General features: G+C 67.2%; 50 protein-coding genes and 1 pseudogene (1 of these 51 only partly in view). 24 read left to right on the top strand and 27 right to left on the bottom strand.

Translation table 11 applies throughout. The features are described 5' to 3' along the window. From V3B64_RS20280 to V3B64_RS20270, 3 genes are all read left to right on the top strand, one after another. On the top strand, nt 1-219 hold the 3' portion of the coding sequence (locus V3B64_RS20280) for a M20/M25/M40 family metallo-hydrolase (protein ID WP_049399600.1). It extends 1359 nt beyond the left edge of the window; only the last 219 of its 1578 coding nucleotides appear in the window; the start codon falls outside the window, past its left edge; it ends in the stop codon at nt 217-219. 153 nt (nt 220-372) lie between these two features. Then, nucleotides 373-1776: a glutamate--tRNA ligase gene (gene gltX / locus V3B64_RS20275; protein ID WP_329914820.1), complete on the top strand. Its 1404-nt coding sequence runs from the start codon at nt 373-375 to the stop codon at nt 1774-1776. 34 nt (nt 1777-1810) lie between these two features. After that, nucleotides 1811-2302 (top strand): Fur family transcriptional regulator, encoded by a 492-nt coding sequence (locus V3B64_RS20270; RefSeq protein ID WP_004150412.1) that lies wholly within the window; start codon nt 1811-1813, stop codon nt 2300-2302. A gap of 32 nt (nt 2303-2334) precedes the next feature. Here V3B64_RS20270 and V3B64_RS20265 read toward each other — a convergent pair whose 3' ends face one another. The 5 genes from V3B64_RS20265 to V3B64_RS20245 form a co-directional block, all read right to left on the bottom strand. Continuing rightward, nucleotides 2335-2949 carry a hypothetical protein gene (locus V3B64_RS20265; RefSeq protein ID WP_285303564.1) on the bottom strand — a complete coding sequence of 205 codons (615 nt, stop codon included), beginning with the start codon at nt 2947-2949 and terminating at the stop codon, nt 2335-2337. Nucleotides 2950-3063: 114 nt separating this feature from the next. Continuing rightward, a complete protein-coding gene (locus V3B64_RS20260; protein WP_121503868.1) occupies nt 3064-4224 on the bottom strand; it encodes an HlyD family secretion protein in 1161 nt (386 codons plus the stop codon). A 10-nt stretch (nt 4225-4234) separates the two neighbouring features. Next, complete coding sequence (locus V3B64_RS20255; RefSeq protein ID WP_121503867.1) at nt 4235-5908, bottom strand: MFS transporter; 1674 nt, start codon at nt 5906-5908, stop codon at nt 4235-4237. Next, nucleotides 5908-6474 (bottom strand): TetR/AcrR family transcriptional regulator, encoded by a 567-nt coding sequence (locus V3B64_RS20250; protein WP_010483118.1) that lies wholly within the window; start codon nt 6472-6474, stop codon nt 5908-5910. The genes V3B64_RS20255 and V3B64_RS20250 overlap by 1 nt, the downstream gene beginning before the upstream one ends. Nucleotides 6475-6703: 229 nt before the next feature. Beyond that, entirely contained in the window at nt 6704-8908 is a 2205-nt protein-coding gene (locus V3B64_RS20245) for a TonB-dependent receptor (RefSeq protein ID WP_329914817.1), read from the bottom strand. A 136-nt stretch (nt 8909-9044) separates the two neighbouring features. Here V3B64_RS20245 and V3B64_RS20240 point away from each other — a divergent pair, with 136 nt between their 5' ends. After that, entirely contained in the window at nt 9045-9458 is a 414-nt protein-coding gene (locus tag V3B64_RS20240; RefSeq protein WP_008264835.1) for a MerC domain-containing protein, read from the top strand. Nucleotides 9459-9568: 110 nt separating this feature from the next. Further along, complete coding sequence (locus V3B64_RS20235) at nt 9569-9748, top strand: 30S ribosomal protein THX (RefSeq protein ID WP_004150462.1); 180 nt, start codon at nt 9569-9571, stop codon at nt 9746-9748. Between the two features lie 98 nt (nt 9749-9846). On the opposite strand, the gene V3B64_RS20230 is transcribed toward V3B64_RS20235, so the two are convergent. The 3 genes from V3B64_RS20230 to V3B64_RS20220 form a co-directional block, all read right to left on the bottom strand. Continuing rightward, nucleotides 9847-11097: an ectonucleotide pyrophosphatase/phosphodiesterase gene (locus V3B64_RS20230; protein ID WP_329914816.1), complete on the bottom strand. Its 1251-nt coding sequence runs from the start codon at nt 11095-11097 to the stop codon at nt 9847-9849. A 422-nt stretch (nt 11098-11519) separates the two neighbouring features. Beyond that, nucleotides 11520-12011 carry a methylated-DNA--[protein]-cysteine S-methyltransferase gene (locus V3B64_RS20225; protein ID WP_012510484.1) on the bottom strand — a complete coding sequence of 164 codons (492 nt, stop codon included), beginning with the start codon at nt 12009-12011 and terminating at the stop codon, nt 11520-11522. Next, nucleotides 12008-13486 carry an AlkA N-terminal domain-containing protein gene (locus V3B64_RS20220; RefSeq protein WP_329914815.1) on the bottom strand — a complete coding sequence of 493 codons (1479 nt, stop codon included), beginning with the start codon at nt 13484-13486 and terminating at the stop codon, nt 12008-12010. Before V3B64_RS20220 ends, V3B64_RS20225 begins: the two co-directional genes overlap by 4 nt. A 431-nt stretch (nt 13487-13917) precedes the next feature. On the opposite strand from V3B64_RS20220, the gene V3B64_RS20215 reads away from it, so the two are divergent. The 4 genes from V3B64_RS20215 to ubiM all read left to right on the top strand — a co-directional run bounded on the left by V3B64_RS20215 (nt 13918) and on the right by ubiM (nt 17344). Then, nucleotides 13918-15081: a hypothetical protein gene (locus V3B64_RS20215; RefSeq protein WP_329914814.1), complete on the top strand. Its 1164-nt coding sequence runs from the start codon at nt 13918-13920 to the stop codon at nt 15079-15081. Nucleotides 15082-15139: 58 nt separating this feature from the next. Continuing rightward, nucleotides 15140-15685, top strand: coding sequence for a DUF4019 domain-containing protein (locus V3B64_RS20210; protein WP_032128358.1), 546 nt, complete (start codon nt 15140-15142; stop codon nt 15683-15685). Between the two features lie 11 nt (nt 15686-15696). Next, nucleotides 15697-16086: an MAPEG family protein gene (locus V3B64_RS20205; protein ID WP_032128357.1), complete on the top strand. Its 390-nt coding sequence runs from the start codon at nt 15697-15699 to the stop codon at nt 16084-16086. A 79-nt stretch (nt 16087-16165) separates the two neighbouring features. Continuing rightward, a complete protein-coding gene (gene ubiM, locus V3B64_RS20200) occupies nt 16166-17344 on the top strand; it encodes a 5-demethoxyubiquinol-8 5-hydroxylase UbiM (RefSeq protein WP_329914813.1) in 1179 nt (392 codons plus the stop codon). 25 nt (nt 17345-17369) lie between these two features. Here ubiM and V3B64_RS20195 read toward each other — a convergent pair whose 3' ends face one another. Continuing rightward, entirely contained in the window at nt 17370-17591 is a 222-nt protein-coding gene (locus tag V3B64_RS20195; protein WP_010486399.1) for an RNA-binding S4 domain-containing protein, read from the bottom strand. 266 nt (nt 17592-17857) lie between these two features. On the opposite strand from V3B64_RS20195, the gene V3B64_RS20190 reads away from it, so the two are divergent. The 6 genes from V3B64_RS20190 to V3B64_RS20165 all read left to right on the top strand — a co-directional run bounded on the left by V3B64_RS20190 (nt 17858) and on the right by V3B64_RS20165 (nt 27525). Then, on the top strand, nt 17858-19804 hold the full coding sequence (locus V3B64_RS20190) for a DEAD/DEAH box helicase (RefSeq protein ID WP_032128355.1): 1947 nt from the start codon (nt 17858-17860) through the stop codon (nt 19802-19804). Between the two features lie 227 nt (nt 19805-20031). Further along, nucleotides 20032-22455 (top strand): EAL domain-containing protein, encoded by a 2424-nt coding sequence (locus V3B64_RS20185; protein ID WP_049424576.1) that lies wholly within the window; start codon nt 20032-20034, stop codon nt 22453-22455. A 109-nt stretch (nt 22456-22564) separates the two neighbouring features. Continuing rightward, nucleotides 22565-24229 (top strand): sensor domain-containing diguanylate cyclase, encoded by a 1665-nt coding sequence (locus tag V3B64_RS20180; RefSeq protein ID WP_121503862.1) that lies wholly within the window; start codon nt 22565-22567, stop codon nt 24227-24229. 34 nt (nt 24230-24263) lie between these two features. Further along, nucleotides 24264-24986: a pseudouridine synthase gene (locus tag V3B64_RS20175; RefSeq protein ID WP_049424580.1), complete on the top strand. Its 723-nt coding sequence runs from the start codon at nt 24264-24266 to the stop codon at nt 24984-24986. Between the two features lie 144 nt (nt 24987-25130). Continuing rightward, nucleotides 25131-26201 (top strand): sensor domain-containing diguanylate cyclase, encoded by a 1071-nt coding sequence (locus tag V3B64_RS20170; protein ID WP_329914812.1) that lies wholly within the window; start codon nt 25131-25133, stop codon nt 26199-26201. A 163-nt stretch (nt 26202-26364) separates the two neighbouring features. Further along, nucleotides 26365-27525: an AAA family ATPase gene (locus V3B64_RS20165; protein ID WP_329914811.1), complete on the top strand. Its 1161-nt coding sequence runs from the start codon at nt 26365-26367 to the stop codon at nt 27523-27525. Between the two features lie 30 nt (nt 27526-27555). Here V3B64_RS20165 and V3B64_RS20160 read toward each other — a convergent pair whose 3' ends face one another. The 3 genes from V3B64_RS20160 to V3B64_RS20150 are packed head-to-tail and all read right to left on the bottom strand — an operon-like array spanning nt 27556 to nt 29808. Then, nucleotides 27556-28503, bottom strand: coding sequence for a DMT family transporter (locus tag V3B64_RS20160; protein WP_032128349.1), 948 nt, complete (start codon nt 28501-28503; stop codon nt 27556-27558). A gap of 34 nt (nt 28504-28537) precedes the next feature. Continuing rightward, nucleotides 28538-29368, bottom strand: coding sequence for a DUF72 domain-containing protein (locus V3B64_RS20155; protein ID WP_329914809.1), 831 nt, complete (start codon nt 29366-29368; stop codon nt 28538-28540). Further along, nucleotides 29365-29808, bottom strand: coding sequence for a VOC family protein (locus V3B64_RS20150; protein WP_032128347.1), 444 nt, complete (start codon nt 29806-29808; stop codon nt 29365-29367). Before V3B64_RS20150 ends, V3B64_RS20155 begins: the two co-directional genes overlap by 4 nt. Before the next feature lie 110 nt (nt 29809-29918). Between V3B64_RS20150 and V3B64_RS20145 the strand changes: the two genes are divergently transcribed. The 3 genes from V3B64_RS20145 (at nt 29919) to agp (ending at nt 34784) form a co-directional block, all read left to right on the top strand. Continuing rightward, nucleotides 29919-31478, top strand: a complete 1560-nt coding sequence (locus tag V3B64_RS20145; protein ID WP_329914808.1) for a serine hydrolase — start codon at nt 29919-29921, stop codon at nt 31476-31478. A gap of 199 nt (nt 31479-31677) precedes the next feature. Next, a complete protein-coding gene (smrA, locus tag V3B64_RS20140) occupies nt 31678-33510 on the top strand; it encodes a multidrug efflux ABC transporter SmrA (RefSeq protein ID WP_329893074.1) in 1833 nt (610 codons plus the stop codon). 44 nt (nt 33511-33554) lie between these two features. Beyond that, nucleotides 33555-34784 carry a bifunctional glucose-1-phosphatase/inositol phosphatase gene (agp, locus tag V3B64_RS20135; protein WP_329914806.1) on the top strand — a complete coding sequence of 410 codons (1230 nt, stop codon included), beginning with the start codon at nt 33555-33557 and terminating at the stop codon, nt 34782-34784. 141 nt (nt 34785-34925) lie between these two features. On the opposite strand, the gene V3B64_RS20130 is transcribed toward agp, so the two are convergent. Further along, nucleotides 34926-36734: a DUF885 domain-containing protein gene (locus tag V3B64_RS20130; RefSeq protein WP_329914805.1), complete on the bottom strand. Its 1809-nt coding sequence runs from the start codon at nt 36732-36734 to the stop codon at nt 34926-34928. 113 nt (nt 36735-36847) lie between these two features. Here V3B64_RS20130 and V3B64_RS20125 point away from each other — a divergent pair, with 113 nt between their 5' ends. Both V3B64_RS20125 and V3B64_RS20120 read left to right on the top strand, forming a co-directional pair. Then, the gene (locus V3B64_RS20125; protein ID WP_046983156.1) at nt 36848-37204 is read left to right on the top strand and encodes a GFA family protein; all 357 of its coding nucleotides are present in this window, start codon (nt 36848-36850) and stop codon (nt 37202-37204) included. 32 nt (nt 37205-37236) lie between these two features. Next, complete coding sequence (locus V3B64_RS20120; protein WP_329914826.1) at nt 37237-38016, top strand: DUF4349 domain-containing protein; 780 nt, start codon at nt 37237-37239, stop codon at nt 38014-38016. A gap of 31 nt (nt 38017-38047) precedes the next feature. On the opposite strand, the gene V3B64_RS20115 is transcribed toward V3B64_RS20120, so the two are convergent. Together V3B64_RS20115 and V3B64_RS20110 are read right to left on the bottom strand one after the other, a co-directional pair. Continuing rightward, entirely contained in the window at nt 38048-38341 is a 294-nt protein-coding gene (locus tag V3B64_RS20115) for a hypothetical protein (RefSeq protein ID WP_005415831.1), read from the bottom strand. Between the two features lie 68 nt (nt 38342-38409). Further along, entirely contained in the window at nt 38410-39354 is a 945-nt protein-coding gene (locus V3B64_RS20110; RefSeq protein WP_329914803.1) for a LysR substrate-binding domain-containing protein, read from the bottom strand. A gap of 115 nt (nt 39355-39469) precedes the next feature. On the opposite strand from V3B64_RS20110, the gene V3B64_RS20105 reads away from it, so the two are divergent. After that, nucleotides 39470-40342 carry a DMT family transporter gene (locus V3B64_RS20105; protein WP_329914802.1) on the top strand — a complete coding sequence of 291 codons (873 nt, stop codon included), beginning with the start codon at nt 39470-39472 and terminating at the stop codon, nt 40340-40342. A gap of 39 nt (nt 40343-40381) precedes the next feature. Here the strand turns inward: V3B64_RS20105 and V3B64_RS20100 are convergent, their stop codons facing one another. Beyond that, the gene (locus tag V3B64_RS20100) at nt 40382-40630 is read right to left on the bottom strand and encodes a hypothetical protein (RefSeq protein ID WP_285302382.1); all 249 of its coding nucleotides are present in this window, start codon (nt 40628-40630) and stop codon (nt 40382-40384) included. 285 nt (nt 40631-40915) lie between these two features. Then, entirely contained in the window at nt 40916-41818 is a 903-nt protein-coding gene (locus V3B64_RS20095) for a peptidylprolyl isomerase (protein WP_329914801.1), read from the bottom strand. A gap of 136 nt (nt 41819-41954) precedes the next feature. Here V3B64_RS20095 and V3B64_RS20090 point away from each other — a divergent pair, with 136 nt between their 5' ends. Both V3B64_RS20090 and V3B64_RS20085 read left to right on the top strand, forming a co-directional pair. Further along, nucleotides 41955-42320, top strand: coding sequence for a PadR family transcriptional regulator (locus tag V3B64_RS20090; protein ID WP_032128337.1), 366 nt, complete (start codon nt 41955-41957; stop codon nt 42318-42320). Next, complete coding sequence (locus V3B64_RS20085; protein ID WP_121503851.1) at nt 42317-43306, top strand: sensor domain-containing protein; 990 nt, start codon at nt 42317-42319, stop codon at nt 43304-43306. The genes V3B64_RS20090 and V3B64_RS20085 overlap by 4 nt, the downstream gene beginning before the upstream one ends. Nucleotides 43307-43442: 136 nt before the next feature. On the opposite strand, the gene phaZ is transcribed toward V3B64_RS20085, so the two are convergent. Further along, on the bottom strand, nt 43443-44750 hold the full coding sequence (gene phaZ, locus V3B64_RS20080; protein WP_121503850.1) for a polyhydroxyalkanoate depolymerase: 1308 nt from the start codon (nt 44748-44750) through the stop codon (nt 43443-43445). A 93-nt stretch (nt 44751-44843) separates the two neighbouring features. After that, nucleotides 44844-45434 carry a class I SAM-dependent methyltransferase gene (locus tag V3B64_RS20075; protein ID WP_032128334.1) on the bottom strand — a complete coding sequence of 197 codons (591 nt, stop codon included), beginning with the start codon at nt 45432-45434 and terminating at the stop codon, nt 44844-44846. 149 nt (nt 45435-45583) lie between these two features. On the opposite strand from V3B64_RS20075, the gene V3B64_RS20070 reads away from it, so the two are divergent. Continuing rightward, nucleotides 45584-46039, top strand: a complete 456-nt coding sequence (locus tag V3B64_RS20070; RefSeq protein ID WP_032128333.1) for a CopD family protein — start codon at nt 45584-45586, stop codon at nt 46037-46039. A 140-nt stretch (nt 46040-46179) separates the two neighbouring features. Here the strand turns inward: V3B64_RS20070 and V3B64_RS20065 are convergent, their stop codons facing one another. The 8 genes and pseudogenes from V3B64_RS20065 to lpxD form a co-directional block, all read right to left on the bottom strand. Further along, nucleotides 46180-47139, bottom strand: coding sequence for an acetyl-CoA carboxylase carboxyltransferase subunit alpha (locus V3B64_RS20065; protein WP_121503849.1), 960 nt, complete (start codon nt 47137-47139; stop codon nt 46180-46182). A gap of 113 nt (nt 47140-47252) precedes the next feature. Continuing rightward, nucleotides 47253-48122 carry a hypothetical protein gene (locus V3B64_RS20060; protein WP_329914798.1) on the bottom strand — a complete coding sequence of 290 codons (870 nt, stop codon included), beginning with the start codon at nt 48120-48122 and terminating at the stop codon, nt 47253-47255. A 64-nt stretch (nt 48123-48186) separates the two neighbouring features. After that, a complete protein-coding gene (gene dnaE / locus V3B64_RS20055) occupies nt 48187-51777 on the bottom strand; it encodes a DNA polymerase III subunit alpha (protein WP_125893833.1) in 3591 nt (1196 codons plus the stop codon). Between the two features lie 218 nt (nt 51778-51995). Further along, nucleotides 51996-52664, bottom strand: a complete 669-nt coding sequence (locus V3B64_RS20050) for a ribonuclease HII (RefSeq protein WP_049461544.1) — start codon at nt 52662-52664, stop codon at nt 51996-51998. Next, nucleotides 52661-53824, bottom strand: a pseudogene (lpxB, locus tag V3B64_RS20045) (lipid-A-disaccharide synthase); the annotation flags it as partial. The pseudogene lpxB and the gene V3B64_RS20050, both read right to left, overlap by 4 nt. Before the next feature lie 92 nt (nt 53825-53916). Continuing rightward, on the bottom strand, nt 53917-54708 hold the full coding sequence (lpxA, locus tag V3B64_RS20040) for an acyl-ACP--UDP-N-acetylglucosamine O-acyltransferase (protein WP_032128327.1): 792 nt from the start codon (nt 54706-54708) through the stop codon (nt 53917-53919). 16 nt (nt 54709-54724) lie between these two features. Beyond that, nucleotides 54725-55183 carry a 3-hydroxyacyl-ACP dehydratase FabZ gene (gene fabZ, locus V3B64_RS20035; RefSeq protein WP_032128326.1) on the bottom strand — a complete coding sequence of 153 codons (459 nt, stop codon included), beginning with the start codon at nt 55181-55183 and terminating at the stop codon, nt 54725-54727. Further along, nucleotides 55180-56202: a UDP-3-O-(3-hydroxymyristoyl)glucosamine N-acyltransferase gene (lpxD, locus tag V3B64_RS20030; protein WP_010486339.1), complete on the bottom strand. Its 1023-nt coding sequence runs from the start codon at nt 56200-56202 to the stop codon at nt 55180-55182. The genes fabZ and lpxD overlap by 4 nt, the downstream gene beginning before the upstream one ends. Nucleotides 56203-56367 lie beyond the last annotated feature (165 nt).

Genomic DNA, 56367 nt, shown 5'->3' with positions numbered 1-56367 from the left:
GGCAGCACCGACCACATCAGCTTCGACCGCATCGGCCTGCCGGGCTTCCAGTTCATCCAGGACCGGCTGGACTACTTCACCAACGTCCACCACAGCCACCTGGACACCTGGGACCACGCCGAACCGGAAGACCTGAAGCAGGCCGCGGCCATCGTCGCCTCGTTCGCCTACAACGCCGCGATGCGCGAGCAGTCCTTCCCGCGCAAGGTAGAACCGTAAAAGGGGACGGAGGGGATTAAGTCGTTTCTCCCCTCCGTTTCCCGGTTGCAGGCCCAGCGACTGGGCAATCGCGACTTAATCCCCTCCGTCCCCTTTTTCCGTCGGGGGCGGCGGGCTGGTAAAATCGGGGGATTCCCGTTCCTCGAGCCGTCCATGACCTGCCGCACCCGCTTCGCCCCCAGCCCCACCGGTTACCTGCACATCGGCGGTGCCCGCACCGCGCTGTACTGCTGGCTGGAGGCCCGCCACCGTGGCGGCGAGTTCGTGCTGCGCATCGAGGACACCGACCGTGAACGCAGCACCCAGGGCGCGATCGACGCTATCCTGGAGGCGATGGAGTGGCTGGGCCTGGATTACGACGAGGGCCCGATCTACCAGACCGACCGCGTCGCCCGTTACATGGAAGTGGCCGAGCAGCTGGTGGCCGACGGCAAGGCGTACTACGCCTATGAGACCCGCGAAGAGCTGGACGCGATGCGCGAGGCCGCCATGGCCAGGCAGGAAAAGCCGCGCTACAACGGCGCTGCACGCGAACTGGGCCTGCCGCGCAAGGACGACCCGAACCGCGTCATCCGCTTCAAGAACCCGCTGCAAGGCACGGTGGTGTTCGACGACCTGATCAAGGGCCGCATCGAGATCGCCAACAGCGAGCTGGATGACATGGTCATCTTCCGCCCGGACGGCTACCCCACCTACAACTTCGCGGTGGTGGTGGACGACTGGGACATGGGCATCACCGAGGTCATCCGCGGCGACGACCACATCAACAACACCCCGCGCCAGATCAACCTGTACGAAGGCATCGGCGCGCCGGTGCCGAAGTTCGGCCACATGCCGATGATCCTCGACGAGCAGGGCGCCAAGCTGTCCAAGCGCACCGGCGCGGCCGACGTGATGCAGTACAAGGACGCCGGCTACCTGCCGGACGCGCTGCTGAGCTACCTGGCCCGCCTGGGCTGGTCGCACGGCGACCAGGAGCTGTTCAGCCGCCAGGAGCTGATCGACCTGTTCGACGTGAAGGACTGCAACTCCAAGGCCTCGCGCTTGGACATGGCCAAGCTGGGCTGGGTCAACCAGCACTTCCTGAAGACCGAGGACGTGGCCGCGATCGTGCCGCACCTGGTCTACCAGCTGCAGAAGCTGGGCCTGGACGTGGCCGCCGGCCCCGCCCCGGAGGACGTGGTGATCGCCCTGCGTGAACGCGTGCAGACCCTGAAGGAAATGGCCGAGAAGGCGGTGGTCTGGTACCAGCCGCTGACCGAGTACGACGAAGCGGCGGTGGCCAAGCACTTCAAGGCCGGTGCCGAAGTGGCGCTGGGCAAGGCCCGCGAGCTGCTGGCCGCCCTGCCGGAATGGACCGCCGAGTCGGTGGGCGTCGCCCTGCACGACGCGGCCGCAGCGTTGGAAATCGGCATGGGCAAGGTGGCCCAGCCGCTGCGCGTGGCCATCACCGGCACCCAGGTCAGTCCTGACATTTCCCATACCGTTTACCTGGCCGGCCGCGAGCAGGCCTTGAAACGCATTGATGTGGCCATCACCAAGGTAGCAACGGCCTGAGGCATCCTTGCCAGGCCCGAACCGGAGAACACGCATGCCCGCCAAGACCGCCACTGCCTGTACCGCCCCGCACCACCACGTCCACGACGCATCGGATTTCGTGGCGGTGGTCGAGCGCGTCTCGCGCGAACGCGGGCTGCGCCTGACCCCGATCCGCGCCAATGTGCTGAAGCTGATCGCCGAGGCCGGCAAGCCGGTCAAGGCCTACGAGCTGCTGGAATGGGTGCGTAACGGCAAGGGCGTGGGCGCTGATGCCCCGCCCACCGTGTACCGCGCGCTCGACTTCCTGATGGCCAATGGCTTCGTGCACAAGCTGGAGTCTGTGAATGCCTTCGTGGCCTGCCACCACCCCAGCAGCGCGGCGCACTCGGTGCCGTTCCTGATCTGCAACAGCTGCCACAGCGCGGTGGAACTGGAAGACCGCGAGATCGTCACCCAGCTGGAGAAGCGCGCCAAGGAGCTGGGCTTCCAGCCGCAGGCGCAGACCCTGGAAGTGCACGGCCTCTGCGCGCGCTGCGCGGGCTGAGTCGCGGCGCATACCCGGACTGAGCCGCACGCTCAGTCCCGGGCGGCGTGCTCTTTCAGACGCTTCAGGACGCTGCGCTGTGCGTCGACCAGTACAGGGTCGTCCACCCGCAACTGCTCGACCCAGGCGAGCGCTGGTACCGGGTCGGCATGGCGCACGAAATACAGTGCCTGCGCCAGGAAATGCACATTGGGCACCCTGGCGTCCCAGATGAGCTTGGCGATACGCAGCATCGACGCCTGCATGCCGGGTGTAACCTCAACGCCGGTCTTCCCTGAAAGCGCGGTATTGAGGCAGTAAAGCGCCTGGCAGGGCAGATCACGCGGTGTGCCCGCACGCGACCAGTCAGCGCGTTCGGCAAAGTCCAGCAGGATGGCAATGGCGGCGGGGCCACTCACATCGGCCAGTGTGCCGAGCGCGAACACTGCCAGCTGGGGGTCACCCAGCATATCGCGCAGACCTTCCACGCCCTGGCGTCCCCAGGCGGTGCAGGCCTTGGCCCAGCCGCCGAACGGTACGACCCGGCTACCATCGCCCAGCAGGCCATCATCCGGCCAACCGTGCAGTATCCGCAGCCGCTCAATCTCCTCGCCACCTTCGGCGCCGTGCTCCTGCACGAAGGCGATCAGATCTTCCGCTTCCAGCATGTCCTTGGCCGCCCGCCTGGCCAGTGTCGTGAATTTCATCGTCTTCCAGCAATCCTGATCCAGATCCGCAACGGTAGCGGATCAATGGGGTGAAGGCAGTCAGCAGCCTGCACCCTAGTCCATCGGCTTGGACCGGGTATCCACCCGCACGATCACCGACATGCCGGGCCGCAGCTGCGCGGCCAGCGTCTGGCCTTCATTGATCGATATCCGCACCGGCAGCCGCTGCACCACCTTGGTGAAGTTGCCGCTGGCATTGTCCGGGCGCAGCACGCTGAATTCCGAACCGGTGGCGGGCGCGATCTCCTGCACGCGGCCGCGCAGCACCTGGCCCTGGAACGCGTCCACCGAGAACGTGGCCGGCTGACCGATCGCCATGCCCCAGGTCTGGCCTTCCTTGTAGTTGGCCACCACCCATAGCGTGTCAGGCACCAGGAACAGCAGCTGCGAACCGGCGGCGACGTATTGGCCCACGCGCACGCTGGCTTCGCTGATCTGGCCGTCGCGCGGTGCGTGGATCACCGTGTTGGCCAGGTCGATGCGAGCCAGTTCCAGTTGTGCCTGTGCACTTTCCACCTGGGCCTCCAGGCTCTTGCGCGCCACCTGGGTCGACACCAGCGTTTCCTCGGCGATGCGGATCTGCGCCTGCGACTGCTGCACGCTGGCCTGTGCCGAGGCCTGGGTGGTGCGGAACTTGTCGCGGTCGTTGACCGACACCAGTTGCTGCGCAGCCAGTTCCTCGTAGCGTTTCAATTCATTGCGCGAACGCTGCAGCTCGGCCTGGCCGGCCGACAGCGTGGCGTGCGCCGAAGCGATCTGCGCACGGTTCTGTGCCTGCGACTGGTCCGAGTTGGCCAGTGCCGCACGTGCGCTGTCCAGCGTTGCCTGCGCCTGGGCGACACGCTGCGTGTAGATGCGGTCATCGATGCGCAGCAGCGGCTCGCCCTCCCTTACGTGCTGGAAGTCCTTCACCAGCACTTCGGTCACATAGCCGTTCACCTGTGGCGCCATCACTGTGATCTGCCCGCGCACATAGGCGTTGTCGGTCACCATCACGCTGCTGGTGAACGGCCACAGGTGCCAGGCGCGCAGGATCAGCGCAATGCCCAGCAAGGCCACCACCACCATCACCACCACGCTGCGCGCGCTGGGCTTGAGGTACTTCGGCGCGGCAGCCGGTGTCGCGGGCGTGGGCGCAGGCGCCGCATCGGTCGGCGGCGGTGGAGTGACGTTGTCGGCGTCGATGTCGTCGGGGCGGGGCGGGACGGGAGGCATGGAGGAGGACTCAGCGGGGCGCGGCCGGCGTGACCGCAGCGGGGGAAGTGGGGTGGCGCTTGCGCCATTGCTTGAGCACGGCGGTGCGCAGCGACAGCAGCAGCAACCAGCCCAGGAAGCCGATCGCCAGCCAACCGCTCAGCGTGAACACATCATTGAAGCCACGCACGTTGGCTTCGCGGCGCGTGGTCTGCGCCAGCTGCGCGCTGCCCTGCGCGCTGCGCAGCACCGGGTCGGTGATCTGTGCGCTGTACAGCTGCTGCTGGAGGCGCAGGCGTTGTGCCACCACCGGGTCGGCCGGGTCGAGCTGGCTGGTCAATGCACTGGAGTACAGCTGCTCGCGGTGCAGCTGGAAGGTACCCAGGACCGCCGAACCGGCCAGGCCGCCCAGCGTCTGTGTGATCGACAGCGTCACCAGGAAGGTGATCATGTGGTCCACACCCTGCTTCAGCGCCGCGGAAATGCCGAGCATGATCAACGGGCCCATGAACATGCCGGCACCGATCGAGGCCAGGAACTGGCTGACATAGAAATCGTGCGGTCGATCCATGCTGGTGCGGTGCTGATCGAAGAAGGCGGCAGCGCCGAGCAGCAGGATTGCCATCAGCAGCTGCGCGATCAGCCGCTTCGGGCCGAACGTCAGCGAGGCACCGGCGATGCCGGTGACCACGCCCGCGAGGATCACCACGAACAGCGGGCGCATCTGGTCCGGGCCCATGCCCAGCGTGCGCATCAGGTTGACCACGCCATAGGACTGCTCGGTGGTCAGGAAGCGGATCAGGAACGCGCCGACGATGAAGTGCAGCACCGGCAGCTTCGACAGCCAGCGGATCTGCAGCAGCGGATTGCGCCGGTAGTGTTCGATGATGAAGGCAGTGGTGGAGAGCACGATCGATGCGACCAGCGCCCAGCCCAGCCACGGTGTGTTGAGCCACCAGCGGGTGTAGCCCTGCGCCAGTACGATCACCAGCAGGGCAACGGCGGGGGCGAGCAGGGCGAAGGTGAGGAAGTCCAGCGGCTCGAAGGCTTTCACCTGGATGCCGGGCGGCAGCTTCAGCACCACCACTGCCGCGAACGCGCACAGGGCCAGCCCGGCTTCAAACGAGTAGAGCTGGTGCCACTGGCCGGTATCGACCAGGCCCGGCGAGACGATCCAGGCGATCGGCACCGCCAGCTGCGAGAGGCCCACGCCAACCACCAGCAGATTGCCGGTGAACCGTCGTGGCAGCGCCTGCAGCATGTACAGCGTGCCCAGTGTCGAACAGGCGGCGCCAGCGAAGCCGCTGGCGGCACGGGTCAGCATCGTGGTCTCGAAGCTGCCAACGAACAGGTGCAGCACCGCCAGTGCTGCGTACAGGCCCAGGCCGATCTCGGCGAACAGGCGGATGCCGTACTGCTGGCGGAACTTGAAGGCCAGCAGGTTGGCCGTGACGTTGACCATTGCATAGGCCGCCACCAGCCAGCTGCCCTGGGTCGGCGTCAGTGCCAGCTGGCCCTGCAGGAAGGGCAGGTTGGCGGTGACCAGTGCATTGCCAAGGCCACCGGTGATCGCCACCAGCAGCGACACCAGTGCATAGGCCACGCGTCGATAGGGGGGATGCCAGGGCATCGAAGCCGAACCCGGCATGGTCGGCTTCTCGTGCTCCTCCCAATCCGGAACCGGCTTCAGATACGGCTGGACCATCAGCGGGCCTCGCTGGTTGCTCCCTGGAGACCCCCGCGCAGCAGCTGCAGGGCACGCCCGGCCAGGTGGGCGCGCTCGTCGCGGGTCTTGCCGCGCAGGGCCGCGCCCAGCATGCCCGAGATCAGTGAAATATCCGTCTTCTCCAGGTCGGCACGGCACAGGCCGGCGGCCTTGGCACGGGCGATCGGTGCTTCCAGCAGATCGCGCACGGTCTCGCGCGCGGTGCGCATGGCTGGCACGTCCGAATCGACTGCACGCCAGTAATCGGCCAGTGCCGGCGAATCGATGATGCGCTGGGCCATGCCTTCGAACACCTCGAACAGGGCATCGTCGCGGTCGCCGAGCTGCTCGACCTGGCGCCGGATACGGTCGACCGTACGTTGCAGCAGTGCCTGGATCAGCGCGGTGCGGTCGGGGAAGTTGCGGTACAGGGTGGCGCGGCCCACCTGGGCGCGTTCGACCACCAGGTCCAGCGGGGCGGTGACACCGTGTTGGCCGAACACATGATCGGCGGCGTCGAGGATGAGGGCACGGCGGGCAGCAGCATCGGCACGTTGGGCAGTCATGGAATTATTTTCGGACAAAAGTGTCCGATTGGCGAGACTTTGAGTGACGGGATTGTCCGCTTGTTGTGGTACGCACATCTTTGTGACGAATGCGTGATGGATGCTGCACAAAGAGATGGGGGCCAGAAGGCCCCCATCGGATCTGCTTGCATTGGATCCACGCCATGCGTGGGCTGAGGCTGGGGTCAGAACCCATTCCTCTGGAATGGGATCCGACTCCACTACGCGATCAGAAGAACGCGCGGATGCCGAATGCGACACCACGGCCCGGCAGCGGCGAGTAGTCGCGCAGCAGCGAGGTGTGCGGGCGCACTTCACGGTTGGTCAGGTTGCTGCCATCCAGGAACACTTCGTAGCTGTTGCTCGCGTTGCGATCCCAGCGGTAGGCCAGATGCGCGTCGACCAGGGTGTAGCCGTCGCTCGGCGCTTCGTTCTGGGCGACATCCTTCTGGCGGCTGTAGCGGACCGCACCGACCGAGGCGCGCCAGCCGTCCTTCGACCAGCGCAGGTCGGCGCCGACGCGGGCCGGGGCGATGCGCGGCAGGTAGCCGGTGTTGGCCAGCTCCACGCTGTAGTTGTGGTTGTGGTCGCCATGCGGCACGGCGATGTCGAGGTTGCGGCTGCCGCTGCCATCCAGCTTGGCCTTCACGTAGTCGCCGAACAGGCGCAGATCCCAGTCACCGGCGCCGCCTTCGAACAGGTGCACCAGCGCTTCGGCTTCGGCACCGCGGAACACCGCATCCTGCTGCGTCCAGGCGCGGACCGGCAGACCCTCGGTAACGCCGGTGTCGGCCAGGTAGATGAAGTCCTTGAACCTGGTCTGGTAGACCGACGCGGAGAAGTCCAGGCGTTCGCTGTGGGTGTGGATACCCAGTTCCACGCGCTGGCCGCGTTCGGTCTTCAGGTTGGCGTCGCCGATTTCCAGCGAGCGGGTGGCGATGTGCGCGCCGGCGGCATACAGCTCTTCGTTGGTCGGTGCACGCTCGGAGCTGTCCACGCCGATGCGCAGGTCGACGGTGTCGTTGAGCTTCCAGATGCCGGCCGCAGACAGGTTGGTGGCGCCGAAGGTGCGGCGGCGATAGTCACCGGTCGGGTCCAGCTTGACCTGGTCGTGGCGGCCGCCCAGTTCCAGCTTGAACGGGCCGAACTGCTTTTCCTGCAGTACGAACAGGCCGATGTTCTTCGTGCCGGTATCCGGAACGAACGCCTCTTCGCCCTTGGCACCGAAATCACTGTTGCCGAACTGCAGGCCGAACGCGCCGTCCCAGCCGCCGATCTGCTGCTGCACGGCTTCCAGGCGCGCCTCGATGCCACGGTTGGTAAAGCGGGTGGACGGCGTGCCGGCTTCCAGCTCCACGTGTTCGTAGTCGGTGTAGGCCACGCGTGCATTGATGTTCTTCAGGAACGAGACCGGGTTGTAGATGCCGGCCTTGGTCTCGAAGCGGTTCTGCACCATGTCGATGCGCACGTCATGCTCGTCGCCGCCTTCCTCTTCATCGCCATGGTCGTGGCCGTGGTCATGGCCATGATCATCGCCATCGGCATGCACGTGCGCGCCATTGGGAATGCCGTAGTTGGTGCGATAGGTGCTGGCCGATACGCCGAAGTAGCCGCCGTCGCCCAGCCAGGTCGCGCCGACGCCGCCGGCGCGGGTGCGGATCGAGCTGTTGTCGAGGCGGCCGCGGCGCGGCTCTTCGCCTTCCTCGCCCGCGTGCTCATGGTCGTGATCGTGATGGTCTTCAAGGCTGTCGATCACTGCATAGCCGGGAATGCGGTAGTCGTCGCCGTTGCGGACCAGGCCATCCACGTGCAGCACGACATTGCCGCTGACGCCATCGAGGCGGAACATGCCGCTGCGCTCGTTGTTCACCGAATTGCCGCGCAGCTCGGCGCGGCCGCTGAGCGGGCGCTCCGGCAGCTCGCGGGCGATGCGGCCATCCACCACATTGACCGCGCCACCGATGGCGCCACTGCCGAACAGCAACGTGGCCGGGCCCTTCAGTACTTCGATCTGGTCGGCCAGGAACGGCTCGATGCTGGTCGCATGGTCGGCGCTGACGGTGGAGGCATCCATGTTGCCCATGCCATTGGACAGCACGGCCACGCGCGGGCCTTCCTGGCCGCGGATGATCGGGCGGCCGACGCCGGGGCCGAAGAACGTGCTCTGCACGCCCGGCAGCTTTGCCACGGTATCGCCGAGGGTGCCGGCCTTCTGCTCGTCCAGGCGTTCGCCGGCCAGTACCTCCACCGGGCGCGCCAGCGATTCGGCATCGCCCTGCAGTGGCGACGCGGTGACCTGCACCGACGACAGTTCAGTCAGGTGGCGGTCACGATGAGCGCTGTCATCGCCGGCGGCAAAGGCAACCGAAGGCAGCAGGGCGGCGAGGGCCAGAGCGAGGGAATGCGGCTTCAACCGCGGGGTGTGGGCGGGCATGGAGCGGGTCCTTTGTTACAGTGTATCAATCGCTGGGCGCACGTATCCCGTCAGCGGGACAGGGGGAGGGAAACCGTGCGGGTCGGGAACAGATGTTATATTATTCCATAACGATTCGCCGACCCTGCTGGAAGTCATGTCCCTGTCCTCACGCCTGCGCCACCTGCTCGACCGTTTCGGCGCCACTGGTTCGATGCTGTGCGCGGTGCACTGCGCGGTGATCCCCGTGCTGCTGGCCGCGGCGCCGTCGCTGGGCCTGTCGTTCTGGCTGAGCGATGGGGTGGAACAGGCGCTGGTGGTGTTCGTCACCCTGCTCGGATTGTTCAGCCTGGTCTGGGGCTACCGCCGGCACGGTGCGCTGCGTGCGCTGGGCTTCCTGATTCCCGGCCTGGTCGCGTTGTGGGCCGGCGTGCTGTACGACCCGCTGCACCACAATGCGGTGCCACACGCGGTGGTGATGACCATCGGCGGCCTGCTGGTGGGGGTCGCCCATCTGGTCAACCTGCGCCTCAACCACGGTCACGTGCACGACGCCAGCTGCGCGCACTAGGCGCTCCGTGATAGGATTTTCGATCGTGCGCGGGGGCGCCCAGCAAGGCGGCCCCGCCGAACCCGTGTCAGTACGGGGTAACCAGATTTCACATTTGAGGAGTTGAAGACATGGGTAAGGGTGACCGCAAGACCGCCAAGGGCAAGCGCTACAACGCCAGCTACGGCAACGCCCGTTCGCACACCGCGAGCAAGGTCGCCGTAGGCGCCGCCGCTCCGGTTGCCAAGAAGACCGTGGCCAAGGCTCCGGCGAAGAAGGCTGTGGCGAAGAAGGCCGTCGCCAAGGCCTGATCCGGCCCAGACCGGTTCAACGAAAAACGCGGCGCCTGGCGCCGCGTTTTTTTATGCCTGTCCGGCGAGCCGAGCGTGGGCTCGGCTCTACAACCGGATCAGCGCAGGGTTTTCTTCAGCGTTTCCGGATTGCCGTCGTTCGGTGCAGCCGGCACCTGCAGCAGGTGCGCCAGCAGCGGGTAGACGTCGACATTGTCGAAGCCATCGATCACCAGGCCCTGGCGGAACGACGGGCCGCTGGCCACGAATACCGCGCGCATGGAGGGCAGGGCATTGTCGTAGCCATGCGAGCCACGATCCTGATGGTCTCGCTTGGCGATCTTCTCCTGGTGCAGGGCATCCCAGCCTTCATCCATCATGCAGACAATGGCGGGAATGCGCGGGTGGGTGCCGTAGTGCAGGCGCGCCGGCAGATTCTCTTTCTTCCAGCACTCATACCGGTCGTGACGACCGAGCAGGGCGCGCTCGGCGGCGGCTTCGTGACCGGCCAACGGCGCAAAACCCACCGACTGGCCCTGGCTGACGTTGCGCGCGATGGCCGGGGCGGCCATTGATTCGGTGGAGATCACCTGGCCGACCGGGACGCTGGCCATGCCATGGTCGGAGACCACGATCACGTTGGTGGTCGCGGCCAGGCCGCGCTGCTGCAGTCCATCGAGCACCTGGCCGACGATCTGGTCGGCGCGCACGATGGCGTCGGCGTACTGCTTCGATTCGGGGCCGTAGTTGTGGCCGGCCTTGTCCACGTGCTCCATGTACAGCGTGGTCAGGCGGGGGGCATCGGCATCGGTCTGTGCAAGCCAGTCCAGCACGATGCCCGCGCGTTGTTCCAGCGGTTCCTTGCCGTCGTACACGCGCCATTGGCTTGGGCGCACACCACGGATTTCCGATTCACTGCCCGGCCACGAGGTGGTGGCCGAACGCACCCCGGCGTTCTCGGCGCCGACCCAGATCGGTTCGCCGCCCCACCAGCCGCTGGTGGTGACCGCCTCACGGTTGTTCAGCTCGAACCGGCCTAGGGCTTCATCGTCCATGCTGTTGTTGACGATGCCGTGGTGGTCCGGGCGCAGGCCGGTGACGATGGTGTAGTGGTTGGGGAAGGTCAGCGACGGATAGGACGGGGTCATCCAGCGTGCACGCACGCCGCCGTCGATCAGGCGCTGCAGGTTGGGGGTCAGGCCGCGGTCCAGCGCATCGGCGCGCAGGCCGTCGATCGAGATCAGCAGCAGCTTCGGCGGCGCAGCCGCAGCGACAGCGGTGGGAGCGGAGGCGGAAGGGGCGGGCGCGGTGGTGCAGGCGGCCAATGGCAGCAGCAGCGCCAGCGCGCAGGTCAGGCGTACGGAAGTCATCCGCCCATGATAAGCCGGTGCAATGACGCGCCCAAGACACGCTGCGCCGAAGGGCGCAGCGTGTCCGCGCATTTTTCCTTATCCCCGCGCCTGTCGGCGCGCCCCCTTCAACAAGAAGGGGGTTTTTCTCCAGACATATTCCTGATGCTTCCATCCATGCATGGCGTGGATCTACCGTGTCGACCAAGGTCGACACCTACCAGCAGCCGCGTAGTGCGCCGTCCCGACAGATCGCAGGAACCTGTCGAAGGCGGGGTGGGTCCGGTTGCAGGGGCGTGAGCGCCATGGATGGCGCGACCGAGCTTACAGGGACGTACTTGCAGCGTCCCCTGCAACCGGACCCATCCTGCCTCCGCGCAGGAAGCCCGCTGTTGCTGTTGCTCTAGCCTCTGCGGGTGCCGGGCGCAGCCCGGCCAGCCCTCTCAGGCGAACAGCGGTGCCTGGCGTTGTTCCAGTCGCAGCAGTGCGGCCTTGGTTTCCAGGCCGCCACCAAAGCCGGTCAGCGCGCCGTTGCTGCCGATCACTCGATGGCAGGGCAGGATGATCGGCAGGGGATTGCGCCCATTGGCAGCGCCGACGGCGCGGGTCGCACTGGGTTGGCCCAGATGCTGCGCCAGCTGCAGGTAGCTCCAGGTCTGGCCGAACGGGATCAGAGCCAGCGCCTGCCACACGCGCAGCTGGAACGGCGTGCCGCGTGGCGCAAGCTCAAGGTCAAAGCTGCTGCGTTCACCGTGCAGGAACTGCAGCAGCTGCTCGCGCGCTTCCGGCAGCGCATCCGGCGCGTAGTGCCAGTCGTCGCGGCCGCGTGCCGGGTGGCGGTTTTCCGGGAACAGCACATGGGAAAGGCCACGCTCGTCACCGGCGATGGTCAGCACGCCGATCGGGCTATCGAAACGGTCGAACAACAGGGTCATGTCGGTTCTCCAACGAAAGTGCCGGACAGGTGCCAAAGATGCAGCACGGCATAGGCGCGCCAAGGGCGCCACGGTTGCGAGCGCGCTTCGGTCGCGCGTTCGCTCAGGCGCTGGCCCTGCGCATGGCCGAGCACCTGCTGCAGTACCAGGTCGCCGGCGGGGAAAGCATCGGGCTGGCCGAGCCCGCGCAAGGCGATGTACTGCGCGGTCCACGGACCGATGCCGGGTAGTGCCACGCAGCGGGAAACGAACTCTTCCAGCGCCTGGCCCGGGCCGAAGTCGAGCGCGCCACTGGCACAGGCGGCGGCAAGCGCACGCACGGTGGCGGCGCGGCTGCGTGGCAGGCCGATCGATTCCAGTGGCGCTTCTGCCAGCAGCTCGGGGGCCGGGAACTGGCGATCGAATTCCGGCGGCATGCCCGGCAGGTGCGCGCCATAGGCATCCACCAGCCGCCGCGCGAAGGTGGTGGCCGCGGCCACGCTGACCTGCTGTCCGAGCACGGCGCGTACGCCCACCTCGAAGCCATCCCAGCCGCCGGGGACGCGCAGCCCGGGGCGCTCGGCTATGCCACGCGCCAGCAAGGGTTCCTCATCCAGTGCGGCGTGGACCTGCTGCAGGTCGGCATCCAGATCGAATACGCGACGCACACGGCGGACGATGTCGGGGATCAGGCGCGGATCGACCGCGCCCAGCTGCAGGCGCAGTTCCGGGCGCTTGGGGTCGGCAGTGACGCGCAGCAGGGTGGGGCGCTCGGGTGTGCCGAGCACGCGCTGGTAGCTGTCTTCGCCGATCAGCTCGATGCCGGGCAGGCTGCGCTTGCGCAGGAAGGCCAGCATGCGCGGGAAATCCAGCGGTGGCCGGTATGCCAGACGCAGTACCAGGCAGCCATCGTCGGCGGCCAGCGGCTGGTGCTGGCGACGCAGTGCGGTCGGCGCCATGCCGCAGCCCTGCAGGAAGGCCGTGTTGAAACGACGCAGGCTGTTGTAGCCGGCGGCCAGCGCGACGTCGGTCACCGGCAGCGTGGTCTCGGTCAGCAGCTGCTTGGCCAGCAGCAGGCGATGGGTGGCGTGGATCTGCCCTGGCGTTGCGCCCAGATGTTCGACGAACAGGCGCTGCAGCTGGCGCGCGCTGAGTCCGATCTTCTCTGCGAGGTCGGCTACCGGCTGTTCCTGCAGGAAGCCACCATGGATCAGGGCCAGTGCGCGCTGCACGGTCTGCCCGGCCAGTGCCTGCTGCGCCTGCGGTGCCAGCTCGGGGCGGCACCGCAGGCACGGGCGATAACCGGCTGCCGCAGCAGCGGCCGCAGTCGGGTAGTAAGTGATGTTGCGCGGCTTCGGTGGCGGTGCCGGGCACACGGGGCGGCAATAGATGCCGGTGCTGCGCACGGCGGTGTAGAACACGCCGTCGAAGCGTGCGTCGCGGGCCAGGCGGGCGCGGTCGCAGGCGGCGGTGTCGAGGGCGAGGGCGGTGTCCATGGCGCCAGTCTAGGCGTGTGAGGGCGGGGATACTCGCCGGATTCGGACATGGATGCTGGAGGGGGTTCTGGCAGGGCTTGCAGCCCTGCACCCGCAACGTCAACGTCAACGTCTCAATCAAAAGCTGGCAGTCCGTGGGATGGCGGGGCGGTGTGGGCTGTCAGGACACGCCGTAAACCCGTCCATGGGGGCTCGAGGGCGCCATCCATGGCGCCAACGGTCCTGTCAGCCCACACCGCCCCACCTCTGACAGTTGATCGCTGCAGTTGGTGGGTGCCGACCGTTGGTCGGCACGCTTTTGCTGTTGGTAGGTGTCGACCTTGGTCGACACGCTTTTTCCCAAGGGTCAGAGGGGGTTCAGTGCCACGCGCTGAATGCGCGGCCTGGGCGGGTAGACTGTGGCTCTTGCTCCCATGAATCCCGGTTGCCCGATGTCCGCCAAATTCCGCTGGTTGCCCCTGTTGTGCCTGGCCCTGGCGGGCTGCAGTCAGTTGGAGAATCCGGGCAATGTGACCGCTGCCGACAAGGCGGCGCGGGCGCCGGCCAGTGATGGCGAGAACATGGTGTCGATCAATGCGGCTGACGCACCGCCACCGCCGGCGCCGCCGCGCAGCCGGGCGGATCGGCCTTGGCCGCAGGCGCAGTTGGAGAATGGCCGCGCCTGGGTCAGCTGCAGTACCGAGTACGCCGGTGAGGCGGGCGATGGCGTCGAGCTGGAGGGCCTGCAGCGCGAGCAGATTGCCCAGGCCCTGGCGCCGTGTGCCGAGCGTGGCCTGATGCGTGTGCGTTACGCCGGCAAGATCAATCCGGGCTTCGCCGAAATGATGTGGCGACTTGCCGTGGTCGCCGATGAACAGAAGATCCACAAGCGCATCCTTGATCTGGACTCCAGCGGCGGCCAGGTGGAATCGGCGATCGTCGCCGGTGACAGCATCGGTGAATCGGGCTGGACCATCTGGGTGCGCGAAGGCTCGATCTGCCACAGCGCCTGCGTGTTCGTGCTGGCCGCCGGTGACAACCGGCTGCTGTCGGGCAAGGTCGGCATCCACCGCATGATGCGCATCAGTTCCAAGGCCACCTCGCGCGCCGAGCTCAACCGCGAGCTGCACGAGGTCTACGACAACGTGAAGGACTATCTGCAGCGCAACGGCGTGGCGGTGGGCGTGGCCGACCTGATGATGACGGTGCCCAACCGCAGCCTGCGCCTGCTGACGCCGGACGAACTACGCCAGTACGGTCTGGACGGCACCAACGCGGTGCAGGACGACCTGGAGCGGATCAAGCAGATGCGTGCCTGTGGTGACGACTTCGTGCAGCGCAAGGACGCGTTCCTGATCGCCTTCGACCAGCAGTGCAAGCACGAAGGCGCCGACATGGAATCGATCAACAGCTGCGGCCAGGCGTTGAAGCAGCGCTTCGGCTTCCCCGATGCGGTGTGCCCGGAAGAAAGCCCGCTGTCGGAGATCGATGTGGCAACGCTGCCGCCTGTGCCTTCGGAGCCACCGCCGGTGGCCGAACAGGCGCCAGCAGACGCCGGCACGCCTGCCGCGCAGGCCGATGCCGCAGCGGTGGAAGGCAGCGCCCACGCGCGCTGACGAACAGCTCACCGCGCTGGCGTAGACTGCGGTTCTTTCCCGAGAACCGGCGGTGTCCATGAAGCGCGTGCTCCTGCTGCTGTCCCTGCTGCCCCTGACCGCATTGGCGCAGGCACCCGCGCCGGCCACGCCTGCACCGGCACCCGCGCGCCCCGCACCGGCATCGCCGGCGGCTGCGAAACCGGCCACGGCCGGCGCTCCGGCGTTGACTGCCGCGCAGCAGGCGCAGGTGCAGAAGCAGGATGCGGAAATGGGCGCGGCCGCAGTGAAGGCGGCGCAGCTGGTCGATGCCAACCGCGCAGGCGAGTTGTGGGATGGCGCTTCGGCCGTCGCGCGCCGTGCAGTACCGAAGGCCGCCTTCGTCAGTCAGTTGACTGCCGAGCGCACGCGCCTGGGCGCGCTGGCCGGGCGTGGCCAGCCGACCATCACCCGGGTCAAGTACAGCGCCGGTGCCGCGGTGCCGGAGGGGCTGTACATCAACGTCAGCTTCCCGACCCGTTTCGCCAACAGCGCGCAGCCGGTACGCGAGCTCGTCTCGTTCCGTTTCGACGAGGACCAGGTGTGGCGCCTGGCCGGTTACAGCCTGCGTGCGTCGGCACCCTGAGGAGATGATCGATGGCAACTGAACTGACGATGCTGGCCTGGTCGGTGCTGCTGGGCTTTGTCTACATCTTCGCTACCTCCACCGTGGTCACCCGCGAGCGCGGGATGAAGTGGAATGCCTCGGCGCGTGATGGCGAAGCCAGGCCACTCAGCCCGCTGGCCGGTCGCCTGCAGCGGGCCCAGGCCAACTTCCTGGAGACCTTCCCGTTCTTTGCCGCTGCTGCGATCGCAGTGGTGGTGGCCGGGCGCGGCAACGACACCACGGCGCTGGCGGCGCAGGCCTACTTCTGGGCGCGCGTGGTCTACCTGCCGCTGTATGCCGCGGGCGTGCCCTACGTGCGCAGCCTGGTCTGGGCAGTGTCGCTGCTGTCGATCCTGGCGCTGGTGTTCGCGTTGTTGTGATCCCGGCCTGATCCAGATCAAGGCCGGTCAGGTGCGCGGCGCTATGCTGGCGCGGACTGATCAACGGCAGGAGGCGCGCATGCGCAGGATGGACGTGGTGGTGGTCGGCGCCGGACCGGCGGGGCTGTGTTTCGCGCGTGCGCTGGCCGGTAGCGGCCTGCAGGTCGGGCTGGTCGAAGTTCAACCGCGCCAGGCCCTTGCCGAGGCCGCCTTCGATGGCCGTGAGATCGCGCTGACCCATGCCTCGCGGCAGAGCATGGAGCAGCTGGGGCTGTGGCAGCGCCTGCCGCAGGCCGAAGTCGCTGAACTGCGCGATGCCAAGGTGATGAACGGCGGCTCGCCGTTCGCGCTGACCTTCGCCAGCAGCCAGGTCGACGGCCAGCCGCTGGGCTGGCTGGTGCCCAACCATCTGATCCGCCGCGCGGCGTGGGATGCCGTGCAGGGGCAGGACGGCCTGGAACTGTTCGACGGGCGCAAGGTGCTGGGCGTGCAGGCCGATGCGCAGGGCCACGTGGTCACACTCGATGACGGCAGCCAACTGCACGCGCGCCTGCTGGTCGCCGCTGACAGCCGCTTCTCCGCCACCCGCCGCATGCTCGGCATCGGTGCGCAGATGCGCGACTTCGGCAAGTCGATGCTGGTGTGCCGCATGCAGGTCGAGCGCGACCATCACCACACTGCCTGGGAATGGTTCGGCTACGGCCGCACCATGGCGCTGCTGCCACTCAACGAGGGCCAGGCATCGGCGGTGATCACGCTGCCGCCGCGGCAGATCGAGGAGCTGCTGGCGATGGATGAGGTGGCCTTCGGTGAGGCCATCGGTGCCTGCTTCGAACACCGTCTTGGCCGCATGCAGCCGGTGGCGACGCCGCAGGCGTATCCGCTGGTCGGCGTCTATGCGCACCGTTTTGTCGGCGAGCGTTCGGCGCTGATCGGCGATGCCGCCGTCGGCATGCACCCGGTCACCGCGCATGGCTTCAACCTGGGACTGGCCAGCGCACAGCGGCTCGCACAGGGCATCGTCGCGCAGCAGCGACGTGGTGCCGACATTGCCGCGGCCGGCATGCTGGCCAGCTACCAGCGGGGTCACCGGCTGGCGTCGCGGCCGCTGTACGAGGCCACCAATGCCATCGCCAGCCTGTATACCGACGACCGCCGCCCGGCGCGGCTGCTGCGCGCGGCGGGCCTGCGTCTGGCACAGGGCGTGGCACCGTTCAGGCAGCTGATCGCCTCGCACCTGACCCAGCGCGTGGCCTGAACCGGTTCAGATCAGCCCGTTCAGATCAGCCGGCGGCCAGCACCCGGATCTGGCTGTCGGCGAACTCGACCACCTGGCCTGCGCGGATTTTGCAGGCCTTGCGCAGTTCGACTTCGCCGTCGACCCGCACCTGTCCGTCACCGATGACCATCTTGGCCTCGCCGCCACTGGTGACCAGGTCGGCCAGCTTGAGCAGCTGCTTGAGTTCGACGTAGTCACCGTCGAGGTCGAATTCGAGAATCTGCATGGAGCGGGGTTCCTGGGGAAGGGCGCAGCCAGCGGCCGGGCCGGTGAAGAGGGCGCGTATTGTGCGCCAGCTTGGGGCATGACGGTACGCGCACGGCAAGCTGTACGCCTTGTTCAGGATCAATGCGGTATGATTCCGCTCTGAGCGAGTGAAATCTCCTCCAACCGAGCAGCGCCAGGGCACGCGATAAGAAGGGCGCCCAAAGCGCGGACCATCACCTTTTTTATCGCACTGCCAGGAAGACGGCAGTGTCTTCGGAGTTCCCCATGTCCCAAGATTCCCAAGCGCCGCTGCAGTTCGCGCAGCTCGGCCTGTCCGAGCCCGTGATGCAGGCGGTCACCGCCATCGGCTACGAAACCCCGTCGCCGATCCAGGCCGCTACCATCCCGGCGATGCTGGAAGGTCGCGACGTGCTGGGCCAGGCCCAGACCGGCACCGGCAAGACCGCAGCGTTCGCGCTGCCGGTACTGTCCAACATCGATCTGCAGCAGATCAAGCCGCAGGCCCTGATCCTGGCGCCGACCCGCGAACTGGCCATCCAGGTTGCCGAGGCGTTCCAGTCCTATTCGTCGAAGATCCCGGGCTTCCGCGTGCTGCCGGTGTACGGCGGCCAGCCGTACGGCCAGCAGCTGTCGGCCCTGCGCCGCGGCGTGCACATCGTGGTCGGTACCCCCGGCCGCGTGATCGACCACCTGGACCGCAGCACCCTGGACCTGTCCGAGCTGAAGACGCTGGTGCTGGACGAAGCCGATGAAATGCTGCGCATGGGCTTCATCGACGACGTCGAAGCCGTGCTGAAGAAGCTGCCGGAGCAGCGCCAGGTGGCCCTGTTCTCGGCCACCATGCCGCCGCAGATCCGCCGCATCGCGCAGACCTACCTGCAGGACCCGGTGGAAGTGACCATCGCGGCCAAGACCACCACCTCGGCCAACATCCGCCAGCGTTACTGGTGGGTGAGCGGCATGCACAAGCTGGACGCGCTGACCCGCATCCTGGAAGTCGAGCCGTTCGACGCGATGATCATCTTCGCGCGCACCAAGGCCGGCACCGAGGAACTGGCCAGCAAGCTGCAGGCCCGTGGCCTGGCCGCTGCCGCGATCAACGGTGACATGCAGCAGGCCCAGCGTGAGCGCACCATCGCCATGCTGAAGGAAGGCAAGCTGGACATCCTGGTCGCCACCGACGTGGCTGCCCGCGGTCTGGACGTGGAGCGCATCAGCCACGTGCTGAACTACGACATCCCGTACGACACCGAAAGCTACGTGCACCGCATCGGCCGTACCGGTCGTGCCGGCCGCAGCGGCGAGGCGATCCTGTTCGCCACCCCGCGCGAGAAGGGCATGCTGCGCCAGATCGAGCGCGCCACCCGCCAGCCGATCGAAGAAATGCAGCTGCCGAGCGTGGAAGCGGTCAACGACACCCGCATCAACAAGTTCACCTCGCGCATCAGCGAAACCCTCGGCGCCGGTGGCCTGGACTTCTACCGCCAGCTGCTGGAGCGTTTCGAGAACGAGCAGAACGTGCCGGCCATCGAAGTGGCTGCCGCGCTGGCCAAGATGCTGCAGGGTGACACCCCGTTCCTGCTGCAGCCGCCGGTACGTGCCCCGCGTGAAGAGCGCGCACCGCGCGAACGCTTCGACCGTGGTGACCGCCCGGAACGTGGCGATCGCTTCGACCGCAACGAGCGTGGTCCGCGCTTCGAGCGTGGCCCGCGCCGCGACGACGCCGAAGGTGGCTTCGAGCAGCGTCCGCGCCGTGAGGTTCCGCCGCGTGGTGCGCCGGAGCAGGGCATGGAGACCTACCGCATTTCGGTCGGCCACCAGCACGGCGTGAAGCCGGCCAACATCGTTGGCGCCATTGCCAACGAAGCTGGCCTGGAAAGCCGCTTCATCGGCCGCATCGACATCCATGACGACTTCTCGCTGCTGGACCTGCCGGCACAGATGCCGCCGGACGTGCTGTCGCACCTGCAGAAGGTGTGGGTGTCCGGCCAGCAGCTGCAGATGCGTGCGCTGGCCCCGGGTGAAGACACCAACCCGGCCCCGCGTCCGTTCAAGCCGCGCTTCGACAAGCGTGGTCCGGGCGGCCCGGGTGGCCCGCGTCGCGGTGGCCCGGGCGGTCCGGGTGGCCACGGTGGCGACCGCGGAGGTGACCGCGACAGCCGCCCGCCGCGTCGTGACGGCTTCAAGCCGCGCGGCCCGCGCAGCTTCTAAGCCGCACCTGCGGTCCTGAACAACGCCAGCCTCCGGGCTGGCGTTGTCCGTTATGGGCCTGGAAAAGGGGACGGAGGGGATTAAGTCGTTTATGCCCGGCAGTGCGCTTATGCCGAAAACGACTTAATCCCCTCCGTCCCCTTTTCGCATGGCAAACACATTGCCGGTCATAGGCTGGGCCGGTTCCAAGGGAGGTTGTCACCGCAGCACATTCGGGGGGATCCGGGATGGGTAGAAGTGGCACGGACCAGCAGAGCCGGCGGGTGCCGATGACCCGTGGCCTGGGATTGCGCTTTGCGTTGTTGACGGGCATGGCGATCGGGTTGGTCGCGCTGTCCGCGTTGATCCAGGAACTGCAGGCGGCCTCGACGGCCTGGATCGCCGGCCAGGGCTACTGGTCGCGAGGGCAGCAGGATGCGACCGCTGCGCTGAGCCGCTACCTGGCGCGTGGCGATGCACAGGACCTGGATGACGCGCGCCAGGCCCTGCGGATTCCGTTGGGGGATCTGCAGGCCCGGCTGGCGCTGGAACAGGCGGTACCGGACGAGGAGAAGGCCCGGCAGGGTTTCCTGCAGGGCGGCAACGCGCGCGCCGATATTCCGCGCCTGGTGTTCTCGTTCCGCTACGCCCGTGACCTGGGAGCATTCCGCGAAGCCACTGCACTGTGGCGGCAGACCGATGGTGATCTGGAGGCTGTGCAGGCCCTGGTCGCCGAGCTGCAACGGAGGCATGCGGCAGGTGAACTGCCCGTGGCCGACCGCAATCGCTACCTGCAGCAGCTGCGGGATCTCGACCGCCGCCTGCAGGTGCAGGCCCAGGCGTTCTCGCAGGCGCTGCTGAGGATGGCCACCATGGTCCGGATCGCCACGCTGATGGTTGGCGGCCTGTCGGTGCTGGTGATCAGCCTGATGGCAGTGGCGCTGGCGCGTCGTGTCGGCAAGGATCTGACCGAGCACGAGAGCCGCTTCCGCGCGGCGTTCTACCAGGCCAATGTCGGCATGCTGAAGCTCGACACCGATGGCCGCGTGGTCGAGGCCAACCAGGCGATGGCGGATATCCTCGACTACCGGCGTGATGTGCTGCTGCAGATGCTGCTGGGTGACCTGCTGATGGAGGGGGAACTGGTCCTCGATGGTGTCGGCCGCATCGACTGGGACCGGCAGCTGCGGCCGAGCGAGCTGCGTTTCCGGCGGCGCGATGGCAGCCTCGTCTGGGGACGCTGGAGCGGTACCGCGGTTCGCAGCTCGGGCGGAGGATTGTCGGTGTTCGCGATCATCGAGGATGTCAGCCAGAACCATGCACTGGCGCGCGAGATCGAGCATCACGCCAGCCACGATCCGCTGACCGGCCTGATCAACCGCCGCGAGATCGAACGCCTGCTGGAACGCGCGCTGCTGCAGGTCCGGACCGACGGTGGTACGCATGCGCTGTGCTACATCAACCTGGACCACTTCAAGCTGGTCAACGACAGCTTCGGTCATGCCGCCGGCGACCAGATGCTGCGCGGTTTCGCCGACTATCTGGTGGCGGCGGTGCGTGATGGCGATTGGGTCGGCCGCCTGGGGGCCGATGAGTTCGCGGTGTTTCTCGCCCACGCCGGCCAGGATGAAGCCAAGCGGGTACTGCAGCGGGTGATCCGCAACCTGGGCCAGGCCACGTTCCCGATCAGCGAGGGCAGCCCGCAGTTGAGCTGCAGCATCGGCGTGGTCGAGGTCAGTGCCGAGGCGCCGGACGCGAACTGGTTGATGAGCGCCGCCGACAGCGCCTGCTATGCGGCCAAGCAGGCCGGTCGCAACCGTGTGCACTGCTTCAACGAGAACCGCATGGCGCTGGAGGAGCGGCGGCAGGAGGCCGAGCGTCTGCAGGGTGTCAGCCTGGCCATGGCGGAGAATCGCATGCTGCTGTACGCGCAGCGCATCGCCCGCGTGGGCGATCCGTCCTACCTGCATTACGAGGTGCTGGTGCGCATGCGTGGTACCGATGGCAGCCTGCATCTGCCCGGTCAGTTCATGCCGGCGGTGGAGCGATACGGCATGGCGGTGGCGCTGGATCGGCACGTGCTCGGGCTGTTGTTCCGCCACCTGCAGGTCTGCCCGGCACACGTGCGCCAGCTGGGCCTGTGCAACGTCAACGTTTCGGCGCAGTCGATCGCCGAGCCGGGATTCCTCGCCTTCGTCTGCGACCTGCTCGAGCGCAACCGCGCGCTGGCCTCGAAACTGTGTTTCGAGATCACCGAGACCGCGGCGATCAGCAACCTCAGCCAGGCACGCGCTTTCATCGATGCGGTCAAAGCGCGTGGCTGCCGGATGGCACTGGATGACTTCGGCTCCGGCCTGTCCTCGTTCGGCTATCTGCGCCAGCTGCCTGCGGACATCCTGAAGATCGACGGCACCTTCGTGCGTGACATGGACACCGACCCGGTCAGCCACGCCACGGTGCGGGCGATCAGCGAGCTCGGGCGGGAACTGCAGATGGAGGTGGTGGCCGAATGGGTGGAAACCGCCGAGGTGGCTGGCGCACTGACCCGGCTCGGCGTGCAGGGCCTGCAGGGCTACGCGATCGAGCGGCCGCAGCCGCTGGAACGGATGACCCTGAGTGACCTGAGGCCGGTCCGCCTGGTGGCGGTGAAGGGGCCTCCGGCCGCTGGCTGAACGGCGCACGGCGACTTTGGTCTACACATGCGTGGCGTGCCCGGCTGCGATAATGCGCGCCAGGGGCGACGCGCAGTGGGCGCGGACGTAAGCAGGAACAGGATGTGGCGTGGGCGTCAGGCAGTGGCGGTACGAAACAGGGGCGCTGCTGGTCGTCCTGCTGATGGGAGTGTTGCTTCCCGGTCTGGTGCACGCGCGCCTGGCCGAGGCCGGCCGGGATTTCCTGCTGGTTGGCGCACCGACGGACGAACCGACACCCCATCGTGGCTGTACGCCCGCGATGCTGGCCGGGCCGCGCGAGCAGGTAGAGGTACCGGCGCCGCCCGGGGGCTGGTCGGGGCAACCCCAGGCGCTGGATGTGTTCAACGTGTTCGCTGGCGAAGTCCGCGTACAGCATGGTGACCGCGAGATCTGCGGCAACATGCACGATGCGCGCACCCGTGATTCGCGCTTCCGCGCCGGCATCGGCCTGGTGGCGGTGCCAGCGGCAGGCAGCCATGAGCCGTTCCTGGTGTCGTGGCAGGCGCCGCTGAAAGCGCGCTGGGTGCCAACCTTGCGGCTGGGGGCGCCCAGTCCGGTCCAGCAGAACGATACCGCCCGCCTGCTGGTGCGCGCGGCCTGCATCGCGGTGGCGATCGCGCTGGCGCTGTCGGCATTGATGGCCTACCTGACCACCCGTGACCGCAGCTTCCTGGTCTACATCGGCGCGACGATCGTGGTGGTGGTGTGGCAGGCGGTTCTTGGCGGCTTGAGCGGCTACCCCGAACCGTGGCTGCCGGTGGGCGAGCGCGGCGCATGGTGGCTGCTGGCGCTGACCGCCGCGACCCAGGCACTGGTACTGCCCGCTCTGTGGCGCCTCAACGGCGGGGACCGCTTGCTGCCACGCTCGCGGCCGGCACAGCAGGCTGTGCTGTGGGGCCTGATGGGACTGGCCGCGCTGGTGCCGTGCCTGCGCTGGGACACCCTGGCGCTGGTCGCGCAGAGCCTGCAGCTGACCTTCATCCTCGGTTGCCTGTTGTCACTGGCCGCTGGCATGCGTGCCTGGTTGCGCGGTGACTGCTGGGCGTTGGCGGGCCTGGCGGCGCTGGTGCCACTGCTGGTGATGATCGCAGCCGATGCCAGCAGTGCGGGGTGGCTGCTGGAGTACCGGGTGGAAGCACTCCAGCTGTCGGTGACCTGGCTGCTGATGATGGCCGCCTATGCCATGAACCAGCGGTTGGGCCGGCTGCGCCAGCAGCGCGATGAACTGCGCCAGCTGGCCGAAACCGATGGCCTGACCGGGCTGCCCAACCGCCGGGCCGGCCTGCAGCAGCTGGCCCGTCACCTGGCACAGGTCGACCGTGAGCGTGGCCCGCTGGTGATCGGCTTCCTCGACATCGACCTGTTCAAGGACATCAACGACCGCCATGGCCACGCGGTGGGCGACCAGGTGCTGGTGGCGGTAGCGCGTGCCCTGCGCACGGCAGTCCGCAGCCAGGACGAAGTGGTGCGGATGGGCGGCGAGGAGTTCCTGCTGCTGATGCCGGGCATGCCGCGCGAGGCGGCGTCGGCGCGCCTGGACCGCCTGCGCCAGCGCATCACCGAAGCCGGCCAGGCCCTGCAGGTGCCGGGCCTGGAAGTGACCGCCAGCATCGGACTGGCGCAGTGGCGGCCGGGTGAGGATGACCTGGCCGCGCTGCTGCGGCGGGCCGACCATGCCATGTACGTGGCCAAGCGGGCGGGTCGCAACCGGGTGTTCGACGGCGAAGAGCTCGATCCGCCGGCCCCGGCATGAAGCGCAGCGGGCGGCGATGCCGGATAATGGACCGATGACCACCCGACTCAACAAACATATCGCCGACACCGGCTTCTGCTCCCGCCGCGAGGCCGATCGCCTGATCGCCGCCCGCCGCGTCACCGTCAACGGCCACGCGGCCGGCACCGGTGCGGTGGTGGGCGAGGAAGACCAGGTGCTGGTCGACGGCCAGCCGCTGCGCGCGCGCGTGGCACGCAAGCCCGGCGCCCGCCGCCACGTCTACATCGCGCTGAACAAGCCGGTGGGCGTCACCTGCACCACCGAAACCTCGGTCAAGGGCAACATCGTCGACTTCGTCGGCCACGAACAGCGCATCTTCCCGATCGGGCGCCTGGACAAGGAGTCCGAGGGACTGATCCTGATGACCAGCAACGGCGACATCGTCAACCAGATCCTGCGTGCCGAGAACGGCCACCAGAAGGAGTACCTGGTGGCGGTGAACAAGCCGGTCACCGACGAGTTCCTGCGTGGCATGGCGCGCGGCGTGCGCATCCACGACCAGATGACGCTGCCGTGCAAGACCTCGCGCATCGCCAAGTTCGGATTCCGCATCACCCTGCAGCAGGGACTGAACCGGCAGATCCGCCTGATGGCCGCCGAATTCGGCTATCGCGTGACCCAGCTGCGCCGCGTGCGCATCGACAACATCAAGATCGGTGCGCTGAAGCCGGGCCAGTGGCGCAACCTGACCGAGCAGGAGCTGCAGGGCCTGCTGCCGAAGCAGCTGGACTGGTAACGCGCGGTAGCGCCGGCTGCTGGCCGGCTGCACCAGGCATCGAATGAGCGCGGGATGCCGGCCAGCGGCCGGCACTCCCCGTTGTGCGGATTGCGCACCGGCATCAGCTAGACTCCGCAGTGACCTGCCGGAACGTGACGCTGCATGATCAAGCCCGACAAGCCTGCCAACGAAGCCCTGCGGCTCGAGGCGCTGTACCGCTACCGGATCCTGGATTCGCAGCGTGAGAAATCCTTCGACGACCTGGTCGCGATCGCCAAGGCGGTCTGCGGTACCTCGATGGCGGCGGTGACCCTGATCGACGTCGAACGGCAGTGGTTCAAGTCGATCCAGGGCATCGACGCGGCGGAAAACCTGCGCAGCGAATCGATGTGTGGCCACGCCATCCTGCAACCGCAGGAAATCATGGTGGTGGAGGACGCGTTGCAGGACATCCGCTTCCACGATAATCCGGTAGTGACCGGCGACCCGCACATCCGCTTCTACGCCGGTGCGCCATTGATCAGTTCCGATGGACTGCCTCTGGGCACGCTGTGCGTGTTCGATGCACATCCGCAGCACCTGCCCAGCGACAAGGCCGAGGCACTGGCCGCACTGTCACGGCAGGTGATGCTGGTGATGGAGCTGCGCCGTTTCGCGCTCGACATCCAGAAGCACATGCTGGAACGCGATGACTACGAGCGCCTGCTGTCGGAGTACCAGGACGTGCTGCTGGCGCAGAATGCCGACCTGGCCGAGCAGAGCCGCACCGATGCGTTGACCGGCCTGCCCAACCGCCGCGCGATGGCGGCGGCGCTGGAAGAGGCTGTGGTGGAGATCGATGGGCAACCGGGCGTGGCCTGCGTGGCGCTGCTCGACATCGACCATTTCAAGCACATCAACGATTTCCAGGGGCATGCCACCGGCGACCGGGTGCTGGCCGAGCTGGGCGTGCTGCTGCGCTCGCATTTCGCTGGCCGTGGCATGGCGGCGCGTTATGGCGGCGAAGAGTTCGTGGCGGTGATGCCGGGCACCGATCTGCGCACGGCCGAACTGCAATGCGAATTCCTGCGCCTGGCCGTGGCGGATCTTCCGCTGGGTTTCCCGGTCACGATCAGCATCGGCGTTGCCCAGCATCACGCCGGTGAAAGCGTGGACGCGATGCTGGCGCGCGCCGACAAGGCGCTGTACCGGGCCAAGGGCAATGGTCGCAACCGGGTGGAACGGGCGGGCTGAGACACCGGCGACTCGCGCGCTGAACGCATGCGACGTGTGGATGATTCGATGCCGTTCCAGTAGATCCACGCCATGCGTGGATGCTCTTCCCGATTCACGTCGCGTCGCAGCTCCTGCAATCAGAACCGGCCAGCATGACGTCCCTGTTCCCACGGACACAACCATGCTGCAGACCCTGGCCATCGCCCACTATCGCTCGCTGCACGGGCTGATACTGCCGCTGCAGCAGTTGAATGTGGTGACCGGCGACAATGGCAGTGGCAAATCCAGCCTGTACCGCGCGCTGCGCCTGCTGGCGGAGACCGCGCAGGGCGGCGTCGCGGCGGTTCTGGCCCGCGAAGGTGGGCTCGGTTCGGCGCTGTGGGCGGGGCCGGAAAAAATGGACCGTCGGGTTGCTGCCGGCGAAATCCCCTTGCAGGGCGGCCCACGTCAGGAATCGGTGGGATTGAAGCTGGGCTTCACCACCGACGAGTTCGGCTATGCCATCGACCTGGGCTACCCACCGCCCAGCCGTTCGGCCTTCGCACTGGACCCGCAGATCAAGGCCGAGGCGATCTGGGCCGGGCCGTTCCTGCGCAGCGCCAACCTGCTGGTCGACCGACGTGGGGCAATGGTGCGGCAACGCCATGCGCGCGGCTGGGATCTGGTCGATGACCGGTTGTCGCTGTTCGACAGTCTGTTCACCCAGGTTGGCGATCCGCAGCGCATGCCGGAAACCATCGCCCTGCGCGAGTACATCCGTCGCTGGCGCTTCTACGACCATTTCCGCAGCGACGCCGATGCCCCGGCACGGCAACCGGCGATGGCCACGCGCACGCCGGTGCTGCATCACGACGGTCGCGATCTGGCGGCGGCCTGGGTGACCATCCTCGAGATCGGTGATCCGGGCGGACTGGCGCGCAGCGTGGAGGATGCGTTCCCGGGCGCCACGGTGGGGTTCGAGGAACTGGACGGTCGACTCGCCCTGCGCTTCCACCAGCCGGGGCTGCTGCGGCCGTTGTCGATGGCCGAGCTGTCCGACGGCACGCTGCGCTTCCTGCTGCTGGCCGCGGCACTGCACACGCCGCGCCCGCCGCCGCTGCTGGTGCTCAACGAACCGGAGACCAGTCTGCATCCGGACCTGCTGCCGGCGCTGGCGCGGCTGATCATCGCGGCCAGTGCGCGCAGCCAGGTGTGGGTGGTCTCACACGCCAGCCGACTGATCGCAGCACTGGAGCAGGCGCCCGGCTGTCATTCGCTGCATCTGCACAAGGAACAGGGCCGCACGCTGTTGAGCGGGCAGGGCCTGCTGGATGCCCCGGCATGGCACTGGCCGCAGCGCTGACAAGGCGATTCGCACCCTGCGCGGAGGCACTCAATCGGCGATGTTGCGCGCCTCGGCCGTGCCAAGAATTTCCGGATGCTGCACCGGCTTGCGGCGGTTCAACAACGGATGCAGGAACACCGCGCCGACGATGATCGCCACGCCCAGGTAGAACCACGGCGTGACCTCGTGCTGCTCGCGCAGCAGCACCACTGCCAGCACCACCGCGTAGACCGGTTCCAGGTTGGTCACCAGCTGCACGGTGTAGGCGCTCAGGTGGCGTAGCGCGACCAGGGCCAGGGCGAACGGCAGCAGCGTGCAGAACCCGGCCAGTACCAGTAGCAGGATGCCGTCGTGCAGGTCCGGAACCACCCATAGCGGGCTGGCCAGCGCCGGCAGCAGGTAGGGCATCAGTGGCGCCAGCAGGGTCAGGGTGAGGGTGCCGGCGCCCAGCTCCAGTGCGGTGACCGTAAGCGGATCGGCGTGGCTGACCATGCGCTTGTTGAGCGAGCCAAACACCGCCACCAGCAGCGCCGATATCGCGCCGATCAGTACACCCAGGCGCATGCCATCGGGCACGCCACCGACCACCAGTGCAACACCCGGCAGCACGGCCAGGCCGAAGGCGAGTTCACGCAGCTGGAACGGTCGCTTGGCTACCCACGGTTCGATGATCGAGGTGAATACCGGCGCCAGCGCGATGCAGGTGGCGGCCACCGAGGCGTTGGCCAGCTTCACCGCGCCGTAGAACGTCAGCCAGTGCAGGGCGACCAGCGCGCCGATGCCGGCGTAGCCCGCCACCAGGCGCAGTGGCAGGGTGCGCAATCCGCGCCAGACCCGCGGCAGCAGCGCCAGCATCGCCGTCACCAGCAGCATGCGCCACCACACCAGCGGCAGCGCCGGCAGGGTGATCAACTTGCCGAGGATGGCGGTGACGCCCCACAGCAGGACACAGAAGTGGATCTGCCACAGCGCTTTGCGGGTGTCGGGTGTGCTCATCCGCCTATTGTGAGGCAAGGCGATGACCGCAGCGCTATCCGCGTGAGGAATTGCTGGCCCCATCTACCCGCCGCTGCAGGGCCATCGCCGCCGCCGGGTTGCGTGCCTTGCCCGCACCAATGCACAGCAGGTAGACCTCGCGCGGCTCTGACGGTGCCGGCGCGGCCAGGCAGGGCAGGTCGTCCACCGGTTCGCCGCGTGACCAGTGGAGCGCGCGTTCGGCCCAGCGCTGCTGCACGGGTGCCGGCAGACCCTCGTTCAAGCGGGCCTGGCTGCGCTTGATCCGCGCGTAGACGAGGCTGGCACTGACATCGCCGTGTAGTGGCGCCTCGTCGCTGTCCTCGATCACCAGCGCCACGCCGTGTCGACGGGCGGCAGCAACCAGTGCCGGGCCATGTGCCTCGGCGTTGCGGACCTCCAGCGCATGCTGCAGCGTCACCCCTTCCAGTTGCTTCGGCAGCTGCGCCATCAGGGCACCCAATGCATCGGCATCGGCCGGATGGCGCGGATCGAACTGCCACAGCAACGGGCCGAGCCGGTCACCGAGTGCAATCGCCGCCTGCAGGAAGGGCGCGGCCGCTTCCACCGTGCTGGAGAGGTCGCGGCGCTGCACCAGGTACCGTGGCGCCTTCATCGAAAACTGGAAGCCTTCCGGCGTCTGTGCGGCCCACTGCGCGCACTGCGCCGCGGTGGGCGTGCGGTAGAAGGTGCCGTTGATTTCGATGCAACGCAGGGCACGGCTGGCATGGGCCAGTTCTTCACGCTGCGGCAGGCCAACCGGGTAGAAAACGCCGCCGCGCCATTCGGGAAACACCCAGCCACCAATGCCGCAGCGGATCTCCGCCTGCCGGGCGGTCGCGGTCACTGGCCGTGGTCCGCGCGCCACGGGTCGTAGCTGCCGAACCACCACAGATAGCCTTCCGGGTCGGCGCAGGCGTAGCCGCGTCCGCCATAGTCCTGGTCGGCGATGTCGATGACAATGCGGGCACCGGCGGCCTTGGCCCGTGCATAGTGCGCATCGGCATCGGTGACGATCACGCAGGCGTTCTGGGTCTGGCGGCCGCCGACCTCATCAGGCATCGCCGCATGCTGGTTCCACTCGCTTTCCTTGTCGGCCGAGCCGAGCATGATCATGCCGGTGCCGAAGGTCAGTTGTGCATGGAACACCGTATCGCCATCGGCGTAGACAGCCTGGGCATGGAAGCCGAAGGCGCGCTGCAGCCAGTCGATGGCGGCCTGCGCGTCGCGATAGCGCAGGCATGGAATGATGGTGGAGCCGTTGCTCGGTTGGCCGTTCCCGCCCATGACACCCCTCCTATGGCACAGGGCAGGGTGCGCCGCAGACCGTTACCATCGCGCGAAACCCCGGTGACGGCCTGCACATGGCCGCCACCCCTGTTCGGAGATCGTGCTGGATGAAACCCTGGATTGGAGGAGCCGTGCTGCTGGCGTGCACGACCATGGCGAGTGCTGCCACCCCGGCGCAGCTGCAGGACCTGGATGCGACCGTCGAGCGCGTGCGCGCGCAGTTCGACGTGCCCGGCATTGCCGTGGCAGTGGTCAAGGATGGCGAGGTGGTGCTGGAACGCGGCTGGGGCGTGCGCGAGCAGGGCAAGCCGGAACCGGTGCAGGCCGATACGCTGTTCGCCATTGCTTCCAACACCAAGGCGTTCACCGCCACCTCGCTGAACCTGCTGGCCGAGGACGGCAAACTGAAGATGGACGACAAGGTGATCGACCACCTGCCGTCGTTCCGCATGTCCGATCCGTTCGTGACCGGGCAGATGACGATCCGCGACCTGCTGTCGCATCGCAGCGGGCTGAGCCTGGGCGCAGGTGACCTGCTGTTCTGGCCGACCACCTCCTACAGCAATGCCGAAGTGGTGGAGCGGCTGGGCAAGGTGCCGCTGAAGGGCGGTTTCCGCGAGAGCTATGCGTACGACAACATCCTGTACGCGGTTGCCCAGCAGGTGATCGAGCATGTCTCCGGCATGAGCTACCGGCAGTTCCTGCAGACCCGCATCTTCGACAAGGTGGGCATGGCCGGCACACGCTACAACGCCGATCACCTGAAGCCGGGCGACAAGGCCGCGGTCGGCCACGCCAAGTACGATTTCAAGGACCTGCGTACCGTTGCACCGCTGACCTGGTCGAACAATGCCGGCGCCGGTGGCATCTATTCCAGCGCGCACGACATGGCGCGCTGGATGCAGGTGCAGCTGGACGAAGGCAAGCTGGCCGATGGCACCGCGCTGTTCAGCGACAAGAGCCAGCAGCAGATGTGGCGGATGATCACGCCGCAGTCGATTCCGGCGCCGAGCGTGCCGGAGCTGGCACCGGCCCGGGCCAACTTTGCCGGCTACGGCGAAGGCTGGAGCCTGAGCGACTACCGCGGCCAGAAACTGGTCTGGCATACCGGTGGCTGGCCGGGCATGGTCTCGCGTTTGACCCTGGTGCCAGGCGAGAAGCTGGGCGTGGTGGTGCTGACCAACCAGGAAGTAGGCGCGGCATTCAACGCGATCACCCTGAGCGTGCTTGATGCTTACCTGGGCGGTGAGAAGCACGACTGGGTGGACGCCTATGCCAAGGCCGTGGCCAAGGGCCAGGACAAGGCCGACGAGGCCTGGGCCAAGCACCAGAGCGCGCGCGACAAGGGCAGCAAGCCATCGCTGGCACTGGCCGGCTACACCGGCAAGTTCCGCGACCGCTGGTATGGCGACATGCAGGTCAGTGCCGAGGGCAAGGGCCTGCGCCTGCGCTTCATGAAGACCGCGCAGCTGAGCGGGCGCCTGGAGCATTGGCAGCATGACACCTTCATCGTGCGCTGGGACGACCGTTCGCTCAACGCCGACGCGTTCGTGAACTTCAGCCTGGATCCGGACGGCAAGGTGCGCGAGGTGCGCATGCAGTCGATCTCCGACCTGACCGATTTCAGCTTCGATTTCCAGGACCTGCTGTTCACCCCGGTGAAATGACGTCGCCGGGCGTGGCCCGGCGCTGCCGTTTGACGAATCCCATCGGTAGTGCCGGCCGCTGGCCGGCAACCTGATGATCCCCGGAAGCGTCGCGAGGGGGCCGGCCAGCGGCCGGCACTACCGGAACCGCGGTGATCATCGGCTGGCGTACACACGCGGCGTGGGATACTCCGCCGGCTATTGATGGCGAGGGAATGCGATGTTCCGTTGGTTTGAATCCCTGATCCCGGTGTTTCCGCCCGTGGACGGGCGCATGCCGCCGCGCAAGGTGCTGCCGTTCTACCTGCACTACCTGCGCCCGGTGTGGCCGGTGCTGCTGGCCACCCTGATCGCCGGCCTGCTGCTGGCGCTGGTGGAAGTGGCAATGTTCGATTACCTGGGCCGCATCGTCGACATGGTCGCCGAGCAGCCGGGGGGCGATTTCTTCAAGCGCCATGCCAATGAGCTGGGCTGGATGCTGTTCATCACGGTCATCGCGCGGCCGATCCTGGTCGGCCTGCACAACCTGCTGGTCAACCAGGCCATCGTGCCTGGCCTGAGCAACCGCTCGCGCTGGCTGATGCACAACTACGTGGTGCGGCAGAGCCTGAACTTCTTCCAGAACGACTTCGCCGGCAGCGTGGCCAACCGGGTGATGCAGACCGGTACCTCGCTGCGCGAATCGGCAGTGCAGATGGTCGACTCGCTCTGGTACATCGTGGTCTACACCGGCACCGCGCTGTACCTGTTCGCGCAGGCGGACTGGCGGCTGATGGTGCCGTTGATCCTGTGGCTGCTGGCCTATGCAGTGATCCTGGCCTACTTCGTTCCGCGCGCGAAGGAACGCGCATGGATCGCCTCCGAAGCGCGTTCCAAGGCGATGGGCCGCATCGTTGATGGCTACACCAACATTCCCACGTTGAAGCTGTTCGCCCATGGCGGACGCGAGCAGGCCTATGTGGCCGAGTCGATCCAGGAACTGGCGGTCAAGCACCGTGCGCAGACCCGCATCACCACCGGCATGGACCTGACCATCGCCATCGTCAACGGTTTCCTGATTGCCGGTACCTGTGGGCTCGCGCTGTGGCTGTGGAACGGTGGCCACATCACTGTTGGCGCGATCACGCTGGCGACCGGCCTGGTGATCCGCATCCACAACATGTCCGGCTGGATCATGTGGACCATCAACGGGATCTTCGAGGACATCGGTACGGTGCAGGACGGCATCACCACCATCGCCCAGCCGCTGACCGTGCAGGACCGCGAGGATGCGGTGCCGTTGCAGGTGACCCGTGGTGGCGTGCACTTCCAGGACATCCACTTCCACTACGGCAAGAAGGGCGGTGTGATTGCCGGCCTGGACCTGGTGGTGAAGCCGGGCGAGAAGATCGGCCTTGTCGGTCCTTCCGGTGCCGGCAAGTCGACCCTGGTCAACGTGCTGCTGCGCCTGTACGACCTGGAAAGCGGCCGCATCCTGATCGACGATCAGGACATCGCCCATGTCACCCAGGAGAGCCTGCGCCAGCAGATCGGCGTGGTCACCCAGGACACCTCGCTGCTGCATCGCTCGATCCGCGACAACCTGCTGTATGGCCGTCCCGATGCCACTGACGAGCAGCTGCATGCCGCCGTGGCCAAGGCGCGCGCCGCAGCCTTCATCGATACGCTGGTGGACGGGCAGGGCCGGCGTGGCTACGACGCGCACGTGGGCGAGCGCGGCGTGAAGCTGTCCGGTGGTCAGCGCCAGCGCATCGCCATCGCCCGCGTGCTGCTGAAGGACGCACCGATCCTGGTGCTGGATGAGGCGACCTCGGCACTGGACTCGGAAGTGGAAGCGGCGATCCAGGACAGCCTGGACCAGCTGATGGGCGGCAAGACGGTGATCGCGATCGCGCACCGGCTGTCGACCATCGCACGCATGGACCGGCTGGTGGTGATGGACCAGGGCCGCATCGTCGAGACCGGCACCCACGCCGAGCTGATTGCGGCCGGTGGCCTGTATGCGCGGTTGTGGGCGCGGCAGACCGGTGGTTTTGTGGCTGCAGACCAGTAGACCCACGCCATGCGTGGATGCATTCCTTGGGGTCGGAGGCCCGCATGATTCGTTCTCTACGCCCCCTGCTGCTGGCGCTGGCGCTGGTGCTGGTCGCCACAGCCGCAGCTGCTGCATCGCCATCAGTGCAAGGCGAAGCCCTCGAGCAGGTCATCCTTCTCAGCCGCCACAACCTGCGCGCACCGGTGGTGGCATCGGGCGCGTTGGCCAATGCGACTCCGGAGCGCTGGCCGAGCTGGGACGTAGGCGCCGGCGAGCTGACCAACAAGGGCGGCGTGCTGGAGGTCTACATGGGCCGTTACATCGGCCAGTGGCTGCGGCAGGCAAAGTTGCTGCCGGCAACGGGCTGCCCGCAGCCGGCTGACTTCCACGCCCATGCCAACAGCCTGCAGCGTACCCAGGCCACCGCGCAGTTCTTCGTTGCCGGTGCGTTCCCGGGCTGCCACGTGACGGTGGAACAGCGCATGCCGCTGGGCACGATGGATCCGTTGTTCGATCCGGTGATCCACAACGGTGATGCGGCCTTCCGCGAACGCGCGTTGTCGGCGATGCAACAGGCGCAGGCCGCATCGGATCTGGCACCGGCGTTGGCGGCGGTGGAGGCGATCACCCGCTACCCGCAGTCGGCTGCGTGCGCAGGCCGCAGCGAATGCCACCTGACGCCGGCCGATTCCATTTTCAGCGCAGAGCCGGGCAAAGAACCGCGTACTTCCGGTTCGCTGGCCCTGGCCAGCGGGTTGGTCGATGCCTTGTTGATGGAGCACTACCAGGGAAGTGGCATCCCCCGCGAAGGGTGGGGCCGATTGAACACGGAGGCCAAATGGCAGGCGCTGGCGCAGATCCGCAACCGCTACCAGGACATCCTGTTCGGAACACCCGAGGTGGCGCGGGACGTGGCCGCGCCGCTTTTGGCAAGAATAAACGGGCTGTTCGAAGATCCGGCGTCACCGAAGGTGAGCCTGCTGGTCGGCCACGATTCCAACATCGGTTCCGTGCTGGCGGCGCTGGGAATCACGGACTACACGTTGCTGGGCCAGTATGAGAAGACACCGATCGGCGGCCTGCTGCAGTTCGAGCGCTGGCGCGACCGCCAAAGCGGTGGCGAGCGTTTCCGCCTGGCCTACGTCTACCCGACCACCGCGCAACTGCGAGATGCGCTGCCGTTGAGCGATGTACAGCCACCCGTTCGGGTGGAGCTCGCGCTTCCCGGGTGTGGGCAGAATGGATGCAGTGACGTGCAGTTCGAGCGCGTGCTGCATCGCGCGGTGAATTGAATGCCATCCACGCATGGCGTGGATCTACTGGCAGGCGGGTAGTAGATCCACGCCATGCGTGGATGGGTCCATCCCGGGACGCCGAACAGAAAACGGCCCGGGTTTCCCCGGGCCGTTCTGCTTCCGCTCACACCGGCGCGATCACTCGATCGGCTGGTCCAGCATCAGCTGGCGTGCGAAACGCACCGGCGGGGCGCCGTAGGACAGCATCTGGTCGTGATAGGCCTTGAGGTTGAACTTGTCACCCAGCTTGTCCTGCATCGCCTTGCGGGTGTCGAAGTGTTCCTGCGCACCGACGAAGTAGGTCGGCAGCTGTGCCGAGGTCAGCTGCGCGCGCACCCACTTGCCCGAGGCTTCGCTTTCCTGCTGGAAGGCGTCATGGGTCATCAGGTGCATCGCCTTTTCGCGATCCCAGTTGTCCACGTGCACGCCCTGGTCGAGGATCGCGTTGGAGATCGTGCGCAGGTAGAACTTCAGCTGCACCAGGCGGAACAGCGGGTCGTTGTTGAGGTAACCCTGCTCCTGCATCATGCGCTCGGTGTAGACCGCCCAGCCTTCGGCGAACAGGCCAGAACGCAGCACCGCACGCAGGGTGGAGGGGAACTTGGCCGAATGCCAACCTTCCAGGTAGTGGCCCGGAGTACCTTCGTGGATGCTCAGCAGGTGGATCATGCGCGAGTTGTACTCACGCAGGAACGAGTCGACCTGCTTGTCGTTCCAGTCGTCCGGAATCGGCGACACGGCGTAGAAGGTCTTCAGGTTCTTGTCCAGCGGGCCCGGCGAATCGCAGTAGGCCACGGCCACGCCACGCTGGAATTCCGGCATCAGGATGATGTCCACCGGCGCATCGGGCAGGGTCACCAGGTCGTGCTCGCGCACGAACGCGGTGGACTGCTCCAGCGCGGCCTTGGCGTCGTCGACCACCTTGTCGCGCGCCGGCTTGTCGGCGTAGGCCAGTTCCAATGCGGCCTCGATTGCCTTCTGCTGCTGCTCGTCGGTCGGCTGGGCCGGCATTTCCGGCGCGCCCGGCTTGTCCTTCAGCACGGTCTGCGCGATGCCGTACATGTCTTCGCGCACGCGCTTGAGTTCGGCGCGTGCTCGCTCACCGATCTCCTGGCGCGACAGCGACGAGTTCAGCGCGAATTTCAGCTTCTGGTCGTACTTTTCCGCACCGATGCGGAAGTCGCCCTTGGCGTTCGGCACCAGGGTCTTGTCCAGCCAGGTCTGCTGTTCGTCCACCGCCTTCTTCAGGCCATCGATGGCGGCCTGCAGGCGCTGCTGGTCGGCCTGCGGCAGTTCGCCGATGTGCGGGGTGATGAAGGTATCGACGATGCTGAGGATGCCCTTGTTCTGCTTGGCCACCGTCTCGGCATGGATCTTCGGCACGCGGGCCGGATCCAGGTTCTCGCGGGCCTGGGCGAAGATCGCCGGCAGCTTCTCCATGCGCGCGGTGGCCGACTTCAGGCGCTCGGGCAGCGGTGCGAACTCACGGGCCATCAGGCCGTAGATCGCGCTGCCGGCCACGCCGTTGTACAGCTGCGGGTCCCACTTGCCGGACTGCATGACCTCGGCATTCCAGATCTCGGACTGCAGCTGGTTGCGCAGGATCGCCGCGTCCACCTGGTTTTCGCGGCCCAGCTTGGCCACCTCGATCTTGTCCAGCTCGCCCAGCAGCGCCTTGTAGGCGGCCAGGGTCTTCTGCTGGCCGGCGGCGCTCAGGTCGTCGATCTCGCTGTCGTAGCGGTGGTCGCCGATCTGGGTGGCGCTGACCGGCGAGAGCTGCATCCAGGTGTCCAGGGCGCGCTTGGACAGGTCGGCGAAGGCGGCATCAACCGCCGCGTCACCGGCCTGCTGGTTGGCGGCCGGGGTGGAACCGTTGGTCGGGGCGTCGGCCGGCTGGCAACCGGCCAGGGCGGCGACCAGGGCGAGGGCAAGAAGATGCGGGCGCATCGGCGTTCCTGTACTGGGGTCAATTCCCGAGCATAGGCCTCCGGGGCTGCTTTGTCCCCGTGCCATAGGATTACCATGGGCACTGACAAGGACCCTCCAGCGGAGCACAGGACATGGAATACCAGGGAAGCTGCCATTGCGGCAGGATCGCATTCACCGTACAGGCCGAGGCGCCGATCAGCGACGTCATCGACTGCAACTGCTCGATGTGCCGCCGTCGCGGCAGCCTGCTGTGGTTTGCCCCGCGCGAGGCGTTTCAGCTGAGCACCAATCCGGCGGACGTGGCCACCTACCACTTCAACAAGGCCCACATCGATCATCACCACTGCCGCGAGTGCGGCGTTGCCCCCTACAGCGAAGCGGTGGATCCGCGCACCGGCACGCCGATGGTGGCGGTGAACGTGCGCTGCGTACCGCAGGTGGACCTGGCCACGCTGGCGGTGATGTCCTACGACGGAGCGGCACTGTGACGCCGCTGCGCGCGTGGACGCGTGTGGTGGCAATGTCGGTGCTGCTGCTGGCGCTGGCGGCCTGTGCCAAGAACGGCGAGAGGGCGCAGGAGGCGGGTGCGGCCGCTGCCGATGCTGCTGTCGCTTCGCCGGAAGGTGCGTTCCTGGCCTACGAGCATGACGTGCAGATCCAGCTGGAAGCGGCGCAGATCGCTGTGCGCATCCAGCAGGTGGCGCAGGCCTGCCAGAGTGCGAAGTTCGGTGATTGCGCGGTGCTGCAGGTCGACCAGCGCAGTGGCGAGCAGCCCAGCGGTGAGGTCAAGGTACGAATCGCGCCGAAGGGCACCGAGCCGTTGATCGCTCTGGCCGGTGAGGGGGGCACGCTGCAGTCGCGCAATACGCGCGCCGAGGACCTGGCGCAGGAGGTAGCAGACACCGCACTGACCAAGGCGCGGCTGGAGAAGGAACATGCGCGGCTGCTGTCCTACCAGGACCGCAAGGACCTGAAGATCGAGGACCTGATGGCGATCACCACGCGCCTGTCGGAGATCGAAGCGGGCGTCGAACAGGCCAACAAGGATTCGGCGCAGCAACGCCGGCGCATCGATACCCAGCTGGTCACGATGCACTTCGATACCACCTCGGGCCAGCGCAGCCGCAGCGAGATTGGCGAGGCGCTGAGCGAATCGGGCAGCATCCTCAGTACCAGCGTTGCGTTCCTGATCCGCGCCGCGGCCGCGCTGCTGCCGGTGGCGGTGCTGGCCCTGATCGCGGCCTGGGGTGTGCGGGCGTGGTGGCGTCGCCGCCGCCGCAGGCTGCCGCCCAGCCTCTGAGGTGAAGGTTGATGCCGGCAACCCGCCGGCATCAGCCCTCGTCGGTCTCGTACTCGACGAACACGTCCAGCTCCAGTGCCAGTTCCTGCACGGCATCGCGCACCTTCTGCGCGGTGCTTTCATTGCCGACTTCCACTTCCAGTTCGTGGATGCCCGGGCCGATGTCATCGGACAGCCCGGCCGAACTGGAATCGTCGTCGTCCATGTGCGGCATCAGGTCGTCGGTTTCCTCGACATGTTCGATGCCGTCCAGGCCGAGCAGCAGGTCGCTGATGGCACGGGCGTCGTCTTCGGTTCCGGTGATGCGCAGTCGCAGCATGGCCATGGCGTCGATACGGTGTGGGGTTGCCTGCAGCCTAGCCAGCGTGAAGCAAAGAACGGGTGAGGGCGCAGTCAGGCGCGTGTGGCCGGGCGCCCGAGCAGGCTTTCCGGCAACGCGGGAATCGGCGTGCGTTCGTCCTGCGCCTGCTCCAGCAACCAGTCAATGAACAGGCGCGCGGCGTGGCTCGGCGGTTGCCCTTCGGCGTGCACCACGTGATACGCATAGCGCGCTTTCAGTGCCGGGCCGGGCAGGCGTACCACTTCGTAGCGCTGCAGGTAGGGCTGCGCGATGTGGGTACGTGCCAGCACCGCGCCCATGCCGTACACCGCGGCACGCATCGCATCGGTACTGTCGGCGAAGGTATGCATCGGCGGCAGTGGCGAGGGTGGGCGCACGCCGGCATGGCGGAACCAGTCACGCCAGCCCTGCGGCGACAGATCGGTCAGCAGCGGCAGGTCGGCGATGCGCGCCGGTTCGACCAGCGTTTCAACCCCGGCCAGCGCCGGCGAGGCCACCGGGAACAGGTAGTCATCCATCAGGTGCTGTGCACGCAGGCCCGGCCATTGGCCCAGCCCGTAGCGGATGCCGACTTCCGGCCCGTTGTCGTCGTAGCGGTCCAGGCCGCTGCCGGTATGCAGCTCGATGCGGATGTGCGGATGGGCCTGGGTGAAACGCGGCAACCGCGGCAGCAGCCAGCAGTACGACAGTGAACGCAGCGTGGTGATCCGCAACGGCACGCTGTTCGCATCCGGGTGCAGATGGTGGGCGACGGCCGCGACATCGGAGAAGGCGGCGCTGGCGGCGTCGGCCAGCTGCCGGCCCTCGGCGGTCAGGCGCACGCCGCGGGCATGGCGCAGGAACAGCCGGGTCTCCAGCACCTCCTCCAGGCGGCGCACGTGATGGCTGACCGCGCTGGCGGTCAGGTGCAGCTCCTGCGCGGCCTGGGCGAAGTTCTGGTGGCGCGCTGCAACCGCGAACACGGCCAGTGCGGGGAGCAGGGAAGGGCGTAGCTGCATGTCCAGCCTCAAACCATATTTGTGGCTGGCAGCGATACTACGCGCTTGTGCGGCAGGCGTCTTCGCCCGATCCTGTCGGCCTTGGCGAGGAACAGACGATGGACGGAGGCAGGGCATGAATGCGGTCCCACAGGCGGCCGAGCGCGACTGGCGCACACCGCTGGAATTGACCCTGCTGGGCGCCATCTGGGGCTGCTCGTTCCTGTTCATGCGGGTAGCGGTGCCGTCGTTCGGCCCGTTCGCCCTGGTCGAGGTGCGGCTGGTGCTGGGCGCGCTGGTGCTGCTGCCGTTCCTGTGGCGCGCCCGCGCGCAGTTCCCGCCGCGTCGCTGGCTGTGGCTGGCGCCGATCGGCCTGATCAACTCGGCGCTGCCGTTCGTGCTGTTCGCCTATGCCGCCGAACAGGCGCCGGCCGCGATCGGTGCGATCTGCAATGCGATGACGGTGCTGTTCGCCGCGCTGATCGCGTTCCTGTTCTTCGGCGAGAAGATCGGCATGCGCCGTGCGGGCGCGCTGCTGGTCGGCTTCGCCGGCGTGGTGGTGCTGGCCACGGCCAAGGTCTCCGGCCTGAGCATCGGCACCGCGGTGCTGGCCGGTGCGGCGGCTTCGTTGCTGTACGGCCTGGGCGTGAACCTGGTGAAGCGGCACATGACCGGCCTGCCGTCGGCGGCCGCGGCGGCGGCAACGCTGTCGTGTGCCTCGCTGTGGATGCTGCCGATGGCGGTCAGCCATTGGCCGCAGGCGGCGATTTCGGCCAAGGCCTGGGGCGCAGCGATCGCGCTTGGCGTGGCCTGCACCGGGCTGGCGTTCCTGATGTTCTATCGTTTGATCGGCCGTATCGGCCCGTCGCGTGCGTCGACCGTGACCTATCTGATTCCGCTGTTCGGCGCTGCGTTCGCGTGGTTGTTCCTGGGTGAGCCGGTGACGCTGCAGATGCTGATTGCGGGTGCGTTGATTCTGGGTAGTGTGGCGGTGAGTCAGAAGGGCTGATGCGTTGGCGTCTTGCGCGTGGCGCGTGCTGAAGGTGCTTCATTGTTCATGGGCGTTACTTTTCTTTGTACGCAAAGAAAAGTAACCAAAAGAAACGTTCCGCCGGTCACGAGCCGATGCGCGTTGCGCATCGGTGCCCTGCGCTCCTCGGCCCGTCGAGGGACGGCGCGGGAACTCGCTGCGCTCAGACACCCGCGCCTCTTCGCCCTCGCCGGACCTGCGGTGCTCGGCTCGCTCAAGGCGGATCCAGATCAAAGGCCACAGCTGCACCCAGTAGATCCACGCCATGCGTGGATGCTTTTGCGGTTGATCTTGACCTTCCAGTCCGCCTTGAGCGAGCCGAGCATCGCAGGGGAATCAGGGGCGAAGAGGCGCCGATGTTTGAGCGCAGCGAGTTCGGCGCCGTCCCCTGATTCACCGAGAAGCGCAGGGGACCGGCGTGCGAAGCACGGCGGCTCGCGACCTGGCGGCGCGTTTCTTTTGGTTACTTTTCTTTTCGCGCGAAAAGAAAAGTAACGCCCATGAACGATGAAGCACCTTCAGCACGCGCCACGCGCAGAACCCGCGACGGCGTTACTTCACCGGCACCGGAATATTGCACAGGTCGATATGCCCCGCCGGGCGCTTGTAGAAATCATCCACGCGATTCCGCCGCGCTTCCACCGTATCGGCGAAGGTCTTCGAATCGGTGCGCAGCACCTGGATCGGCGTGCGCTCGGCTGCCGGCACGTCGCTGGCACGACGGATCGACACGATCGGCGTGCGCAGCTTCGGGTCGGTGTAGAAGCCCATCGGCGCCGGGCCGCGCGGGGTCGCGCTGAGCAGCTCCATGCCCTTCAGCACGCGGCCGACCAGGGTGATGTTGCGGTCCAGCTGGCGCGGCGACTGGCCGGTCACCACGTACAGTTCGGCACCGATGCTGCTGTCTTCCTCGTTGCTGCGGCCAGCGCCGAGCATGCCGTAGCAATGCGCCAGCCAGGCCTTGCCGGCCTGCGGGTCCTGGCCGACCGGGAAGCCGTCGACGAAACCGGTCTGCGCGGCCCAGCCATCGCGGTCCGGCAGCACGCTGACCTTCAGGCCGGCACTGGCACGTTCGAACTCGGCCGGCAGCTTGCGCGCGGCACTGCCGAACGGCTTTGCCTTGGCCGCGTCATCGGCGTCGGCATCGCCGAACTGCACCACGAAGTTGTCCTGCGAACGGTAGATGCTGGTGCCGTTCCAGAAGTGCTCGTGGGCGAAAATCTGGATGTTGGCCACATGGCGTGGGGCGAACTGCGGCGCCAGCTCGATGATCACCCGACCGGTCGGCAGGTCCATGTACAGCAGGTTGGCCGGGTCGGGCGTGCGCCAGTCGCTGGCCGCCGAAGCATCAAGAATCTGCTGCGGGCTGCGGTAGGGCGTGGCCGAACTGGCCAGGGCGGGCAGCAGGCAGGACAGGGCGAGGGCGGTCAGGGCAAGGCGACGACGGTGCGGCATGGGATCCCCGGAACATGAACGAGGCTTCGATTCTGCGCGAGCGGCCCGGCCACGCCAACCGGCAGAGTGACTAACGACACATTCGCTATACCGAACTTCGCACTACTGTGGACTTCAACGTAGTGGAGGGCCGGTCATGTCCGAGGACGATGTCCAGCTGAAGAAGTTCCAGAAGGAACTCAGCGCTGGAACGGTGTCGCTGGCCCTGCTGGCGGTGCTGGCCCGGGCTGGGGAGCCGCTGTACGGCTACCTGATCGCCAAGGAGCTGGAGCGGGTGGGCGAGGGCGTGCTGAGCGGCAAGCAGAGCGCGCTGTACCCGGTGCTGCGCAATCTGGAGGGCGCCGGCCTGCTGGAAAGCCATGTGGAGCCGTCCAGCAGCGGGCCGCCGCGGCGCTACTACCGCATCAATGAACGTGGCCGCGAGGTGCTGGCGCAATGGCGCCAAGCCTGGCAGGCCACACGCGATTCCGTCGATTCCGTGTTGGAGGGGGTACCGCAATGAACGACCCGAGCCTGGCAGGCCGAGCCCTGCCCACGACCATCCCGCAGTACCTGGCGCAGCTGCGCGCGTCATTGGAAGGCGCCGACCCGGCGATGGTGCAGGACGCGCTGTACGACGCCGAGGAATACCTGCGCTCGGAGCTGGCGGCGCAGCCCGGCCGCAGCGAGGCCGAGGTGATCGCCGACGTTGCCGGCAGCTACGGTGCGCCGGACGAGGTAGCCGAAATCTACCGCGAGACCGAAGTGACGGTGAATCGCGCGCTGCGTACACCGCGTGCGGATACCGCACCGGTGCTGCGTGCGGCGGCGGAAGCCAGTGGCGTCGAGCCGGCCGCACCCCCGCCGGTACCGGTGCCGCGTTCGCTGCTGGCGCGCTTCTTCGGCGTGGTGACGGATCCGCATACCTACGGTGCGCTGTTCTACATGCTGCTGTCGCTGGCCACCGGCATCTTCTTCTTCACCTGGGTGGTGACTGGCCTGTCGCTGTCGCTGGGCCTGCTGATCCTGATCATCGGCATCCCGCTGACCGTGCTGTTCTTCGGTTCGGTGCGCGGGCTGGCGCTGCTGGAAGGGCGGCTGGTGGAAGCGCTGCTGGGCGAGCGCATGCCACGTCGTCCGCGTTACACCGACCGCAGCCGCACCTGGCTGCAGCGCATCGGCGACATGTTCACCGATGGCCGCACCTGGCTGACGCTGCTGTACTTCGTGCTGATGCTGCCGCTGGGCGTCATCTACTTCACCATCGCGGTGACGCTGCTGTCGCTGTCGCTGAGCCTGATCTGGGCGCCGGTCGCGGCGATCTTCAGTGGCGACATCCCCGGCGTGTACATCAACGACGTGAACGTACTGCCGATGGCGGCCTCGCCGCTGGTGGCGATCGCGGTTGCCGCGGCGGGCGCGCTGCTGTTGCTGCTGACGATGCACCTGGCACGCGGCATCGGCAAGCTGCATGGGCTGATCGCCAAGAACCTGCTCGTGCGGCTGTAAGCGGGTGCGGACGCTCCGGTAGGTGCCAACCTTGGTTGGCACGATCCTTCAGATACCGGGATTCAGGGTAGAGCGCCAACCAAGGTTGGCATCTACCAGGGCATACCGACCAAGGTCGGCACCCACCCTGGGCGAGTTACCCCGCCTTTCGCCGTAACGGGGTGACGTTGCTCTTCTTCTTCGTGACCTTCGCCGCCGGTGCTTCGGCATGCGCGGCGAAGAAATCGCGCACCTTCGGGTACACCACTTCGCGCCAGCGACGGCCGCTGAAGATGCCGTAGTGGCCGGCACCTTCGACAATGAAATGCTCACGGCGGCCAGCGTCGATGCCGGTGCACAGCGCCTGCGCGGCTTCGGTCTGGCCGAGGCCGGCGATGTCGTCCAGCTCGCCTTCGATGCTCAGCAGCGCGGTGTCGCGGATCGCCGACGGATCGACCTTCTCGCCGTTGACCACCCACTCGCCACGCGGCAGCAGGAAGTCCTGGAACACCACGGAAATGGTATCCAGGTAGTACTTGGCCGGCATGTCCAGCACCGCGTTGTACTCGTCGTAGAAACGACGGTGCGCGTCGGCGTCTTCCAGGTCGCCCTTGACCAGGTCGGTGTAGAAGTCCCAGTGCGAGCTGAAGTGGCGGCTCGGGTTCATCGACAGGAAACCGGCGTGCTGCAGGAAGCCCGGGTACACGCGACGGCCGGCGCCGGGATAGCTGGCCGGCACGGTGTGGATGACGTTGTTCTCGAACCACGACAGCGGGTTCTGCGTGGCCAGGTTGTTCACTGCGGTCGGGCTGCAGCGTGCATCGATCGGGCCACCCATCATCACCAGCGTGCGCGGCGTCGGCTCGCCACGGCTGGCCATCAGCGAAACTGCCGCCAGCACCGGCACGGTCGGCTGGCACACGCTGACCACGTGCAGGCGCTCCACGCCGAGGTGGCGGATGAACTCCTGGATGTAGGCGATGTAGTCGTCCAGGCCGAACTCGCCTTCGCTGGCCGGCACCATGCGCGCGTCGACCCAGTCGGTCACATACACGCGGTGGTCGCGCAGCAGCGTGCGCACGGTGTCGCGCAGCAGCGTGGCGTGGTGGCCGGACAGCGGCGCCACCACCAGCACGAACGGCTGGTTGAGCATGGTGTGCAGCTGGTCGGCTTCATTGCTGTGGCGCTTGAAGCGCAGCAGCTTGCAGAACGGCTTGCTCACTTCCTCGTGCACGACGATCGGCACGCGCTCGCCCTCGACGTCGATTTCGTTGATGCCCCACTCGGGCTTCTCGTAATCCTTGCCGATGCGATGGAAGAGTTCATTGACCGCCGCCAGGCGATCAGCACCGGGCATCTGCGACCACCAGTGGCCCTGGTTGGCGAAGAACCTGGCGTTGGCCTGGGCCTGGTGCACCCAGGGGGCGAGCAGGTTGCGGGTCAGTTCGTGCAGTTGATAGAGCATGACGACCGAATATGTATGGTCATATGTTGCCGCGCAGCATATCCCATCCGGGTGTCCCGCAGGTTAAGTTGGCTGAAAATAATGAATCCGGATTCACATCCGTTCCAGCGCGGCCGCATCGCCTGCCAGGGCGGGACCGAGCCAGCAATGCGACCCTACCGGCTGCAGGCCGTGCCGGGCCAGCGTCCGCCGGTACCAGCGCGCCGGGCGGGCCTGGAAACCCTCGTGGTCGCCCTCGAACGCGTCCTCGGCGGCGAAGGTCTCCAGGAAGGCCACGCCGCCGGTCAGCTCCGCCACGCCGGCCAGTCCGGCACGCAGCTCACGGTCGGGCACATAGTGCATCACGTCCGAGCAGATCAGCAGGTCGACCGGGGCGCAGGGCCGCAGCCAGGCGAAATCACCGAAGCGGGCCAGGTGCAGGTTGCGGGTGCGGCCGTAGCGGCGCACAGCGTACTCGCTGCTGTCGAAGCCGAGGTATTCGACCTTCGGACGCAGCTTCAGCAGCGGCGCGCGCCAGGCGCCTTCGCCGCATCCGATGTCCAGCACGCTGCGGATCGGTCGCTCCAGGTAGTACTCGGCGCTGGCCACAGCCAATGCCACCTTGCGTGCCAGGCGGGCGCTGCCACCGATGTCGGCACGTCGGTACCAGCGTTGGAAGTAGGCGGCGTCGTAGGTCTTGTCCATGGGGCGGTGCACGATCGGGGAAAACGGCGCTTATCGTACGGCGTTGCGGCGTGCCATGCGTCGATGTGTCGCGGCGTGCGTGCCTGCGGCGGCCTTGCCACGGCATGCGAGAATGGCCGCCAACCTACGCCAGCCGCCGGAGCGAGCGCATGCAGAGCTATTACTGGGTCAAGACCTTCCACATCGTGTTCGTGGTGGCGTGGATGGCCACGGTGTTCTACCTGCCGCGCATCCTGGTGAATCTGGCCGAGACCGCAGGCCAGCCGGCGGTGACCGAGCGCCTGCAGCTGATGGGCCTGCGCCTGTACCGTTTCGGCCACTCGATGTTCGGGTTGGCATTCCTGCTGGGTCTGGTGCTGTGGCTGGGCTACAAGGTCATTCCGGATTTCCCGACGATGGTTGCCTCGGGCGGCGCCGGTTGGCTGCATGCCAAGCTGGGGCTGGTGGTGCTGCTGCTGGTGTACTTCAGCTGGATCGGGCGCCTGCTCAAGGGCGTCGCCAAGGGCAGGGCGCTGCCGTCGTCGCGCGCGCTGCGCTGGATCAACGAGATCCCGTTGCTGGCCTTCATTCCGATCGTGTGGCTGGTGCTGGCCAAGCCGTTCTGACGCGGGGTCATCTGCACCCGGTAGATCCACGCCATGCGTGAATGCCGCCAGGGCGCAAACGAAAGAGCCGGGCGATTGCCCGGCTCTTTCGTTTCTGCAATCACCTGCGTGTTGCCGGCCAGCGGCCGGCACTACCGGGCTTAGGCAGCTTCGTACGTGCCGTAGCTGCGCAGGCGGGCGTAGCGCTGTTCCAGCAGCTGCTCGGTGGACAGCTTGTCCAGCGCGTCCAGTTCGTTCAGCAGCACCGCCTTCAGGCGCTTGGCCATCTGCGTCGGGTTGCGGTGGGCGCCACCGGTCGGCTCGCGCACGACCTTGTCGACCAGGCCCAGGCTCTTCAGGCGCGGGGCGGTCAGGCCCAGCTGTTCGGCGGCATCCTTGGCCTTGCCGGCATCCTTCCACAGGATCGAGGCGCAGCCTTCCGGGGTGATGGTCGAGTACACCGAGTACTCCAGCATCACGGTGCGGTCGCCCACGCCCAGCGCCAGCGCGCCGCCGGAGCCACCTTCACCGATCACGGTGCAGATGATCGGCACCTTCAGTTCGGCCATCTCGATCAGGTTGCGTGCGATCGCTTCGGACTGGCCACGCGATTCGGCATCGATGCCCGGCCAGGCGCCGGCGGTGTCGATCAGGGTCAGCACCGGCAGGCCGAAGCGCTCGGCCATCTTCATCAGGCGCAGGGCCTTGCGGTAGCCCTCCGGCTTGGGCATGCCGAAGTTGCGCTTGATCTTTTCCTTGGTGTCGCGGCCCTTCTGGTGGCCGATCACCATCACCGAACGGCCGTTGATGCGGGCCAGGCCGCCCATGATCGCCTTGTCGTCGGCGAAGGCACGGTCGCCGGCCAGCTCCTGGAACTCATCGAACATGACGCGGAGGTAGTCGGCGGTGTACGGGCGCGACGGGTGACGGGCCAGCTGCAGTACCTGCCACGAGGTCAGGTTGCGGAAGATCTGCGCGGTGCGCAGGCGCAGCTTGTCCTGCAGCGCGTGCACTTCCGCCTCGACATTGACCGCCGGCCCGGCACTGGCGTTGCGCAGTTCCTGGATCTTGGCTTCCAGGTCGGCGATGGGTTGCTCGAAGTCGAGGTAGTTCGGATTCATCGGAAGCCGTCGTGTAAAGAAGAGGGGAATTCTAGCCGAATGCGTGCAAACCACCCGTACGCCTTCGTCTGGAAGGCGACGGTAGCGCAGCCGGGCAGGGGGCGCCAGTCAGCTCAGGGCACTACCAGGGCGCTGCGGCCCATCAGCTGGCTGCGCTGGGAAACGAAGTCGTTGTAGGCCTCGTTGGCCTCCCGGCCCAGCCCGCTGCCCAGGGGGGCGGTGGCCGAGGTGAAGGCCATCTGCGCGGCGAAGTCCTGCTTGCGCAGGGCCTTCTGTTCATCGGCGGTGGTGGCCTTCAGCCAGCGCGCATAGACCTCACGCAGCGGCACGGCATGCGCCTCGAAGGCCGGCACCAGCGCCGGAAGGGTGGCCGGGGCCGGTTCCAGGCTGAACGCCGGGGCCACGTAGCCGGCCGGCTGCTCGCGCTTGAACGCACCGGGCTCGCCCATGCCTTCTTCCACGTAAGCGATGAAGTCCGGCGCAGTGAACACCTTGGCCACGATCTGGCCACCGCTGGCGTCGACGTGGGCCACCACCTTTTCCTTCGGGAAGGGCTCGTGCACGCCGTAGGTCCAGGTCTTGTCGATGAACAGTTCGTGGCTCTTTTCGAACGGGCCTTCGAAGTCGACGCCGCCCAGCTCGATGCCGGCCTTGCCGGTGCCGAAGTTCTTCAGCTTGCTCTCGTCGGTGACATAGATCTCGCGGGCGACCACGTACTCGCTCAGGGTCGGGTTGATCAGGCCACCACGACCGTCGACGTAGACGATGAAGCGCACGTCACCGAGCTTGTCGGTATGCAGGCGATGCTCGCCGACAGCGAGCGAGACCGGGCGCGAGCCCTGTGCGGCCACCGGCAGGTCCTTGCCATCGATGCTCAGTGCCAGCGGCGTGTCGGTCGGGTTGTCGATCTGGAACTCGACCTTCGAGGGCGAACAGGCGGCCAGGGCCAGCGCGGCGGCGAACGGGAACAGCAGGGTCTTCATCGGCAATCGTCCTTGATACATGGAACGGGAAAGCAGGGGTATCAGCAAAACCAGGGAGCCAGCTTCAGCTGGCCCACGGCGGGCTGTAGCGCACCTTCAGGGTGCGCACGGCGGGGTCGGCGCGCAGCGCCTCCATCAGCTTGGAATCGATGCGTACCGCGCTCTGCCCGGACACATCGAGCATGCCGGCGACACCGCCCTGCGGACCCTTCAGCAGCAGGTCCAGGCGCAGCGGCGTGCGGCCGGGGCGATGGCGGTCGAGCAGGGCGTCGATGCGCTCCCAGACCGGGCGCTGCTGGCGCAGGTCAAGGCGCAGCGAGAGCCGGGTGGCGTAGTTGGCGCAGACTTCGTCGAAGTCCCAGCACTGGCGGATGCGCAGCGCGAAGCCACCGTTGAATTCGTCCTCGCGCAGGCCACCCTTGACCACCAGGATGCGGTCCTTGGTCATCAGGTGGCCGAACTCGGCCATCGCGTCGGAGAACGCGCTGCACTCGACGCGGCCACGGCCGTCCTCGAGCTGGATGAAGATCTGGCTCTCACCCTTGCGGCGCACGCCGACCACCTGGCCGGCCAGCACGGTCTGTACTTCCGGGCGCCAGCGCTTTTCGCCGCCGCCACCGCCACCGCTGTTGGCGCTCCAGATCTTCTCCACCGAGCCCAGGTCGTTGCCGACCAGATCGCGTACATCGTCGCGCCATGGATCGAACGGGTGGCCACTGAGATAGAAGCCCAGCGTGTCGCGCTCGCCGTTGAGGCGCTGCAGCAGCGGCCATTCCTCGGCTTCGGGCAGGTCCAGCTGGATCGTGGTCGCGCTCGGGTCGGGGCCGCCGAACAGCGAGTTCTGCCCGGACGCACGTTCGCGCGCCATCTGGTCGGTGGCCTTGATCACTTCCGGCAGCTGCAGCATCAGCGAGGCGCGGTTATGCCCGAGCTCATCCAGTGCGCCGCAGTTGATCATCGCTTCCAGCGTGCGCCGGTTGAGCTTGGCCGATCCGACGCGGGTGCAGAAGTCGAGCAGGTCCTTGTAGTCGCCACCCTTCAGGCGCTCGTCCACGACGGCCTCGCAGGCACCCTGGCCGACGCCCTTGATCGCGCCAAGCCCGTACTGGATGGTGTCCGGGGTCACGGCTTCGAACATGAAGGCGGAGTGGTTCACCTTCGGCGGCAGCACGGTCAGGCCGAGGTTGCGCACCTCGTCGAGGAAGCCGACCACCTTCTCGGTGTTGTCCAGGTCCGAGGACAGCGTGGCCGCCATGAACTCGGCCGGGTAATGGCGCTTCAGCCATGCGGTCTGGTAGCTGACCAGCGCGTAGGCAGCGGCGTGCGACTTGTTGAAGCCGTAGCCGGCGAACTTCTCCATCAGGTCGAAGATCGCGTCGGCCTTGGCCTCGTCCACGCCGTCCTTGGCCGCGCCTTCGCGGAAGATCTCGCGGTGCTTGGCCATTTCGGCCGGCACCTTCTTGCCCATCGCGCGGCGCAGCAGGTCGGCGCCGCCCAGCGAGTAGCCGCCGACGATCTGCGCCATCTGCATCACCTGCTCCTGGTACACCATGATGCCGTAGGTGTCCTTCAGGATCGCTTCGGTGCGCGGATCGGGATAGATGATTTCTTCCTGGCCGTGCTTACGCGCGTTGAAGGAGGGAATCAGGTCCATCGGGCCGGGGCGGTACAGCGACACCAGCGCGATCAGGTCTTCGAAACGGTCGGGGCGCGCGTCCTTCAGCAGGCGGCGCATGCCCGAGGATTCGAACTGGAACACCGCGCCGGTGTTGCCGTTGGCGAAGATGTCCTTGTAGGTGGGCGTGTCGTCCAGCGGGATCGCGGCGATGTCCACCGGCGGGATGCCGGCGCGCTCATGGCGCTTGTTGATCGCCTTCACCGCCCAGTCGATGATGGTCAGCGTGCGCAGGCCCAGGAAGTCGAACTTCACCAGGCCGACTTCTTCCACGTCGTTCTTGTCGAACTGGGTGACCGGGTTCTTGCCGAGGCCGTTCTCGTCGTGTTCGGCGTACAGCGGGCAGAACTCGCTCAGCGGCTCGGGCCCGATCACCACGCCACCGGCGTGCTTGCCGGCGTTGCGGGTCAGGTCTTCCAGCTGCAGCGCCAGATCGATCAGGTCGCGGACATCGTCCTCGGTCTCGTAGCGCTGGATCAGTTCGGCCGACGCCATTTCCGAGCTCGGGCCTTCCTTGCCCTTGCCCAGCGCATCCTTCAGGTGGATGCCGAGGATGTTCGGGATCAGCTTGGAGACGCCGTCGACCAGGCCGTACGGGAAACCGAGCACGCGGCCGGAGTCGCGCACCACCGCCTTGGCGGCCATGGTTCCGTAGGTGATGATCTGGCTGACGCGCTCGCGCCCGTACTTGCGCGCAACGTAGTCGATCACCTCGTCGCGGCGGTCCATGCAGAAGTCGATGTCGAAGTCGGGCATCGACACGCGTTCGGGATTGAGGAATCGCTCGAACAGCAGGTTGTACGGCAGCGGGTCCAGATCGGTGATCTTCAGCGCCCACGCCACCAGCGAACCGGCACCCGAACCACGGCCCGGGCCGATCGGAATGCCCTGGTTCTTGCCCCACTGGATGAAGTCGGCCACGATCAGGAAGTAGCCCGGGAAGCCCATCTTGATGATGGTGTTGAGCTCGAACTCCAGGCGCTCGAAATACTCTTCGCGGGTCTTGCCCGGCGCCAGTGGATTCTTCTCCAGGCGCTCTTCCAGGCCATCGCGCGACATCTTCTGGATCCAGGTGTCCAGGGTCTCGTCGTCCGGCACCGGGTAGTTGGGCAGGAAGTAGGTGCCCAGCCGCATCTCGATGTTGCAGCGCTCGGCCAGCGCCAGCGTGTTGTCGATCGCATCGGGGATGTCGGCGAACAGCGCGCACATCTCCTCGGCAGACTTCAGGTACTGCTGGTCGCTGTATTCGCGCGGGCGCTTGGGGTCGTCCAGCACGCGGCCGGTGGAAATGCACACGCGCGCTTCGTGCGCGCTGAAATCCGTCGGCGACAGGAAGCGTACGTCGTTGCTGGCCACCACCGGCAGGCCACGCTGGCCGGCGGCCATCAGCGCGAACTGGTTGAAGGTTTCTTCGCCCTCGCGGCCGGTGCGGGTCAGCTCCAGGTGCAGGCCGTCGCCGAACACGCGTTGCCAGTCGGCCAGCTGCTGCTCGGCCAGTTCATGTTTGCCGTCCAACGCCAGGCGCCCGGCCAGGCTCTGCCGGCCAGCGAGTGCGAACAGGTTGGCGTTGCCGGCCTTCAGCCAGTCCGGGTGGATTGCCACGCCGCCTTCCGGGCGATGGCCTTCCATCCAGGCGCGGGTCAGCAGGCGCGACAGGCTCAGGTAGCCCTCACGGTCGCGGCACAGCAGGGTCATCCGCCACGGGTCCTGGCCTTCCTCGGCGATCAGCACGTCGGCGCCGGCGATCGGCTTGATGCCCACGCCTTCGGCGGCCTTGTAGAACTTGACCAGCGCGAACAGGTTGTTGAGGTCGGTCACCGCCAGCGCGGGCAGGCCGAGCTCGACCGAGCGCGACAGCAGGTTGGCCTGCTTGGCCTTCTTCGGGTCCGCCTGGTCGGGCTTGGCCGGCACGCGGATGGTCGAGTCCGCCAGCGAGAACTCGGTGTGGACGTGGAGATGTACGAAGCGGGAGTTGGACATGCCGGACCAGGTTGGAGCGCGCGGGCCCCGGGTGCTGACGGAAGATCGTCGCCGGGGTCGGGATGCGCTGGAGTGCCCGGTCAGGGTAGCGAGGGCAGGGGGAAGCGACAAGGACTTGACGGTGCGCCGATTGCGCGAATGTCGCCGGGCATGGCCCGGCGCCAGCGGAGGCGTTCACATTGCCGTGAAAGCGCCGGACGATACCCGGCAGCCGTTGTTCAAGCGATGGCTGTGATCGCGGGGGCTGGCGCTGTTTCCAGGCACTCGCGCACCGGGGCGAAGCTGCGCCGGTGCTCCACGCAGGGGCCGTGCTCGCGCAGGGCGGCCAGGTGGGCCGGGGTGCCGTAGCCCTTGTGCTGCTCGAAGCCGTACTGCGGGTGGCGGGCATGCACCTCCTGCATGTAGCGGTCGCGCGAGACCTTGGCCAGGATCGAGGCGGCCATGATCGCGCGGTCGATGCCATCGCCGCCGACCAGCGCCTGCGCCGGCAGTACCAGCCCCTTGGGCACCACGTTGCCATCGATGCGCGCGAAGCCGGCCACGTGGGCGACCGCTGCGACCACGTCGCGCATGCCCTGCAGGGTGGCCTGGTAGATGTTCAGACGGTCGATGGTGTCCACGTCCACCAGCACCACATGCCAGGCCAGGGCGCGCTCGATGATGCGGTCATGCAGCTGCTCGCGGCGCGCCGCGGTCAGCTGCTTGGAATCGTCCAGGCCGTTGATGCGCGGCCGTGCCGGGTCGAACACCACGGCCGCCACCGCGACCGGCCCGGCCAGCGGGCCACGACCGGCTTCGTCGACGCCGGCGACCAGGCGCTCCGGCTCGACCACCGCCGCGCCATCGAACAGGGTCAGGCTGGCCGCTGCGGCATGGCGGCGGCTCATGCCTGGGCCTGGTCGCGCATCAGCAGCTCGCCGACGGCGTCGGCGGCACGTGCCGACGCATTGCGGCGCAGGCGCTCATGCAGGCGGGCATAGGTGTCCTGCAGGTCGGTCACCCGCTGCGGGTGGTCGAACCATTGCTGGATGGCCGCAGCCAGCTTGTCCGGCGTGCAGTCATGCTGCATCAGCTCCGGTGCCAGGTCCTGGCCGGCCAGGATGTTGGGCAGGGCGAAGCGGTCGACCTTGATCAGGCCGAATGCCTTGACCAGACGGTAGGTCAGCTCGTTGACACGGTAGCCGACCACCATAGGACGCTTCACCAGCATCGCCTCCAGGGTCGCGGTACCGGACGCCAGCACCACCACGTCGGCCGCGATCATGGCGTTGCGCGCCTGGCCGTCGAGCACATGCGAGTACGCGACCGGCAGCGCCGAGCGCGACAGCTGCTCTTCGATCAGCCGCTTGCATGCGGGGTTGGCGGCAGGCACCACCACGTGCAGGCCGGGGATGCGCTCGGAGACCTGCCAGGCGGCTTCGAAGAAGGGTTCACCGAGGCGCGAGATTTCGCCCAGGCGGCTGCCTGGCAACACCGCCAGCACCTTGGCCGACGTCGGCAGGCCAAGCGCGGCGCGCGCTTCCTCGCGGTTGCCCTGCAGGGGGATGTCATCGGCCATCGGATGGCCAACGAAACGCGCGTCGATGCCGTGCTTGGCATAGATGGGCGGTTCCATCGGGAACAGGCACAGCACCAGGTCGGCGCTGCTGCCGATCTTCTCGGCGCGCTTCTCGCGCCAGGCCCAGACCGAGGGGCTCACGTAATGCACGGTGCGCACGCCGCGCTGCTTCAGCCAGCGTTCGATGCCCAGGTTGAAGTCGGGCGCGTCGATGCCGATGAACACGTCCGGCTGCCATTCCAGCGCACGCTGGCGGAAGGCGGAACGAAGCTTGAGCAGGCGTGGCAGGTGGCGCAGTACTTCGGTCAGGCCCATCACCGCCAGCTCGCTGGCATCGTGCCAGGTCAGGCAGCCGGCGCTGCGCATGGCATCGCCACCGATGCCGGCGAATTCGGCATTTGGAAAGCGTGCCTTCAGTTCGCGCACCAGTCCCGCACCCAGCAGATCACCGGAGGCCTCACCGGCCACCAGCGCGATCCGCAACGGGCGCTCGCTGAGCACCCGCTGCGCGGGGACGCTGCCGGCCATCGAGGCCAGCGGAATCACGGCGGCGCCGGCCGGCGCCTGGCCGGTCGTGCTGCTCATCGCAGCAAGGGCCTCTCGGCGTGCTCGATGAAGTCCAGCATGGCCTTCACGTCATCGCTGTCGCGCGCCTGTTCGGTCAGCTGCACCTTGGCTTCGGCCAGTGGCAGGCCCGCCACGTACAGCGTGCGGTAGGCACGCTTGATGGCGGAAATGCGCTCGGCGTCGAAGCCGCGGCGCTTCAGCCCTTCGCTGTTGATGCCGCGCGGGCGGCCCAACGAATCGGTGCCGACCATGGTGAACGGCGGAACATCGCCATTGGTCAGCGCGCCCATGCCGAGGAAGGCATGCGCACCGATGCGGCAGAACTGGTGGGCCCCGGCGAAGCCGCTGATGATCACGTAGTCACCCACGGTCACGTGGCCGGCCAGGGTGGTGTTGTTGGAGAACACGCAGAAGTTGCCGACATGGCAGTCATGCGCCACGTGCGTGTAGGCCAGCATCCAGTTGTCGTCGCCGATGGTGGTGATGCCGCCGCCGCCGCCGGTGCCACGGTTCAGCGTGACGAACTCGCGGAACACATTGCGGTCGCCGATCACCAGCTCGGTGCGCTCCCCTGCATACTTCTTGTCCTGCGGTTCGCCACCGACGGCTGCGTGGCCGATGAAGCGGTTGTCGCGGCCGATCTTCGTCGGGCCGTGGATGCTGCAGTGGGGGCCGATCACCGTGCCGGCACCGATTTCCACATCGGCACCGATCAGGGTGAACGCGCCCACCTGGACGTCATCGGCCAGGCGCGCGGCCGGATCGATGACGGCGGTCGGGTGGATCCGCGGTGCGTTGTCAGTCATTCCTGCCTCCAGTGGATCAGCCCTTGGCGCCGGCGCACATGACTTCGGCCGAGGCAACGACTTCACCGTTGACCTTGGCTTCGCCGTAGTACCAGCCCATGTTGCGGATCAGGCGCTTCATCTGCACATCCAGCATCAGCACGTCGCCGGGAACGACCTGCTTGTTGAAGCGGGCGTTTTCCACCTTGACCATGTAGAACAGCTTGGACTGCGAGTCACGGCCGAGCGTGAGCTGGGTCATCACGCCACCGGCCTGCGCCAGCGCTTCGATGATCAGTACGCCGGGCATGATCGGGCGGCCCGGGAAGTGGCCCTGGAAGAACGGCTCGTTGATGCTGACGTTCTTCTGCGCAAGGATGCGCTTGGCGTCGATGTCGAGCTCAAGCACCCGGTCCACCAGCAGGAACGGGTAGCGGTGCGGGAGCAGTTCCTGGATCTGGCAGACGTCGATCGGAAGCTGCAGCGTGTCGTTCATTCTTTCTCCTTGCCAGCAGCCAGGACGCGGCGAGCCAATGCGTCCAGCTGCTTGAAGCGCGCGGCGTTCTTGCGCCACGTGCGGTTGTCGGTCAACGGGGTGCCGGACGAGTACTCGCCCGGCTCATGGATGGAATTGCGGACCACCGACTTGCCGGTGATCACGACCTTGTCGCAGATCTCGAGGTGGCCGACCACGCCAACGTGGCCGCCGAGCAGGCAGTAGCGGCCGATCTTGGCGCTGCCGGCGATGCCGGTGCAGCCGGCGATGGCCGAGTGCGCACCGATCTGCACGTTGTGCGCGATCTGCACCAGGTTGTCCAGGCGCACGTCTTCGTCCAGCACGGTGTCTTCCAGCGCACCGCGGTCGACGCAGGTGTTGGCGCCGATCTCGCAGTCATCGCCGATGCGCACGCCGCCGAGCTGCGGCACCTTGATCCACTTGCCGGCGTCCATGGCCAGGCCGAAGCCATCGGCGCCGAGCACGGCACCGGGATGCACACGAACCCGCTTGCCGAGCTTGACCCGGGTGACCAGGGTGACCCGCGCGATCAGTTCGCAGCCGTTGTCCAGGCTGCAGTCTTCGCCGATCACGCTGCCGGTGCCGATGATGCAGTTTTCGCCGACCACGCTGCGTGCGCCGACGGAGACGAACGGGCCGATATGCGCGCTGGCGGCGACCTGCGCGCTGGGATCGATGACGGCGCTGGGGTGGATGCCCGGCGGGCGCGTCGGCGCGATGTCGAACAGCGCGGCGATCTTGGCGAAGGTGGTGTACGGGTCCTTGGCCACAAGCGCGGCGCCGGGGGCGGCCTCGGCGTCGTCGGCACGCAGGACTACCAGCGAGGCCTGGCTGTCGGCCAGCTGGGCGCGGTAGCGCGGGTTGGCGAGGAAGGTCAGCTGGCCAGGACCGGCATGGGCGAGGGTGGCCACGCCATGGATGGCGGTGGCGGGGTCGCCATGGACCTGCAGGCCGAACTGCTCGGCGAGTTGCTGGGCGGTGTAGGTGGGAGTATTCACGGCGGGAGTTTAACGTGTGACGGCATTGCGGTCATGCGGGGGCAGGGCTTGGCGCCTGCCTGGTACGGGCGGGAGGCGGCGGGTGGCCCTGGCCAGGACACGCAAAAGCCCCTCCATGGTGCTCGATGGCGCCATCCAGGGCGCCAACGGTCCTGTCCAGGGCCA

It is taken from the genome of Stenotrophomonas sp. SMYL86, assembly GCF_036320025.1.
In the GTDB taxonomy this organism is placed as follows: Bacteria; Pseudomonadota; Gammaproteobacteria; order Xanthomonadales; family Xanthomonadaceae; genus Stenotrophomonas; species Stenotrophomonas maltophilia_A.
Note: the sequence above shows the minus strand (reverse complement) of the source record. Positions and strands in the feature narration are given on the sequence as shown.

Bases quoted from the DNA above. Each gene is read 5' to 3' on its own strand.
- V3B64_RS20190 (WP_032128355.1), top strand. From the start codon at position 17,858: ATGTCCCAAGATTCCCAAGCGCCGCTGCAGTTCGCGCAGCTCGGCCTG.
- fabZ (WP_032128326.1), bottom strand. From the start codon at position 55,183: ATGAACGACACGCTGCAGCTTCCGATCGACGTCTGCCAGATCCAGGAA.
- V3B64_RS20175 (WP_049424580.1), top strand. From the start codon at position 24,264: ATGACCACCCGACTCAACAAACATATCGCCGACACCGGCTTCTGCTCC.
- V3B64_RS20125 (WP_046983156.1), top strand. From the start codon at position 36,848: ATGGAATACCAGGGAAGCTGCCATTGCGGCAGGATCGCATTCACCGTA.
- V3B64_RS20085 (WP_121503851.1), top strand. From the start codon at position 42,317: ATGAACGACCCGAGCCTGGCAGGCCGAGCCCTGCCCACGACCATCCCG.
- V3B64_RS20130 (WP_329914805.1), bottom strand. From the start codon at position 36,734: ATGCGCCCGCATCTTCTTGCCCTCGCCCTGGTCGCCGCCCTGGCCGGT.
- V3B64_RS20205 (WP_032128357.1), top strand. From the start codon at position 15,697: ATGGCAACTGAACTGACGATGCTGGCCTGGTCGGTGCTGCTGGGCTTT.
- V3B64_RS20225 (WP_012510484.1), bottom strand. From the start codon at position 12,011: ATGACCCTGTTGTTCGACCGTTTCGATAGCCCGATCGGCGTGCTGACC.
- V3B64_RS20270 (WP_004150412.1), top strand. From the start codon at position 1,811: ATGCCCGCCAAGACCGCCACTGCCTGTACCGCCCCGCACCACCACGTC.
- V3B64_RS20095 (WP_329914801.1), bottom strand. From the start codon at position 41,818: ATGCCGCACCGTCGTCGCCTTGCCCTGACCGCCCTCGCCCTGTCCTGC.
- ubiM (WP_329914813.1), top strand. From the start codon at position 16,166: ATGCGCAGGATGGACGTGGTGGTGGTCGGCGCCGGACCGGCGGGGCTG.
- V3B64_RS20230 (WP_329914816.1), bottom strand. From the start codon at position 11,097: ATGACTTCCGTACGCCTGACCTGCGCGCTGGCGCTGCTGCTGCCATTG.
- V3B64_RS20245 (WP_329914817.1), bottom strand. From the start codon at position 8,908: ATGCCCGCCCACACCCCGCGGTTGAAGCCGCATTCCCTCGCTCTGGCC.
- V3B64_RS20195 (WP_010486399.1), bottom strand. From the start codon at position 17,591: ATGCAGATTCTCGAATTCGACCTCGACGGTGACTACGTCGAACTCAAG.
- V3B64_RS20215 (WP_329914814.1), top strand. From the start codon at position 13,918: ATGTCCGCCAAATTCCGCTGGTTGCCCCTGTTGTGCCTGGCCCTGGCG.
- V3B64_RS20115 (WP_005415831.1), bottom strand. From the start codon at position 38,341: ATGGCCATGCTGCGACTGCGCATCACCGGAACCGAAGACGACGCCCGT.
- V3B64_RS20235 (WP_004150462.1), top strand. From the start codon at position 9,569: ATGGGTAAGGGTGACCGCAAGACCGCCAAGGGCAAGCGCTACAACGCC.
- V3B64_RS20165 (WP_329914811.1), top strand. From the start codon at position 26,365: ATGCTGCAGACCCTGGCCATCGCCCACTATCGCTCGCTGCACGGGCTG.
- V3B64_RS20145 (WP_329914808.1), top strand. From the start codon at position 29,919: ATGAAACCCTGGATTGGAGGAGCCGTGCTGCTGGCGTGCACGACCATG.
- V3B64_RS20100 (WP_285302382.1), bottom strand. From the start codon at position 40,630: ATGGCGTGGATCTACTGGGTGCAGCTGTGGCCTTTGATCTGGATCCGC.
- V3B64_RS20120 (WP_329914826.1), top strand. From the start codon at position 37,237: ATGTCGGTGCTGCTGCTGGCGCTGGCGGCCTGTGCCAAGAACGGCGAG.
- V3B64_RS20105 (WP_329914802.1), top strand. From the start codon at position 39,470: ATGAATGCGGTCCCACAGGCGGCCGAGCGCGACTGGCGCACACCGCTG.
- V3B64_RS20240 (WP_008264835.1), top strand. From the start codon at position 9,045: ATGTCCCTGTCCTCACGCCTGCGCCACCTGCTCGACCGTTTCGGCGCC.
- V3B64_RS20060 (WP_329914798.1), bottom strand. From the start codon at position 48,122: ATGAAGACCCTGCTGTTCCCGTTCGCCGCCGCGCTGGCCCTGGCCGCC.
- V3B64_RS20265 (WP_285303564.1), bottom strand. From the start codon at position 2,949: ATGCTGGAAGCGGAAGATCTGATCGCCTTCGTGCAGGAGCACGGCGCC.
- V3B64_RS20090 (WP_032128337.1), top strand. From the start codon at position 41,955: ATGTCCGAGGACGATGTCCAGCTGAAGAAGTTCCAGAAGGAACTCAGC.
- V3B64_RS20255 (WP_121503867.1), bottom strand. From the start codon at position 5,908: ATGGTCCAGCCGTATCTGAAGCCGGTTCCGGATTGGGAGGAGCACGAG.
- V3B64_RS20050 (WP_049461544.1), bottom strand. From the start codon at position 52,664: ATGAGCCGCCGCCATGCCGCAGCGGCCAGCCTGACCCTGTTCGATGGC.
- V3B64_RS20220 (WP_329914815.1), bottom strand. From the start codon at position 13,486: ATGGACACCGCCCTCGCCCTCGACACCGCCGCCTGCGACCGCGCCCGC.
- smrA (WP_329893074.1), top strand. From the start codon at position 31,678: ATGTTCCGTTGGTTTGAATCCCTGATCCCGGTGTTTCCGCCCGTGGAC.
- phaZ (WP_121503850.1), bottom strand. From the start codon at position 44,750: ATGCTCTATCAACTGCACGAACTGACCCGCAACCTGCTCGCCCCCTGG.
- V3B64_RS20260 (WP_121503868.1), bottom strand. From the start codon at position 4,224: ATGCCTCCCGTCCCGCCCCGCCCCGACGACATCGACGCCGACAACGTC.
- V3B64_RS20160 (WP_032128349.1), bottom strand. From the start codon at position 28,503: ATGAGCACACCCGACACCCGCAAAGCGCTGTGGCAGATCCACTTCTGT.
- V3B64_RS20210 (WP_032128358.1), top strand. From the start codon at position 15,140: ATGAAGCGCGTGCTCCTGCTGCTGTCCCTGCTGCCCCTGACCGCATTG.
- V3B64_RS20185 (WP_049424576.1), top strand. From the start codon at position 20,032: ATGGGTAGAAGTGGCACGGACCAGCAGAGCCGGCGGGTGCCGATGACC.
- lpxA (WP_032128327.1), bottom strand. From the start codon at position 54,708: ATGACTGACAACGCACCGCGGATCCACCCGACCGCCGTCATCGATCCG.
- V3B64_RS20070 (WP_032128333.1), top strand. From the start codon at position 45,584: ATGCAGAGCTATTACTGGGTCAAGACCTTCCACATCGTGTTCGTGGTG.
- V3B64_RS20075 (WP_032128334.1), bottom strand. From the start codon at position 45,434: ATGGACAAGACCTACGACGCCGCCTACTTCCAACGCTGGTACCGACGT.
- dnaE (WP_125893833.1), bottom strand. From the start codon at position 51,777: ATGTCCAACTCCCGCTTCGTACATCTCCACGTCCACACCGAGTTCTCG.
- V3B64_RS20065 (WP_121503849.1), bottom strand. From the start codon at position 47,139: ATGAATCCGAACTACCTCGACTTCGAGCAACCCATCGCCGACCTGGAA.
- V3B64_RS20110 (WP_329914803.1), bottom strand. From the start codon at position 39,354: ATGCAGCTACGCCCTTCCCTGCTCCCCGCACTGGCCGTGTTCGCGGTT.
- V3B64_RS20250 (WP_010483118.1), bottom strand. From the start codon at position 6,474: ATGACTGCCCAACGTGCCGATGCTGCTGCCCGCCGTGCCCTCATCCTC.
- V3B64_RS20150 (WP_032128347.1), bottom strand. From the start codon at position 29,808: ATGGGCGGGAACGGCCAACCGAGCAACGGCTCCACCATCATTCCATGC.
- agp (WP_329914806.1), top strand. From the start codon at position 33,555: ATGATTCGTTCTCTACGCCCCCTGCTGCTGGCGCTGGCGCTGGTGCTG.
- V3B64_RS20170 (WP_329914812.1), top strand. From the start codon at position 25,131: ATGATCAAGCCCGACAAGCCTGCCAACGAAGCCCTGCGGCTCGAGGCG.
- gltX (WP_329914820.1), top strand. From the start codon at position 373: ATGACCTGCCGCACCCGCTTCGCCCCCAGCCCCACCGGTTACCTGCAC.